Source organism: Streptomyces sp. NPDC005962 (assembly GCF_040629205.1).
Taxonomy (GTDB): Bacteria; Actinomycetota; Actinomycetes; order Streptomycetales; family Streptomycetaceae; genus Streptomyces.
This window is the reverse complement of record NZ_JBEXVE010000009.1, coordinates 115,344-171,189: the sequence shown is the minus strand read 5'-3', so window position 1 is coordinate 171,189 and position 55,846 is coordinate 115,344. Positions and strand designations below refer to the sequence as shown.

52 protein-coding genes and 5 tRNA genes (2 of these 57 only partly in view) are annotated in these 55,846 nt (G+C 71.4%); 40 read left to right on the top strand and 17 right to left on the bottom strand.

Annotation, left to right across the window (positions count from 1 at the left end; all coding sequences use genetic code 11):
• The 3 genes from ABZ370_RS17555 to ABZ370_RS17545 all read left to right on the top strand — a co-directional run.
• Positions 1-351, top strand: partial view of a helix-turn-helix domain-containing protein gene (locus ABZ370_RS17555; protein ID WP_358621272.1) — the 3' portion only. 393 nt of this gene lie to the left of the window's left edge; only the last 351 of its 744 coding nucleotides appear in the window; the start codon falls outside the window, past its left edge; the stop codon is at positions 349-351.
• A 43-nt stretch (positions 352-394) separates the two neighbouring features.
• A complete protein-coding gene (locus ABZ370_RS17550; protein ID WP_358621270.1) occupies positions 395-1,885 on the top strand; it encodes an MFS transporter in 1,491 nt (496 codons plus the stop codon).
• 97 nt (positions 1,886-1,982) lie between these two features.
• Positions 1,983-2,579 (top strand): Uma2 family endonuclease, encoded by a 597-nt coding sequence (locus ABZ370_RS17545; protein ID WP_358621268.1) that lies wholly within the window; start codon positions 1,983-1,985, stop codon positions 2,577-2,579.
• 15 nt (positions 2,580-2,594) lie between these two features.
• Here the strand turns inward: ABZ370_RS17545 and ABZ370_RS17540 are convergent, their stop codons facing one another.
• Positions 2,595-3,551 carry a glycoside hydrolase family 6 protein gene (locus ABZ370_RS17540; RefSeq protein ID WP_358621265.1) on the bottom strand — a complete coding sequence of 319 codons (957 nt, stop codon included), beginning with the start codon at positions 3,549-3,551 and terminating at the stop codon, positions 2,595-2,597.
• A 151-nt stretch (positions 3,552-3,702) separates the two neighbouring features.
• Between ABZ370_RS17540 and ABZ370_RS17535 the strand changes: the two genes are divergently transcribed.
• Positions 3,703-4,314, top strand: a complete 612-nt coding sequence (locus ABZ370_RS17535) for a TetR/AcrR family transcriptional regulator (RefSeq protein WP_358621263.1) — start codon at positions 3,703-3,705, stop codon at positions 4,312-4,314.
• A 12-nt stretch (positions 4,315-4,326) separates the two neighbouring features.
• Here the strand turns inward: ABZ370_RS17535 and ABZ370_RS17530 are convergent, their stop codons facing one another.
• Positions 4,327-5,577: a helix-turn-helix domain-containing protein gene (locus ABZ370_RS17530; RefSeq protein WP_358621260.1), complete on the bottom strand. Its 1,251-nt coding sequence runs from the start codon at positions 5,575-5,577 to the stop codon at positions 4,327-4,329.
• A 167-nt stretch (positions 5,578-5,744) separates the two neighbouring features.
• Between ABZ370_RS17530 and ABZ370_RS17525 the strand changes: the two genes are divergently transcribed.
• The 3 genes from ABZ370_RS17525 to ABZ370_RS17515 all read left to right on the top strand — a co-directional run bounded on the left by ABZ370_RS17525 (position 5,745) and on the right by ABZ370_RS17515 (position 8,945).
• Entirely contained in the window at positions 5,745-6,671 is a 927-nt protein-coding gene (locus tag ABZ370_RS17525; RefSeq protein ID WP_358621257.1) for a proline dehydrogenase family protein, read from the top strand.
• A gap of 56 nt (positions 6,672-6,727) precedes the next feature.
• Positions 6,728-8,359, top strand: coding sequence for an L-glutamate gamma-semialdehyde dehydrogenase (gene pruA, locus ABZ370_RS17520; RefSeq protein ID WP_358621255.1), 1,632 nt, complete (start codon positions 6,728-6,730; stop codon positions 8,357-8,359).
• A gap of 460 nt (positions 8,360-8,819) precedes the next feature.
• Entirely contained in the window at positions 8,820-8,945 is a 126-nt protein-coding gene (locus ABZ370_RS17515) for a hypothetical protein (protein WP_358621252.1), read from the top strand.
• A 29-nt stretch (positions 8,946-8,974) separates the two neighbouring features.
• On the opposite strand, the gene ABZ370_RS17510 is transcribed toward ABZ370_RS17515, so the two are convergent.
• Positions 8,975-10,558 carry a metallophosphoesterase family protein gene (locus ABZ370_RS17510; RefSeq protein ID WP_358621249.1) on the bottom strand — a complete coding sequence of 528 codons (1,584 nt, stop codon included), beginning with the start codon at positions 10,556-10,558 and terminating at the stop codon, positions 8,975-8,977.
• Between the two features lie 130 nt (positions 10,559-10,688).
• Between ABZ370_RS17510 and ABZ370_RS17505 the strand changes: the two genes are divergently transcribed.
• From ABZ370_RS17505 to ABZ370_RS17480, 6 genes are all read left to right on the top strand, one after another.
• Positions 10,689-11,726: a 3-isopropylmalate dehydrogenase gene (locus tag ABZ370_RS17505; RefSeq protein WP_358621246.1), complete on the top strand. Its 1,038-nt coding sequence runs from the start codon at positions 10,689-10,691 to the stop codon at positions 11,724-11,726.
• Positions 11,727-11,933: 207 nt separating this feature from the next.
• The gene (locus ABZ370_RS17500) at positions 11,934-13,019 is read left to right on the top strand and encodes a branched-chain amino acid aminotransferase (RefSeq protein ID WP_358621244.1); all 1,086 of its coding nucleotides are present in this window, start codon (positions 11,934-11,936) and stop codon (positions 13,017-13,019) included.
• A gap of 311 nt (positions 13,020-13,330) precedes the next feature.
• Entirely contained in the window at positions 13,331-14,929 is a 1,599-nt protein-coding gene (gene cimA, locus ABZ370_RS17495) for a citramalate synthase (RefSeq protein WP_358621242.1), read from the top strand.
• Positions 14,930-15,354: 425 nt separating this feature from the next.
• Entirely contained in the window at positions 15,355-17,742 is a 2,388-nt protein-coding gene (locus tag ABZ370_RS17490; protein ID WP_358621240.1) for a polysaccharide lyase 8 family protein, read from the top strand.
• A 232-nt stretch (positions 17,743-17,974) separates the two neighbouring features.
• Positions 17,975-19,558, top strand: a complete 1,584-nt coding sequence (locus tag ABZ370_RS17485; protein ID WP_358621238.1) for an acyl-CoA carboxylase subunit beta — start codon at positions 17,975-17,977, stop codon at positions 19,556-19,558.
• A gap of 23 nt (positions 19,559-19,581) precedes the next feature.
• The gene (locus ABZ370_RS17480; protein WP_358621235.1) at positions 19,582-19,824 is read left to right on the top strand and encodes an acyl-CoA carboxylase subunit epsilon; all 243 of its coding nucleotides are present in this window, start codon (positions 19,582-19,584) and stop codon (positions 19,822-19,824) included.
• A 152-nt stretch (positions 19,825-19,976) separates the two neighbouring features.
• On the opposite strand, the gene ABZ370_RS17475 is transcribed toward ABZ370_RS17480, so the two are convergent.
• The 8 genes from ABZ370_RS17475 to ABZ370_RS17440 all read right to left on the bottom strand — a co-directional run bounded on the left by ABZ370_RS17475 (position 19,977) and on the right by ABZ370_RS17440 (position 30,554).
• Entirely contained in the window at positions 19,977-20,555 is a 579-nt protein-coding gene (locus tag ABZ370_RS17475) for an ATP/GTP-binding protein (RefSeq protein WP_358621232.1), read from the bottom strand.
• Positions 20,536-21,234: a DUF742 domain-containing protein gene (locus ABZ370_RS17470; RefSeq protein ID WP_358621230.1), complete on the bottom strand. Its 699-nt coding sequence runs from the start codon at positions 21,232-21,234 to the stop codon at positions 20,536-20,538. The genes ABZ370_RS17475 and ABZ370_RS17470 overlap by 20 nt, the downstream gene beginning before the upstream one ends.
• 87 nt (positions 21,235-21,321) lie before the next feature.
• Entirely contained in the window at positions 21,322-21,735 is a 414-nt protein-coding gene (locus tag ABZ370_RS17465) for a roadblock/LC7 domain-containing protein (protein ID WP_009714795.1), read from the bottom strand.
• A gap of 10 nt (positions 21,736-21,745) precedes the next feature.
• Entirely contained in the window at positions 21,746-24,814 is a 3,069-nt protein-coding gene (locus ABZ370_RS17460; RefSeq protein ID WP_358621228.1) for a nitrate- and nitrite sensing domain-containing protein, read from the bottom strand.
• Between the two features lie 336 nt (positions 24,815-25,150).
• The gene (locus ABZ370_RS17455; RefSeq protein WP_358621225.1) at positions 25,151-25,738 is read right to left on the bottom strand and encodes an ATP/GTP-binding protein; all 588 of its coding nucleotides are present in this window, start codon (positions 25,736-25,738) and stop codon (positions 25,151-25,153) included.
• On the bottom strand, positions 25,719-26,129 hold the full coding sequence (locus ABZ370_RS17450; RefSeq protein WP_055547352.1) for a DUF742 domain-containing protein: 411 nt from the start codon (positions 26,127-26,129) through the stop codon (positions 25,719-25,721). The genes ABZ370_RS17455 and ABZ370_RS17450 overlap by 20 nt, the downstream gene beginning before the upstream one ends.
• Positions 26,130-26,225: 96 nt before the next feature.
• Complete coding sequence (locus ABZ370_RS17445; RefSeq protein ID WP_030549494.1) at positions 26,226-26,639, bottom strand: roadblock/LC7 domain-containing protein; 414 nt, start codon at positions 26,637-26,639, stop codon at positions 26,226-26,228.
• Between the two features lie 9 nt (positions 26,640-26,648).
• Positions 26,649-30,554, bottom strand: coding sequence for a nitrate- and nitrite sensing domain-containing protein (locus ABZ370_RS17440; RefSeq protein ID WP_358621222.1), 3,906 nt, complete (start codon positions 30,552-30,554; stop codon positions 26,649-26,651).
• A 597-nt stretch (positions 30,555-31,151) separates the two neighbouring features.
• On the opposite strand from ABZ370_RS17440, the gene ABZ370_RS17435 reads away from it, so the two are divergent.
• The 8 genes from ABZ370_RS17435 to ABZ370_RS17400 all read left to right on the top strand — a co-directional run bounded on the left by ABZ370_RS17435 (position 31,152) and on the right by ABZ370_RS17400 (position 34,378).
• On the top strand, positions 31,152-31,331 hold the full coding sequence (locus ABZ370_RS17435; RefSeq protein ID WP_358621219.1) for a hypothetical protein: 180 nt from the start codon (positions 31,152-31,154) through the stop codon (positions 31,329-31,331).
• Positions 31,332-31,448: 117 nt separating this feature from the next.
• On the top strand, positions 31,449-32,240 hold the full coding sequence (locus tag ABZ370_RS17430; RefSeq protein ID WP_358621216.1) for a fumarylacetoacetate hydrolase family protein: 792 nt from the start codon (positions 31,449-31,451) through the stop codon (positions 32,238-32,240).
• A complete protein-coding gene (gltX, locus tag ABZ370_RS17425; RefSeq protein WP_358621213.1) occupies positions 32,233-33,729 on the top strand; it encodes a glutamate--tRNA ligase in 1,497 nt (498 codons plus the stop codon). Before ABZ370_RS17430 ends, gltX begins: the two co-directional genes overlap by 8 nt.
• A gap of 167 nt (positions 33,730-33,896) precedes the next feature.
• Positions 33,897-33,968: transfer RNA gene (locus tag ABZ370_RS17420), tRNA-Gln, on the top strand.
• 50 nt (positions 33,969-34,018) lie between these two features.
• Positions 34,019-34,091 (top strand) — tRNA-Glu (locus ABZ370_RS17415).
• Between the two features lie 31 nt (positions 34,092-34,122).
• Positions 34,123-34,195 (top strand) — tRNA-Glu (locus ABZ370_RS17410).
• A gap of 13 nt (positions 34,196-34,208) precedes the next feature.
• A tRNA-Gln gene (locus ABZ370_RS17405) sits at positions 34,209-34,280 on the top strand.
• A 25-nt stretch (positions 34,281-34,305) separates the two neighbouring features.
• Positions 34,306-34,378 (top strand) — tRNA-Glu (locus tag ABZ370_RS17400).
• Between the two features lie 45 nt (positions 34,379-34,423).
• Here the strand turns inward: ABZ370_RS17400 and ABZ370_RS17395 are convergent.
• Complete coding sequence (locus tag ABZ370_RS17395) at positions 34,424-35,080, bottom strand: MerR family transcriptional regulator (protein ID WP_358621211.1); 657 nt, start codon at positions 35,078-35,080, stop codon at positions 34,424-34,426.
• A gap of 100 nt (positions 35,081-35,180) precedes the next feature.
• On the opposite strand from ABZ370_RS17395, the gene ABZ370_RS17390 reads away from it, so the two are divergent.
• Positions 35,181-35,672, top strand: coding sequence for a DUF4188 domain-containing protein (locus ABZ370_RS17390; RefSeq protein ID WP_358621208.1), 492 nt, complete (start codon positions 35,181-35,183; stop codon positions 35,670-35,672).
• Positions 35,673-35,721: 49 nt separating this feature from the next.
• Here the strand turns inward: ABZ370_RS17390 and ndgR are convergent, their stop codons facing one another.
• The gene (gene ndgR, locus ABZ370_RS17385; RefSeq protein ID WP_358621206.1) at positions 35,722-36,441 is read right to left on the bottom strand and encodes an IclR family transcriptional regulator NdgR; all 720 of its coding nucleotides are present in this window, start codon (positions 36,439-36,441) and stop codon (positions 35,722-35,724) included.
• A gap of 142 nt (positions 36,442-36,583) precedes the next feature.
• Here ndgR and leuC point away from each other — a divergent pair, with 142 nt between their 5' ends.
• The 4 genes from leuC to ABZ370_RS17365 all read left to right on the top strand — a co-directional run bounded on the left by leuC (position 36,584) and on the right by ABZ370_RS17365 (position 39,700).
• Positions 36,584-38,014 (top strand): 3-isopropylmalate dehydratase large subunit, encoded by a 1,431-nt coding sequence (gene leuC / locus ABZ370_RS17380; RefSeq protein ID WP_358621204.1) that lies wholly within the window; start codon positions 36,584-36,586, stop codon positions 38,012-38,014.
• A 6-nt stretch (positions 38,015-38,020) separates the two neighbouring features.
• A complete protein-coding gene (gene leuD, locus ABZ370_RS17375; RefSeq protein ID WP_358621201.1) occupies positions 38,021-38,614 on the top strand; it encodes a 3-isopropylmalate dehydratase small subunit in 594 nt (197 codons plus the stop codon).
• Positions 38,615-38,738: 124 nt separating this feature from the next.
• Entirely contained in the window at positions 38,739-38,984 is a 246-nt protein-coding gene (locus tag ABZ370_RS17370; RefSeq protein ID WP_358621199.1) for a hypothetical protein, read from the top strand.
• A 125-nt stretch (positions 38,985-39,109) separates the two neighbouring features.
• The gene (locus ABZ370_RS17365; RefSeq protein ID WP_358621196.1) at positions 39,110-39,700 is read left to right on the top strand and encodes an HU family DNA-binding protein; all 591 of its coding nucleotides are present in this window, start codon (positions 39,110-39,112) and stop codon (positions 39,698-39,700) included.
• A gap of 132 nt (positions 39,701-39,832) precedes the next feature.
• Here the strand turns inward: ABZ370_RS17365 and ABZ370_RS17360 are convergent, their stop codons facing one another.
• Both ABZ370_RS17360 and cofC read right to left on the bottom strand, forming a co-directional pair.
• Entirely contained in the window at positions 39,833-40,036 is a 204-nt protein-coding gene (locus tag ABZ370_RS17360) for a hypothetical protein (RefSeq protein WP_358621193.1), read from the bottom strand.
• Positions 40,037-40,105: 69 nt separating this feature from the next.
• Positions 40,106-40,765 carry a 2-phospho-L-lactate guanylyltransferase gene (cofC, locus tag ABZ370_RS17355; RefSeq protein ID WP_358621593.1) on the bottom strand — a complete coding sequence of 220 codons (660 nt, stop codon included), beginning with the start codon at positions 40,763-40,765 and terminating at the stop codon, positions 40,106-40,108.
• A 172-nt stretch (positions 40,766-40,937) separates the two neighbouring features.
• On the opposite strand from cofC, the gene ABZ370_RS17350 reads away from it, so the two are divergent.
• From ABZ370_RS17350 to ABZ370_RS17340, 3 genes are read left to right on the top strand one after another with little or no spacing between them, the layout of a single operon-like run.
• The gene (locus tag ABZ370_RS17350) at positions 40,938-41,759 is read left to right on the top strand and encodes a lysophospholipid acyltransferase family protein (protein WP_358621190.1); all 822 of its coding nucleotides are present in this window, start codon (positions 40,938-40,940) and stop codon (positions 41,757-41,759) included.
• Positions 41,756-42,757: an NAD(P)H-dependent glycerol-3-phosphate dehydrogenase gene (locus ABZ370_RS17345; RefSeq protein WP_358621188.1), complete on the top strand. Its 1,002-nt coding sequence runs from the start codon at positions 41,756-41,758 to the stop codon at positions 42,755-42,757. Before ABZ370_RS17350 ends, ABZ370_RS17345 begins: the two co-directional genes overlap by 4 nt.
• Before the next feature lie 34 nt (positions 42,758-42,791).
• Positions 42,792-43,964 (top strand): D-alanine--D-alanine ligase family protein, encoded by a 1,173-nt coding sequence (locus ABZ370_RS17340; protein ID WP_358621185.1) that lies wholly within the window; start codon positions 42,792-42,794, stop codon positions 43,962-43,964.
• A gap of 66 nt (positions 43,965-44,030) precedes the next feature.
• Here the strand turns inward: ABZ370_RS17340 and ABZ370_RS17335 are convergent, their stop codons facing one another.
• The gene (locus ABZ370_RS17335; protein WP_009714774.1) at positions 44,031-44,264 is read right to left on the bottom strand and encodes an Lrp/AsnC ligand binding domain-containing protein; all 234 of its coding nucleotides are present in this window, start codon (positions 44,262-44,264) and stop codon (positions 44,031-44,033) included.
• 137 nt (positions 44,265-44,401) lie between these two features.
• Between ABZ370_RS17335 and ABZ370_RS17330 the strand changes: the two genes are divergently transcribed.
• Both ABZ370_RS17330 and thiD read left to right on the top strand, forming a co-directional pair.
• On the top strand, positions 44,402-45,370 hold the full coding sequence (locus ABZ370_RS17330; protein ID WP_358621182.1) for a thiamine-phosphate kinase: 969 nt from the start codon (positions 44,402-44,404) through the stop codon (positions 45,368-45,370).
• 16 nt (positions 45,371-45,386) lie between these two features.
• On the top strand, positions 45,387-46,229 hold the full coding sequence (gene thiD / locus ABZ370_RS17325; protein ID WP_358621590.1) for a bifunctional hydroxymethylpyrimidine kinase/phosphomethylpyrimidine kinase: 843 nt from the start codon (positions 45,387-45,389) through the stop codon (positions 46,227-46,229).
• A gap of 113 nt (positions 46,230-46,342) precedes the next feature.
• Here the strand turns inward: thiD and rpmB are convergent, their stop codons facing one another.
• Positions 46,343-46,528, bottom strand: coding sequence for a 50S ribosomal protein L28 (gene rpmB / locus ABZ370_RS17320; RefSeq protein WP_009714771.1), 186 nt, complete (start codon positions 46,526-46,528; stop codon positions 46,343-46,345).
• 271 nt (positions 46,529-46,799) lie between these two features.
• Here rpmB and ABZ370_RS17315 point away from each other — a divergent pair, with 271 nt between their 5' ends.
• The 9 genes from ABZ370_RS17315 to mutM all read left to right on the top strand — a co-directional run.
• Positions 46,800-48,548, top strand: a complete 1,749-nt coding sequence (locus tag ABZ370_RS17315; protein WP_358621179.1) for a DAK2 domain-containing protein — start codon at positions 46,800-46,802, stop codon at positions 48,546-48,548.
• A gap of 74 nt (positions 48,549-48,622) precedes the next feature.
• The gene (gene recG / locus ABZ370_RS17310) at positions 48,623-50,854 is read left to right on the top strand and encodes an ATP-dependent DNA helicase RecG (protein WP_358621176.1); all 2,232 of its coding nucleotides are present in this window, start codon (positions 48,623-48,625) and stop codon (positions 50,852-50,854) included.
• Positions 50,855-51,044: 190 nt separating this feature from the next.
• Positions 51,045-51,632 (top strand): 16S rRNA (guanine(966)-N(2))-methyltransferase RsmD, encoded by a 588-nt coding sequence (rsmD, locus tag ABZ370_RS17305; RefSeq protein ID WP_358621173.1) that lies wholly within the window; start codon positions 51,045-51,047, stop codon positions 51,630-51,632.
• Positions 51,629-52,138, top strand: a complete 510-nt coding sequence (gene coaD / locus ABZ370_RS17300) for a pantetheine-phosphate adenylyltransferase (RefSeq protein ID WP_358621170.1) — start codon at positions 51,629-51,631, stop codon at positions 52,136-52,138. Before rsmD ends, coaD begins: the two co-directional genes overlap by 4 nt.
• A 106-nt stretch (positions 52,139-52,244) precedes the next feature.
• Entirely contained in the window at positions 52,245-53,441 is a 1,197-nt protein-coding gene (locus tag ABZ370_RS17295) for a cell division initiation protein (protein WP_358621168.1), read from the top strand.
• 98 nt (positions 53,442-53,539) lie between these two features.
• On the top strand, positions 53,540-54,202 hold the full coding sequence (locus ABZ370_RS17290) for a YceD family protein (protein WP_358621165.1): 663 nt from the start codon (positions 53,540-53,542) through the stop codon (positions 54,200-54,202).
• A gap of 2 nt (positions 54,203-54,204) precedes the next feature.
• Entirely contained in the window at positions 54,205-54,378 is a 174-nt protein-coding gene (rpmF, locus tag ABZ370_RS17285; protein WP_065965136.1) for a 50S ribosomal protein L32, read from the top strand.
• Between the two features lie 19 nt (positions 54,379-54,397).
• Positions 54,398-55,390, top strand: coding sequence for a ribonuclease III (rnc, locus tag ABZ370_RS17280; protein ID WP_358621161.1), 993 nt, complete (start codon positions 54,398-54,400; stop codon positions 55,388-55,390).
• A gap of 70 nt (positions 55,391-55,460) precedes the next feature.
• A protein-coding gene (gene mutM, locus ABZ370_RS17275; protein WP_358621158.1) for a bifunctional DNA-formamidopyrimidine glycosylase/DNA-(apurinic or apyrimidinic site) lyase crosses the window boundary here: on the top strand, positions 55,461-55,846 show its beginning. Its footprint extends 514 nt past the window's final position; the window shows 386 of its 900 coding nt (coding positions 1-386); the start codon lies at positions 55,461-55,463; its stop codon lies beyond the right edge, outside the window.

Sequence of the window (55,846 nt, the reverse complement as noted above, 5' to 3'; positions counted from 1 at the left end):
GACCCGGCCGACCCCGCCGACCCGGCCGTCCCCAACGCCCCGGCCGACCCCGTCGGCACCGTCGACCAGCTCCTGGCCCGCGCCCGCGCGGTCGGCGCGGTCCGCCCCGATGTCGTCTTCGGCGACATCGTCCTGATGATCATCCGGCTGTCGCGGCCACTGCCCGGCGGGGGCCGCATCCCCGACGACGACGCCCTCGCCCACCGCCAGCTCGACCTGTACGTGGACGGGCTGCGCCCCACCGGCTCCCCGCGGCCCACCACCGCCCTCGGCGGCCCGGCCGTCGACGCCGCCGCCTTCACCCGCATCCGGGAGCGAGTGATCGACGACGCCCGTGCCGCCGTCGACTGATCACCCATCACCATCCATAGCGCACGACCTGAAAGGCCCCCTCATGTCCGAGCCCTCAGCCATACCGCCCGAGGCCAACCCCAGGCGCTGGCTCGCCCTGCTGTTCATCGGCCTCGCCCAGCTGATGATCGTTCTCGATATCACCATCGTGAACATCGCCCTGCCGTCCGCCCAGCGCGACCTGGGCATTTCAGCCGGTGACCGGCAGTGGGTCATCACCGCGTACACCCTGGCCTTCGGCAGCCTGCTGCTGTTCGGCGGCCGGATCGCCGACTACACCGGCCGCAAGCGCGCCTTCCTGGTCGGTCTGATCGGCTTCGCCGGGGCCTCCGCGCTCGGCGGCGCCGCCCAGGGGCTCGGGATGCTGCTCGGGGCCCGTGCGCTCCAGGGCGCCTTCGCCGCGCTGCTCGCGCCCTCGGCGCTGTCGCTGCTGGCCGTGAACTTCACCGAGGCGCGCGAGCGCGCCAAGGCGTTCGGCATCTTCGGCGCGATCGCGGCGGGCGGGGGCGCGATCGGCCTGGTCGTCGGCGGGCTGCTGACCGAGTACCTGGACTGGCGCTGGTGCCTCTACGTCAACGTGCCGATCGCCGTCCTCGCGGCGTTCAGCTGGTCCGTCCTGCCCGCCGACCGGCCCGCCGAGCAGCGGGCGCGCTTCGACATCCCCGGTGTGCTGCTGGCCGTCGCCGGTCTGGTGTCGCTGGTCTACGGATGCAGCGAGGCCGACTCCGAGGGCTGGGACTCCCGGCTGGTGACGGGTCTGCTGACGCTCGGCGTGGTGCTGCTCGTCGCGTTCGTCCTGGTGGAACAGCGTGCCGCCCATCCGCTGCTGCCGATCCGGGTGATCGCGGACCGCACCCGGGGCGGCGCCTATCTGGCGGTCGGCATGTCGGTGGTCGGCATGTTCGCGATGTTCCTCTTCCTCACCTACTACATGCAGATCGTCAAGGGGTACTCGGCGCTGGTCACCGGCGTGGCCTTCCTGCCGATGACCGCGGCGGTGCTGGCCGCCGCGGGCGGCGTCGCCGCGCGCCTCATCCCCAGGGTGCCGCCGCGGACCCTGGTGGTCCCCGGTCTGCTGATCGCGGCCACCGGGGTGGCGCTGCTGGTCCCGCTGGACGTCACAAGCTCGTACGCGGCGGGCGTGCTGCCCTCCGAACTCCTCGTCGGCTTCGGCATGGGCCTGGTGATGGCCCCCTCGATGAACTACGCGACCCACGGCGTGCGGCCGCAGGACGCGGGCATCGCCTCCGCCACGGTGAACACGGCCCAGCAGATCGGCGGTTCGATCGGCACGGCGATGCTCAACACCATCGCCACCAGCGCGACCTCCGACTACCTGCGCGACCACGCCCGGAGCATGACGCCGGACACCGCCAAGGAGGGCCTGGTCGAGGGCTTCTCGCACGCGTTCGTCTGGTCGTCGGTGATCCTCACGGCGGCAGCGGTGGTGGTGGGCGTACTGATGAACACCCCGCGCCCGGCGCCCGACAAGTCCGCCCAGGGCGCCGCGTCCACCCCCGTACACCTGGGCTGACCCCGATCGTCAACGCCGTAGCCGCCCGTCACTCGTGTGAGGGACGGCCACGGCGTTCCCGCCCGCTAGGCTGGGCCGTTCGGACAGAGTTCCGCCCATGGAACGAAGCACGGCTGAGGAACCGCTTCCGGCTTGGGCCTTTCCGCCCCCGGGCGGATTCACCGCAGGCGACCTCGACCGCATTCCGGATCTCCCGCCGCACACTGAGCTGATCGACGGGAGCCTCGTCTTCGTCAGCCCGCAGAAGAGTTTTCATTCGCTGGCTGTCTCTTTGCTGGAGCAGGGTCTGAGGGCATGGGTGCCGGAGTCGCTGAGCGTGTGTCGCCAGATGACGATCACTCTCAATCCCGGCAACCGTCCCGAGCCCGATATCTCAATCCTGCGTGCGGAGGCTGTGTCCGCCGAAGCGGACGAGACGGGCTATGACGCTGCCGATGTTGTGCTCGCTGCGGAGGTGGTGTCACCGGAGTCGGAAGGCCGCGACCGTGAGCGCAAGCCGCAGTTGTACGCCAAGGCCGGAATCCCGCATTTTTGGCGGGTCGAGAAGGGCGAGGGGCGTCGCCCGGTTGTCTACGTCTATGAGCTGGATCCAGCGACCGGCTCCTACGTCCCCTCCGGTATCCACCACGACCGGCTGAAGCTCACGGTTCCGTTCGACATCGACATCGACCTCACCGAGATCGACCGCCTGTAGGGGCCGGAGCGAGGCTCAGCCCGCCATCTCGTACGCGTAGTCCGGCGAGAACGCGCCCGCTGCCCCCGCGCAGCCGTCCAGTTCGCCCGGCGGCTTGATCCACAGGTAGGCGTCGACGGCCGGGTCGCCGGTGTTGGCCGTGGGGTTCTCGCCGACCTTGCGGCCGTGCGGGTCGCACCAGGCGTCGCCGGGCGCGGGGCCGTTGCCGTTGCGGCTGGTGTCGATGACCGCGGTCAGGCCCGAGGAGCTGCCGAGCTGGGCCAGCACGGCCTTGGCGAAGGTCACCTCGTCCGCGGTGCGGCGGTAGTTGGAGACATTGCTGTAGATGCCGTCGCCGCTGCTCAGCACGCCCGCCGAGCGCAGCCGGGAGGCCTGGACGGCGGCGCTGTTCCAGGCGGAGTGCCCGGCGTCGAAGTACACCCGGGCCTTGGGCGCGGCGGCGTGGATGGCGGCGGAGGCGCGGGCGAGCGAGGCGTAGCGGCCGCTCAGCTCGGACGGCGACAGACAGCTGATGAGCGCGATCGAGTCCGGTTCGAGGATGACGACCGAGGAGCCGCTGCCCAGCCCGGCGGCGAAGCCGCGGACCCAGGCGTCGTAGCTCGCCAGATCGGGCGCCCCGCCCGCGGACGCGCCGCCGCAGTCGCGGTTGGGGAGCTGGTACGCGACGAGCACGGGCACCTGGCCCTTGGCGGACGCGGCCGAGGTGATCTTGCGAACGTCCTCGGTGACGGTGCCGGGGGTGTACCGCGAGAACCAGACGGCCTGCGGCTGGGACGCGATCCGCGAGGCGATCCGGGCCCGGCGGGAGTCGTTCGGGTTGGCGGCGACCCACTTGTTGACGAGCGAGTCGGGATGGTTGAAGAAGGCGGTGGCGGAGGGCAGTTCGCCCGCGGCGGCGCGGGGCGCTTGGCCCGCGCCGACCAGGAAGGTGGTGGCGAGTGCGGCGGCCGCCAACGCTCTGTTGATGCGCACGGTGCATCAGTCCTCTCGCGGACCGGGGAACGGGGAGGGGGACGGGGGCGCTACCTCCTGGTTGCCGCCGCGCGAGGGAAGGTTGCCGTCCCCGGCGTTCCGGCATACGGGCGTCTTAGACGCTTGTATGGGCCCGGGATAGGCTGACGCCATGGGACATCGAGAGGATCTGCTGGCCGGGGCGAAGCGCTGTCTGCTGGAAAAGGGCTGGTCACGCACGACCGCGCGGGACATCGTGGCCGCCTCGGGGGCCAACCTCGCGTCCATCGGCTACCACTACGGGTCCAAGGACGCCCTCATGCGGGAGGCGCTGTTCGCGGCCATGAGCGACTGGGCCGACGAGGCGCAGGTGATCCCCGCTCAGGATGCCGCGACCGGCGGTGAGCTGACGGAGCGTTTCGCGGCGGGCTGGTCCCGGGCCCTCGAACTGTCCGGCAAGCACCAGGCGATGTGGCGGGCCCAGCTGGAGGCCGTCCTGCAGGCCGAGCACGACCCCGCGCTGCGGGAGGCCTTCGACCGCGCCCAACCGGGGGCGCGCCAGGGGCTGATGGGGCTCTTCCACGGCCTCGACGAGCGCGAGGTCGACGAGGAGACCTCCCGGGTGCTGGGCTCGCTCTATCTGACGCTGGTGAGCGGGATGGTCGTCCAGCAGGCCCTCGACCCCGGCCGCACGCCCGACGCCCGGGACCTGATCGAGGCGATGCGCCGCATCGTCGGCGGCACGCCCCCGGCCGCGTCGATGCCCGCCTCAACTCCTGCCTGAGCGGGCGGCCGCCTACCGGAGCCGGGCGGCCTTCAGCGCCATGTGGAGCAGCAGGCGGTCGTCGCCCGCGTCGAGGTCCAGGCCGGTGAGCTGGCGTACCCGGGAGAGGCGGTAGTAGAGCGTCTGCCGGTGGATGCCGAGCATCTGGGCGGTACGGCTCGCCTGGCCCGCGCAGTCGAGGAACGTCTCGGCGGTGCGGGCCAGTTCCGCGTGCGCGCCATCCAGGAGGGGGCGTACGGCGGCGTCGGGGGCGGTCGTGGGGAGCGTGGCCAGCAGCCGGTACGGGCCGATGTCCGTCCACCGCGCGATCGGGTCGAGCCGGGCGTCCGCCCGCGCGGCCCGGGCGGAGGCCAGCGCCTCGCGCCAAGCCGCGGGCAGCTCGTCCAGCCCGCGCCGCGCCTCGCTGAGCCCGGCGGCGCTCTCCCGGCCGCCGCCGCACGGGAGGTCGCCGCCGTGCGGCTCGGCGGTCCGGCCCGGCGCGCTCTCGGCGGCCGCCGTGCGGGGGGAGCGGAGGAGCTGTTCGGCGGTGGCCCGGGCGGGGCCCAGGGAGGTGGGGGCGCGCAGCCGGACGAGGGCGGCCAGCGCCGTCTCGTCGGGGATCACGCAGGCCGCGGAGATGCCCGGCAGATGGGGGAGGCCCGGGTGGTCCTCGTCCTCGCCCGTGTCCGGCACCCACGGCAGGACCGCGACCAGCGCCTGCGGCCCGTCGGCCGTGCCGCGCAGCGCGGTGTGCAGGCCCGAGCAGGCCGCGTCGCGGGCGGCGGGCGGCCCGGTGAGCAGTTCGCGCAGCAGCTCGCCCAGCTCCTCACCGGCCCGTGCCTCGGCCGCCAGCAGGGCGCCGATCCGGGCCGTGGTCTCCATCGCCCGGACCAGCCGCGGGTCGGTGGGCGTCGCGGGGCCGCCCAGTTCCAGGTCGGAGAGGTGGCCGTCGTCCAGCAGCCAGACGTAGCCGTGGACCACGCCGCGGTGGCGCACCGGCAGACAGAGGCGGCCCATGAAGACCCCGGCCCCCGGGTCCGGCGGGATGCGCAGCGGGGCCTGCGCCCGGGCGATCCCGAACGCCTCGAACCAGGCCCGCACCGCCGCGGTCGAGCGGCGCTGGAGGATGGAGCGGGTCCGGACCGGGTCCAGCGTCGGTTCCTCGGCGTCGTCGCTGTCCTGCGCGCCGAAGGCGATCAGGGCGAAGTCGCGGTTCTCCAGGGTCGCGGGCGCGCCGAGCGTCGCGGTGATCTCGTCCACCAGCTGCTGATAGTCCTCGCGCATGGCGTCCCGGCCTCCTTCCCCGCATGCCACCTCAGCCTCTCATACAGGTGTCTGAGATCCCGGACACGGATGCGTGACAGCTGTCGATGGCTCCGATGGAGCGCCATGCTTAGGTTTCACGGTGAGTTGTTGGAGCCGTTCACCGGCCGTCATCGTGGAGGTGCCCTGTGCTGGGACCCGTACTGCTCGCCGCCGCGCGCAGCGCCGCCATCCGTCGGATCGTGTCCGGCGCGCCGGTCACCCGCCCCATGGTGGATCGTTTCGTCGCCGGTGAGCAGCTGGCGGAATCCATGGCGGCGGTGCGAGGGCTCACCTCCCGCGGCCTGGACGTCACCCTGGACCACCTGGGGGAGGACGTTACCGACCGGTCCGAGGCGCTGCGCAGCCGGGACGACTATCTGGCGCTGATCGAGGCGCTCGCCGGGGAGGGGCTCGGGGCCCGCGCGGAGATGTCCGTGAAGCTCTCCGCCTTCGGCCAGGCGCTGCCCGGCGGCCATGACCTCGCGCTCGCCAATGTGACCCCGGTCGTCGAGGCCGCCGCGGCGGCCGGGACGACGGTCACCCTCGACATGGAGGACCACACCACCGTGGACTCCACCCTCGCGATCCTCGGCGAGCTGCGCACCCGGTTCCCGCAGACCGGCGCGGTCGTCCAGTCGTACCTCTTCCGGACCGAGGACGACTGCCGCGCGCTCGCCGGGGAAGGCTCGCGGGTGCGGCTGGTGAAGGGCGCGTACAACGAGCCCGCGTCGGTCGCCTACCAGGACAAGCGTGAAGTGGACCGGGCCTTCGTGCGCTGTCTGAAGATCCTCATGTCCGGCGACGGCTACCCCATGATCGGCTCGCACGATCCGCGCATGGTCGCCATAGCCCAGGACCTCGCGCACCGCCTCGGGCGCAAATTGGACGAGTACGAGTTCCAGATGCTGTACGGCATCCGCCCGGCCGAGCAGGACCGGCTGGTCGCGGAAGGTCACCGTATGCGGGTTTACGTCCCGTATGGAACAGACTGGTATGGGTACTTCATGCGGCGGCTCGCCGAGCGCCCCGCGAACCTCGCGTTCTTCCTGCGCTCGCTCGTCGGCCGCGGCTGACAGTCCTCGGCTCACGACACCACGACGACCCTCACGACAAAGGAGACACGGCCATCATGGACGCTGTGACCCAGGTCCCCGTGCCGGTGAACGAGCCGGTGCACAGCTATGCCCCCGGCAGCGCCGAGCGCACCCGCCTCGAAGCCAAGCTCAAGGAGCTGGCCGACAACCCGATCGACCTGCCGATGACCATCGGCGGCGAGAAGCGCCTGGGCGGCGGGGAGCGCTTCGACGTCGTACAGCCGCACCACCACGCGGCCCGCCTCGGCACCTACGGGAACGCCACCAAGGAGGACGCGCAGGACGCGGTCGACGCGGCGCTCGCCGCCGCCCCGGCGTGGCGCGCGCTCAGCTTCGACGACCGCGCCGCGATCATCCTCAAGGCCGCCGACCTGCTGTCCGGCCCGTGGCGCGAGACCCTGGCCGCGTCCACCATGCTGGGCCAGTCGAAAACCGCGCAGCAGGCCGAGATCGACACGCCGTGCGAGCTGATCGACTTCTGGCGCTTCAATGTCCACTTCGCCCGCCAGATCCTGACCGAGCAGCCGATCGCCAACTCCCCGGGCGTCTGGAACCGCAGCGACCACCGGCCGCTGGAGGGCTTCGTCTACGCGATCACGCCCTTCAACTTCACGGCGATCGCGGGCAACCTCCCCACCGCCCCCGCGCTGATGGGCAACACGGTTGTCTGGAAGCCGTCCCCGACCCAGACCCACGCCGCCGTGCTGCTGATGCGGCTGCTGGAGGAGGCCGGGCTGCCCAAGGGCGTGATCAACCTGGTCACGGGTGACGGCAAGGACGTCTCCGACGTGGCGCTGACCCACCCGGACCTCGCGGGCATCCACTTCACCGGCTCCACCCGCACCTTCCAGCACCTGTGGAAGACGGTCGGCAACAACATCGAGAACTACAAGACCTACCCGCGGCTGGTCGGTGAGACCGGCGGCAAGGACTTCATCGTCGCCCACCCGTCCGCCGACCCGGCGGTGCTGAAGACGGCGGTGACCCGCGGCGCCTTCGAGTTCCAGGGCCAGAAGTGTTCCGCCGCCTCGCGCGCCTACATCCCGCGCTCCCTGTGGGAGAACGGCCTCAAGGAGGAGCTGGCGGCCGAGGTCAACGGTCTGGCCATGGGCACCGTCACCGACCTGGGCAACTTCATGGGCGCGGTCATCGACGACCGGTCCTTCGCCAAGAACAAGGCGGCGATCGACCGGGCGAAGTCCGACCCGACGATCGAGGTCGTCGCGGGCGGCACGTACGACGACAGCGAGGGCTACTTCGTCCGCCCGACCGTTCTGGTCTCCACCGACCCGGAGAACGAGATCTTCAAGGACGAGTACTTCGGCCCGATCATCGGGGTGTTCGTCTACGAGGACGCCGAGTACGACGCGATGCTGGAGCAGATGGAGTCGGCGTCGGCGTACGCCCTGACCGGCTGCGTCATCGCCCAGGACCGCGCCGCGGCCGCCGCCACCTGCGAGGCGCTGCGCTTCGCGGCCGGCAACTTCTACATCAACGACAAGCCCACCGGTGCCGTGGTCGGCCAGCAGCCCTTCGGTGGCGGCCGCGCGTCCGGCACCAACGACAAGGCGGGCGCGAAGCAGAACCTGATGCGCTGGTCCTCCACCCGCTCCATCAAGGAGACGATGGTCCCGCCGACGGACTACCGCTACCCGCACATGGGCTGACCCGCCCGGCGCACCCGCGCCGCCCGGGTTCCGCCCGCTGAGCCCCGCCCCCGATCTGGCTGCGAGCCGGTCGGGGGCGGCGTGCGTGGAGCGGGGTGAAACGGCATAAACCTGTGGACGCCCGAGGTGCGCGAATGCTAGCGTCTTGCATTCAAGTCAGCGTTATTTACCGCAGTTTACGTGGATAACGAGCCATGGTCGGGGCCGAACGGGGGTCGGCCTCGGCCATGGCTCGTCTCAGATAGTAGGACGTCCGACTAATTCTGCAGACACGGGCGCTCCGCTCCCTTACTTTGATGGGAGCCGAACGTCCCGCTCCATCGAGCGATGGCGGAAGCGGCCGGTGCACTCGTGCAGGTGACCCCTGCCGCACCCAGGCCCCCGCCCCTTTACGGCTAAATCACCTTCTCGGGGATACCTCCCGGCCGTGCGCCGGGGTTCAGCAGAGGAGACGTGCATCATGGCCGAGCAGACCATCCGCAGGGTCCGCCGCAAGAACAACGACACCGCCGACCGGAGGAACGCCGCCGCCGCGCTCCAGCGCGCGCTCGACCGCCGCGACAACGGCGGCTCCACCGGTCACTGAGGAGCGGGGACGGCGCTCCGGGACCGCCGCTACCGGCCCTTGGAGCGGGTGACCTCGAAGTGGTCCACCCGCTCACCGGACTCCGCCAGCGCCGTGACCCTCAGGCGCGGGTCCGGGCCCGGCTCGACCTCCACCGCGAGGAACGAGAAGCCGGTGTAGCGGACCCGTGACCACTCCACGGTGTCCTTGTTCTTCTCGCCGTCCTTCGTCCAGTGGTAGCTCTTCACCTCGTCGAGATCCTTGACGTGCCCCTCGTAGCTGTCGGGCACCGGGAACTCGTACAGATCCGCCCCGGCGCCGCCCGCCGTGACGTAGACGATCCCGTCGCGCACCGCGTCCGCGCCCCCGCCGACCGGCACCTTCCGGGCCACCTTGCCGCCGCGGATGGCGTCGGTGCGCTCGTAGACGTGGTTGTGGCCGTTGATGACCAGATCCACTTGGTGCTTCTCGAAGAGCGGCACCCACTCGTCGCGCACCCCGCCGTCCGAGGCGTGCGAGCTGGTCGTGGAGTAGGCGCAGTGGTGGAAGAAGACCACCAGGAAGTCGATGCCGGACCGCTCGCGCAGCTGTCCCAGCCGCCGGTCCAGCCAGCGGGTCTGCTCGCCGCCCGTGTAGCCCTTGTTGGCGGTGATCTCGTAGCTGACGTCATTGGCGTCCAGCGCGACGACGCCCACATTGCCGTAGGTGAAGGAGTAGACGCCGGGCGCCTTGCGGGGGTCGGGCCCGTTGTCGGGCAGTGACCAGCGGGCCAGCTGTCCGCCGTAGCCGTCGGGGGAGTACCACGCCTCCATGTCGTGGTTCCCGGTCGTCACCATCCACGGCACGCTCGCCGCGACCGAGTCGGTCTGGGCGAGGAAGGAGTCCCAGACCCGGGCGTCGTACAGGTCGGACTTCTTGCCGTGGCCGGTGGTGTCCGCGTAGCAGATGTCCCCGGCGTGCAGATGGAACGACGGATTCTGGCCCAGGATCAACTGGTCGTTGGCGAGCGCGTCATAGCTCACCCCCTGGTCGCCGAAGGCGGTGAAGACGAACTTCTCCGGCCGCTTGGGGGCGGTGCGGAAGGTGCCCAGCGAGGAGAAGTGGCGCGGGTCGGCGGGGTCGTAGCCCTCGTGGCCGACGCCGTAGTAGTAGGTGACGTCGGGGCTCAGTCCGTCCACCGCGGCGTGCAGGTAGTACTGGTCGACGGCGGGGAGCTTGTCGCCGAGCGACGGGGTGTGCAGATGGCGGACCTCGGCCTCGACCTTCCGGGTCAGCTCCGTCGGCCGCGCGCCGATCCGCAGATAGGGCTTGCGCACCGCGAACGGCACCTGCCAGGAGACCCGCATCTGCGTCGTCGGGTCGGCGCCGAGGGCCAGATGGCGGCCGAAGGGGGCCACCAGCGCGCCGTCCACCTTCGGCGCCGCGGGGCGGGCGTCCGCCGCGGGCGACGTCTTGGACCCGGAGGCGCCGGCGCACCCGGCGCCGCCCAGCGCCACCGCGGCCGCCCCGGCCGTCGCGGCGCCCCCGCGCAGCACCCGTCGGCGGGGGAAGGCGTCGCGCAGGTACTCGTGCTGCTCCGCCATGGTCATCCGGCTCGCTAGCGGCTCCGGAATGCCGAACCGTGGTGTATGCATGATCCGGAATCTCCCCCGGGCGGACGACGGCACGCCGTACTCCGGGTGAACGCGGCCTGTCCGGTGGGCGATCTGTCCGTATGGCGGACGGCCGGTGTCATGGGATGGGACGCGGGAGTAGGGTCCGGGTATGTCTCGCAGCATTCGCCTCGCAGTGATCCCCGGTGACGGTATCGGCCAGGAAGTCGTGGCCCAGGGCCTCAAGGTCCTCGGCGCCGCCCTTCCCCAGGACGTGAAGCTGGAGACGAAGAGTTACGACCTCGGCGCCCAGCGCTGGCACGCCACCGGCGAGACCCTGCCGGACGCCGAGCTGGAGTCGCTGAAGGACCACGACGCGATCCTGCTGGGCGCGATCGGCGACCCGTCGGTCCCGTCCGGGGTGCTGGAGCGCGGGCTGCTGCTCAAGCTGCGCTTCGCCTTCGACCACTACGTCAACCTGCGTCCGTCGAAGCTCTTCCCGAACACGGCCACCCCGCTGGCCGGGCGCCCCGACATCGACTTCGTCGTCGTCCGGGAGGGCACCGAGGGCCCGTACGTGGGCAACGGCGGCACGCTGCGGACCGGTACCCCGGCCGAGGTCGCCACCGAGGTCAGCCTGAACACCGCGTACGGCGTCGAGCGCGTCGTCCGGGACGCGTACGAGCGCGCCAACAGCCGCCCGCGCAAGAAGCTGACCCTCGTGCACAAGAACAACGTCCTGGTGCACGCCGGTCACCTGTGGAAGAACATCTTCGACAAGGTCGGCGCCGAGTACCCCGACGTCACCACGGACTACCTGCACGTCGACGCCGCGACGATCTTCTTCGTCACCCAGCCCGAGCGGTTCGACGTGATCGTGACCGACAACCTCTTCGGTGACATCCTCACCGACCTCGCCGCCGCCGTCACCGGTGGCATCGGGCTCGCCGCGAGCGGCAACATCAACCCCTCCGGCGCCTTCCCGTCGATGTTCGAGCCGGTCCACGGCTCCGCGCCGGACATCGCGGGCACCGGCAAGGCCGACCCGACCGCGACCATCCTGTCGGCGGCCCTGCTCCTGCAGCACCTCGGCTACCCGGACGAGGCGGCCCGTATCGAGGCCGCCGTCGCCGCGGACCTCGCCGAGCGGGACGCGGCGCGCACCACCGACGAGATCGGCGACGCGCTCGCCGCCCGAGTATCCGGCTGACCCCAGCCTGTGCCAGTGCGCGGCTGGGTGCGACCATCGACCTCGGGCCGCGCACTTCGCACGCATCCTTAAGCTCCGGCCCCACGTCAGCGATAATCGCTCGTGGGGCCGCCGTGTGCAGCGGGAAGCTTGGACGTCCTAGTACCGATCACGGGCAGGGATGGTGCGAGCGCGGTCCGCCACAACGGAAGTGAAGGACTACCACTCATGACGACGCCCTCGATCGAGCTCAAGCCCTCCTCGCACCCGCTCTCCGACGCGGAGCGGGAAGAGATCCTGGCCAGCCCCGGATTCGGCCGCCACTTCACCGACCACATGGTGACGGTCAAGTGGACGGAGGGCCGCGGCTGGCACGAGGCCCAGCTCGTGCCCTACGCCCCGCTTTCGCTCGACCCGGCGAACATGACGCTGCACTACGCGCAGACGATCTTCGAGGGGCTCAAGGCGTACCGCCAGCCCGACGGGAGCGTGGCCACCTTCCGCCCCGAGCAGAACGCCGAGCGCTTCCAGTCCTCCGCCCGCCGCATGGCGATGCCCGAGCTGCCGGTCGACCTGTTCCTCGCGGCCTGCGACGCCCTGGTCACCCAGGACCGGGCGTGGGTGCCGGGCAGCGGTGAGTCGTCCCTGTACCTGCGGCCGTTCATGATCGCGACCGAGGTGGGCCTGGGCGTCCGGCCCGCCAACGAGTACCTGTTCGTCGTGATCGCCTCCCCGGCCGGTGCCTACTTCCCCCGCGGTGTCCAGCCGGTCTCGGTGTGGCTCTCCGAGGAGTACGTGCGCGCCGCCCCCGGCGGCACCGGCACCGCCAAGGCGGGCGGCAACTACGCCGCCTCCCTGGTGGCCCAGGCGCAGGCCGCCGAGCAGGGCTGCGACCAGGTGGTCTGGCTGGACGCGATCGAGCGCCGCTGGATCGAGGAAATGGGCGGCATGAACCTGTACTTCGTGTACGGGAACCGCATCGTCACCCCCGAGCTGTCCGGTTCGCTGCTGCCCGGCATCACCCGTGCCTCGCTGCTGCGGATCGCCGAGGACCTCGGCTACGAGGTCGCCGAGGGCCGGATCTCGGTCGACGACTGGCGCGAGGGGAACGCGGACGGCACCCTCACCGAGGTCTTCGCCTGCGGCACCGCGGCCGTCATCACCCCGGTCGGCTCGGTCAAGTCCGCCCGCGCGGGCTGGACGGTGGCCGACGGGCAGCCCGGCGAGGTCACCACCAAGCTGCGCAAGGCCCTGCTGGACATCCAGACCGGCGCCGCCCCCGACCCCTACGGCTGGCTGCACCGCCTGGGCTGAGCCCGTAAGGGCATGCGGCTCGCATTCTGAGACGGATGGGAGCGCGGGGGCGGAATGTGCTTGACTGCCCCCGTGCTCACGTTCGCCACGATTATTGGCAGCAGGCGCGCCGGTCCGCAGTGATCGCCCCGTACGACCCGGTACGGCGCGGCCACCGTGCCTCAGACCCGCGCGCAGACCTCTCGCACCCGCGAGGGGTCTTTTCGTTTTCCGGACCATTCCACCGGATGCGGAGCGTGCGGGATCATAGGAGGGCGCGGAACCGGTTATTCCGGTAGCCCGAGATCCACCCCGACAGGAGCCAGACCACCATGAAGCATCGGCCCGACGACAGCTTCCACGTCTTCGACACCACGCTGCGCGACGGCGCGCAGCGCGAGGGCATCAACCTGACGGTCGCGGACAAGCTCACCATCGCCCGTCACCTGGACGACTTCGGCGTGGGCTTCATCGAGGGCGGCTGGCCCGGCGCGAACCCGAGGGACACGGAGTTCTTCGCCCGCGCCCAAGCGGAGATCGACTTCAAGCACGCCGAGCTCGTCGCGTTCGGAGCCACCCGCAAGGCGGGCGTCCGCGCCGAGGACGACCCGCAGGTCAAGGCGCTGCTCGACTCGGGTGCCCCGGTGATCACGCTGGTGGCCAAGTCCCACGACCGCCATGTGGAGCTGGCCCTGCGCACCACCTTGGAGGAGAACCTGGCGATGGTCCGCGACACCGTCGCCCATCTGCGGTCCCAGGGCCGCCGGGTGTTCCTCGACTGCGAGCACTTCTTCGACGGCTACCGCGCCAACGCCGACTACGCCAAGCGGGTCGTCTCCGCCGCCCATGAGGCGGGCGCCGACGTGGTCATCCTCTGCGACACCAACGGCGGCATGCTGCCCGCCCAGATCGACGCCGTGGTCCGCACCGTCCTCGCCGACACCGGCGCCCGCCTGGGCATCCACGCCCAGGACGACACCGGCTGCGCCGTCGCCAACAGCCTCGCCGCGGTCGACGCGGGCGCCACCCACGTCCAGTGCACCGCCAACGGCTACGGCGAGCGGGTCGGCAACGCCAACCTGTTCCCGGTCGTCGCCGCCCTGGAGCTGAAGTACGGCCGCCAGGTGCTGCCGAGCGGCGCGATGCGGGAGATGACCCGGATCTCGCACGCGATCGCCGAGGTCGTCAACCTGACGCCGTCGACCCACCAGCCCTATGTGGGCCTCTCCGCCTTCGCCCACAAGGCCGGACTGCACGCCTCCGCGATCAAGGTCGACCCGGACCTGTACCAGCACATCGACCCCGAGCGGGTCGGCAACACCATGCGCATGCTGGTCTCCGACATGGCGGGCCGCGCCTCGATCGAGCTGAAGGGCAAGGAGCTGGGCATCGACCTCAGCGACGACCGGGCCCTGGTGGGCCGGGTGGTCGCGCGGGTGAAGGAGCGCGAGCTCGCGGGCTACACCTACGAGGCCGCCGACGCCTCCTTCGAGCTGCTGCTGCGCGCCGAGGTCGAGGGCCGGGCCCGCCGCTTCTTCCGGGTCGAGTCCTGGCGCGCGATCGTCGAGGACCGCCCCGACGGCACCCACGCCAACGAGGCGACCGTGAAGCTGTGGGCCAAGGGCGAGCGCATCGTCGCCACGGCGGAGGGCAACGGCCCGGTCAACGCGCTCGACCGGGCGCTGCGCGTGGGCCTGGAGCGGATCTACCCGCAGCTCGCCCGGATGGAGCTGGTGGACTACAAGGTCCGCATCCTGGAGGGCAAGCACGGTACGGAGTCCACAACCCGGGTCCTCGTCTCCACCGCGGACGGCAAGGGGGAGTGGTCCACGGTAGGCGTCGCGGAGAACGTGATCGCCGCCTCCTGGCAAGCGCTGGACGACGCGTACGCGTACGGCCTGCTCCGCGCGGGCGTGGAGCCGCAGGAGTAACCCCGGACCCCGGCGGGTCCGTGGCCCCGGCCCCCACAGAGCCCACCGGCGCCGCCCTGCGGGGGGTGCAGGAGCCGGTCCGTGGCCTGGGGAGGTTCTTCCGGGACCTGCCCGCCCAGGGCCCGACCGGCACCCCACCACAGGGCAGACGCCCCGCCGCAGGCCACCGCACCGCGCGGGCGCCCGCCGCAGGGGGCACCGTGCTGCGGTGCCCTGCGCCGAAGGGAGCAGCCCCGCCGGAGGGCGTCGCGCTACGGGGATTGCGATGCTGCGGAGGTACGGCTCCGCAGGGTGCCGCGCTGCGGGGGCATCCTGGCGCGGGGACATCGCTCCGCGGGGGCGGCGCGTCGTGTGGGCGGTGGGGGAGGCGGGCATCATTTCGCTGCCGGGTTCACCGCGGAGGTTCGGCCGCCTCAGGAGGTCCCATGCCAGCGCTCCCGTTCGGCTTCTGGTCCCGGAGAGGCTTCCTGGCCGTGGCCGCCGCCGGGGCGTTATGCCCCGCGCTCGCCGTACCCGCCCACGCCGCCGCCGGGCCGGACTTCGCCGCGCTGCGCCGCCGCTGGACCGACCTCGCGCTCGGCACCGGCTACGACCCCGCCGCCGAGCCGTACGCCGCCCGCCTCGCCGAGACCGGACGGCTGGCCGCCGGGTTCCGTGACGCCATGGCGCCCGCCGCCGCCTCGCTCTGGCCCGACCAGCCCTTCGACCCGCCCGCCGGGATCACCCAGAGCTACCAGCGGCTGAACACGATGGCCCAGGCGTACGCCCAGCCCGGCACCGGCCTCACCGGCGACCCCGGTCTCGCCGACGACGTCGCACGCGGCATCGACCACCTCGACGCCACCGTCTACCACCCCGCCACCACCCGCTACGGCAACTGGTGGGAGTGGCAGATCGGCAGCCCCCGGCTGCTCCTGGACACCCTGGCGATCCTCTACGACCGGCTCGGCGACGCGCGGCGGGAGCGCTGCCTCGCCGCGGTCGACCACTTCGTACCCGACACCATGCTCGGCGACTACACCGGCACCAGCACCGGCGCCAACCGCGTCGACCTGTGCCGGGTCGTGGCCCTGCGCGGCGTTCTCGGCGCGGCGCCCGCCAAGGTCGCGCTCGCCCGGGACGCGCTCTCGCCCGTCTTCCCGTATGTGACGAAGGGCGACGGGCTCTACGCCGACGGATCGTTCATCCAGCACACCTGGGTCGCCTACTCCGGCACCTACGGCTACGTCCTGCTCGACGGCCTCGGCAGGCTCTTCGCCCTGCTGGCCGGATCGGAGTGGGAGGTCACCGACCCGGACCGGCGGATCATCCTGGACAGCGTGGAGCACGCGTACGCCCCGCTGCTGCACGACGGGCTGATGATGGACAGCGTCTCCGGCCGGGCCGTCAGCCGTGGCGTTCAGGTGAACGACCCGCGGGCCATCGCGCAGAGCGACCATCAGCGCGGCCATCTGCTCCTCGCCGCCATCGCGCTGCTCGGCGCGGGCGCCGACGACGCCGCGCGGGAGCGCTGGAACGGCATGGTCAGGGGCTGGATCGCACGCGACACCGGCAACCCGGTGCTGACCGACCCGCAGTTCGGCGTCGCGGACCTGGCGCGGCTGGCCGCCGTGGCGAACGGGCCGGGCCCGGCGCTGCCCGAGCCCGTGGGCCACCGGCTGTTCCCGGCCATGGACCGGGCCGTGCACCGCCGCCCCGGCTGGACCGCCGCACTGGCCATGGCCTCGGACCGGATCGCGTACTACGAGAACGGCAACGGCGAGCATCCGCGTGGCTGGCACACCGGCGCCGGAATGCTCACCTGGTGGGCCGGTGAGGGCACCGCGAACCAGTACACGGACGGCTTCTGGCCCACCGTCGACCCCTACCGGCTGCCCGGAACCACCGCCTCCGCCCGGTCCCTCGCCGACAACGAGGGCGGCGGCTGGGGCGAACCCAAACCCGCCGCGCGCTGGGTCGGCGGCACCACCGACGGCGAGTTCGCCGCCATCGGCCAGGACCTGCGCGGACTCGGCTCCACCCTGCGCGCCAAGAAGTCCTGGTTCTGCGTCGCCGACGCGGTCGTCTGCCTCGGCGCGGACATCACCGCACGCGACGGCGCCCCCGTCATCACAGTTGTCGACAACCGCGACCTCGGCGCCGACGGCACCCACACCCTCACCGTCGACGGGCGTCCCCAGCCCGCCGGGCCCTCCCGGACCCGCACCTTCCGCCGGGCCCGCTGGGCCCATCTCGCCGGGCACGGCGGCTACGTGTTCCCCGGCGGCGCCACCCTGCACACCCGCCGGGAGGCCCGCACCGGCTCCTGGCGGGACATCAACACCGGCGGCTCCCCGGACCCGGTCACCCGCCGCTACCTCACCCTCTGGCACGACCACGGGACCGACCCCGACGGCGCGGGCTACGCCTACCTCCTGATGCCGGGCGCGGGCCCGGCCGCCCTCGCCGCGCGCGCCGCCGACCGTCGCTGGCTGACCGTACTCGCCAACTCCGGGGCGCGGCAGGCCATCGCGGTCCCCTCGCTCGGTGTCACGGCGGTGAACTTCTGGGAGCCGGGCACGGCCGGGGCGCTCACCTCGGCCGCCCCGGCGAGCGTGCTGCTGCGCCGCACCGGTCGGCACACCGCGCACCTCACGGTCGCCGAGCCGCCCCGGACCGGGGAGCCGTTCGAACTGCGCTGGGCGCATCCGGTCCGCACCGTGACGGCCCATGACGCCACGGTCGAGGTGCTGGCCACCGGCGGCGCGCTGCGGCTGCGCATCACCCCGGGTACGGCCTGCGCCACCCACCGCTGCGAGGTCGCGCTGCGCTAGCCCACAGCGGGGTGTTGCCCAGGCGGCTGCGGGCCATCCGGGTGGTTAAGCCCACCGGTTACGGGGTGTCGCCCACAAGATTGTGGGGTGCCGACAGGGCTCCTCACCCTTGTGGGTCCCGGGTAAGGGGAAATCCGCTGTCCAGTTCTGTTCCGCCTGCCCACGAAAACGGGCCCGACGTTGTATGGAATTGACATGCGTTTCCGGGGGTCGGGGAACGTACCGTCGTTCCATGACCAATCTCGAAGGTGCGCCCGAAGAGGCGAGTGACGTCCGCGGGCGCGTCGCCGAGCTGCACGCGATCCGCGAGCAGGCTCGGCGCGGCCCGAGCGAGCGGGCGACCGAGGCCCAGAAGGCCAAGGGCAAGCTGACGGCTCGCGAGCGGATCGATCTCCTGCTGGACGAGGGGTCCTTCAACGAGGTGGAGTCGCTGCGGCGGCACCGCGCGACCGGGTTCGGGCTCGAGGCGAAGAAGCCCTACACCGACGGGGTCGTCACCGGCTGGGGGACCGTCCACGGACGGACGGTGTTCGTTTACGCACACGACTTCCGGATCTTCGGCGGGGCGCTGGGCGAGGCCCACGCCACCAAGATCCACAAAATCATGGACATGGCCATCTCGGCCGGGGCGCCCCTGGTGTCCCTCAACGACGGCGCCGGGGCCCGCATCCAGGAGGGCGTCTCCGCGCTCGCGGGCTACGGCGGCATCTTCCAGCGCAACACCAAGGCGTCCGGCGTCATCCCGCAGATCAGCGTGATGCTCGGCCCGTGCGCCGGTGGCGCCGCCTACTCCCCGGCGCTCACGGACTTCGTCTTCATGGTCCGCGAGACGTCCCAGATGTTCATCACCGGCCCCGATGTGGTCCAGGCGGTGACGGGTGAGAAGGTCAGCCAGAACGGTCTGGGCGGTGCGGACGTGCACGCCGAGACCTCGGGCGTGTGCCACTTCGCGTACGACGACGAGGAGACCTGCCTGGAGGAGGTGCGCTACCTCCTCTCGCTGCTGCCGCAGAACAACCGGGAGAACCCGCCGACCGCCGAGGCCGACGACCCGGCCGACCGGCGCGGCGACTCGCTGCTCGACCTCGTCCCGGCCGACGGCAACCGCCCGTACGACATGCGCAAGGTCATCGAGGAGATCGTCGACGACGGCGACTACCTGGAGGTCCACGAGCGCTGGGCGACCAACATCATCTGCGCGCTGACCCGGCTCGACGGCCAGGTGGTGGGCATCATCGCCAACCAGCCGCAGTCGCTGGCCGGAGTGCTGGACATCGAGGCGTCGGAGAAGTCCGCGCGCTTCATCCAGATGTGCGACGCGTTCAACATCCCGCTGATCACCTTCCTCGACGTGCCCGGCTTCCTGCCCGGCGTGGACCAGGAGCACGGCGGGATCATCCGGCACGGCGCCAAGATGCTGTACGCGTACTGCAACGCGACCGTGCCGCGGATCTCCGTCATCCTGCGCAAGGCGTACGGCGGCGCGTACATCGTCATGGACTCCCAGTCCATCGGTGCCGACCTGACCTACGCCTGGCCGACCAACGAGATCGCGGTGATGGGCGCCGAGGGCGCCGCCAACGTGATCTTCCGCCGTCAGATCGCCGACGCGGACGACCCCGAGGCCATGCGCGCCCGCATGGTCAAGGAGTACAAGTCCGAGCTGATGCACCCCTACTACGCGGCCGAGCGGGGCCTGGTGGACGACGTCATCGACCCGTCCGAAACCCGTCAGGTCCTGATCCGGTCCCTGGCGATGCTGCGCGACAAGCACGCCGACCTGCCGTCCCGCAAGCACGGCAACCCCCCGCAGTAACGCCACGAGGAGACGAACACACCGTGAGCACGCTCAGCGACATTCCCGATACCGCCTCCGCGGCGGCCACCCTGGTCCGGGTCGAGAAGGGCCACGCCGACGCCGAGGAGCTGGCCGCGGTCACCGCCGTACTGCTCGCCCGCGCGGCCGCCACCGCCGGTCACTCGCGCGACGGCGCCGAGGACCGCCCGCGCCGCAGCGCCGCCCGCTGGCGGCGGCTGGAGCGCCGCCCGGCTTTCAGCGCCCCGCACAGCTGGCAGGGCTGACACCTCCGCCGGCACCCTGGGAGCTTCACAGGCGCGAACCGCGAAATCCCCCGCCCTCCATCGGAGAGCGGGGGATTTCCCGTATTTGCTACCGGCGGCTTCCGGCCGGTTCCGGCGGGCCGGGGCCCGCCGGAACCGTACGCGGCCGGGGCCTAACGCAGCCGGGCCATCAGCGCGTGCTCGACCAGCGTGATCAGCGCGCTCTTGGCATCGCTGCGGTGGCGCGCGTCCGTGACGATGATCGGTGCGTCGGGGCCGATCTGCAGGGCCTCGCGGACTTCCTCCGGGTTGTACGGCTGGTGTCCGTCGAAGCCGTTGAGGGCGATGACGAAGGGCAGGCCGGAGTTCTCGAAGTAGTCGACCGCGGGGAAGCAGTCGGCGAGGCGGCGGGTGTCGACGAGGACGACGGCGCCGATGGCGCCGCGGACCAGGTCGTCCCACATGAACCAGAACCGGTCCTGTCCGGGGGTACCGAACAGGTACAGGATCAGGTCCTGGTCGAGCGTGATGCGGCCGAAGTCCATGGCCACCGTGGTGGTGGTCTTGTCCGGCGCGTGGGTCAGATCGTCGATGCCCGCCGAGGCGGACGTCATCACGGCTTCGGTGCGCAGCGGGTTGATCTCCGAGACCGCGCCAACGAAGGTGGTCTTGCCCACGCCGAAGCCGCCCGCCACCACGATTTTCGCGGAGGTGGTGGAGCGGGCTGCACCGCTAGAGCTTGCGAAGTCCACTGAGCACCCTTTCGAGCAGTGTCACGTCAGGCTGGCCGCCGGCGGACTCGTCGCCGCCGGGCTGGTGAATGGCGACGAGCCCGGCCTCGGCCAGGTCGGCTACGAGGATTCGGGCGACGCCGAGGGGGATGGTGAGCAGTGCGGAGATCTCGGCGACCGACTTGATCTCACGGCACAGTTGGCAGATCCGCTGGTGCTCGGGCAACTGGCCCTGGAGCTGGCTGGGATCGGCCGTGGTGTGTACCAGTGCCTCGATGGCGAGCTGGTACCGGGGCCGGGTCCGGCCCCCGGTCATGGCGTACGGGCGCACCAGGGGGTTATGCGCGCCGCCCGTGGGGGAAGGTTCGGGGGCGAGGCGCTGTGGTGGCTGTACGGGCTGGATGCGGGGTGGCCGCGGTGGTTCGTACATAGGACTCTCGGGAGGCGCGTAGGAGGGCGCGTAGAGGTCCTGCTGGCCCTGTGGGATACGGGGCTGCGGGGGCATCGGCTCCTGAGGCTGCTCGCCGGGGAAATCCCAGGACTGTTCGCCCGGGTATTCCCAGGACTGTTCGCCCGGGTACGGGGAGCGGGCCTGGCGGCTGGGCGCGGAGGGGAAGTTGAAGCGCTTCATCGGGGCTTCTCCGCGCGGATCGGACGGCTGCCCATGGCCGTACGGATATCCGCTAGGGGGCGTTGCCACGTTTCCTCCTCCAACTCCAACGTGCCTGTCGGCCGGTCGCGCCACCGCACCCTATGGCGCGGTGGCGCGAAACGCACTCCATGTTTGCTAGTTGAGAAGACTGCCTTGCAATTCGGCGCGCAGGTCGGGGGTGAGGACGTTGCCCGCGCGATCGACGAGCAGGGCCATCTCGTATCCGACGAGGCCGATGTCGCACTCGGGGTGGGCGAGTACGGCGAGGGAGGAGCCGTCGGAGATGGACATGATGAAGAGGAAGCCTCGTTCCATTTCGACGACGGTCTGGTTGACCGCGCCGCCTTCGAAGATGCGGGAGGCTCCGGCGGTGAGCGAGGTCAGGCCGGAGGCGACCGCCGCCAGTTGATCGGCTCGGTCACGGGGGAAGCCTTCGGACATCGCCAGAAGGAGTCCGTCGGCGGAGACCACCACGGTGTGGGACACCCCGGGGGTGTTGTCCACGAAGTTGGTGATCAACCAGTTCAGGTTCTGCGCCGCCTGGCTCATCGGGCTCACACTAACGCTCCTGATCGTAGGTGCTGCCGGGGCCGAAGCCCTGTTGGTCATGCTGGTCACGCGGGGTGGTCCCGGCTCTCGCGTCGCGTCCCCGCTGGATGCCGCTGCGCAGGTTGCTGAGCCTGCCGCGGATGTCCTCCGGGGCCCGGGAGACCTGGGGGCCGCCCTGTCCGGTGGGCTCCGCGGCACCCTCGACCAGGTTGGCCTTGGGTACCCTCCGGGGCAGACCGGAGGAGGTGACCCCGCCGGCCTTCGGCTCGCGGAGCTGTTCGGCACGGTGCCAGCGCTGGTCGTTCTCCGACTGCCACCGGTTACCGTCCTCCTGCGGGGCCTGCTGCTGCCGTTCCGGCGCCGCGGGCGCCGCCGGCTCCCCGACTACCGCCTGTGCCCCTGTCTCCTCGGACGGCTGCCACTGCTTGTCCCGGCGCGGAAGTCCTGCGTCGGTCACGGAGTGGACGCCGCTCGGAGAGGGGCCCGGACGGTGGAACTCTACGCGGTCCCGGGAAACTTCGGGACCGCCGGGTCCTGATTCCGTTTGCGTCCCGAACTGCGACGCGTAGGGCATTTCAAAAGATCCGGAATCGCCCCACTCTCCCTGCTGGGAAGGTGAGTTGTAGCCAACATACGGCTGCTGTTCCGGCTCTGTCCGGGCGCTGAAGTCCGCTTCCGGTTCAGAAAAGGCGGAAACCTGGTACCCGGGCCCGGCCGGTTCCGGACCCGGTTGGGCCAGCAGATCCGGCCCGGGCTGGGCCAGCAGATCCGGCCCGGCCGGGTCGTGCCGCGGCTCCTGCTCGGGCTGCATGGCCTGCATGCCGCCGTAACCGCGCTGGAGCTGCTCCTGGGCGTACGACGAGTCGTCGAAGCCCAGCTCGGCGGCCGTACGCGACGACAGGGCCGCGTCCTCGGCGGTGTACGAGGGCTGCGGCTCCGGCTCCGGGGCGAGCCGGGAGACCGCGAAGTCGTCCTGCGGCAGCTCCTCGCCGCCACCGCCGTGGGTGATCGGCTCGGGCAGCATCACCAGCGAGGTGGTGCCCGCCTGCTCACCTGCCGGGCGCAGCTGCACCCGGATGCCGTGCCGGTCGGCGAGGCGGCCGACCACGAACAGGCCCATGCGCTGGGAGACCGCGGCGTCCACGGTCGGCGGCTTGGCCAGCTTGTGGTTGATGTCGGCGAAGTCCTCGGCGGTCAGGCCGATGCCCTTGTCGTGGATCTCGACCACCACCCGGCCGTCCGGCAGCCGGGTCGCGGTGACCCGCACCTTGGTGTGCGGCGAGGAGAAGGTGGTGGCGTTCTCCAGCAGCTCGGCGAGCAGATGGACGAGGTCGGTCACCGCCGTGCCGTGGATCTCGGTCTCGGAGATCCCGGCCAGTTCGATCCGCTCGTACGACTCCACCTCGGACGAGGCGGCGCGCAGCACGTCGATCAGCGGCACCGGCTGGTTCCAGCGCCGGCCCGGTTCCTCGCCCGCGAGGATCAGCAGGTTCTCGCCGTTGCGGCGCATACGGGTGGCCAGGTGGTCCAGCCGGAAGAGGTGCTCCAGCTGGTCCGGATCGGCCTCCCGGCTCTCCAGTTCGGAGATCAGGGTCAGCTGTCGCTCGATCAGGCCCTGATTGCGACTGGAAAGGTTGGTGAAGATCGCATTGACGTTGCCCCGCAGCATCGCCTGCTCGGCCGCGAGACGGATCGCCTCGCGGTGCACCTGGTCGAAGGCGCGGGCGACCTCGCCCAGTTCGTCCCGGCTGTTGATCGGGATCGGGACCACCCGGGTGTTCACCCGGCCCGGGTCCGTACGGGAGAGCTGGTCGACCACCATGGGCAGCCGCTGCTCGGCGACGTCGAAGGCGGCGTTGCGCAGCTGGAGCATGCTGTGGCTCATCGAGCGGGCCATCCGGCCGGCCACGATGAACGCCACGAGCAGTGCGACGAGCACGATCGCGGCGTTCACGATCGTGTCCTGCTTTGCGTTCGCGGATATTTGCGATGCCTCGTTGACGGCCTTGTCGACGAGGTTCTGCTCGGCGTCCCGGTAGGCGTCGAACTTGACCGTGGACGCGGTGAACCAGGCGTCCGGGGTGATGCCCTGCTTCGCCAGATCCTCAGGAGCCGACCCACCGGCAATGGCCTGGACCATTCGGTCCATGGAGGGCGGTTCGTTGTACGTCTTCCCCGCCGCCTCGGCCTTCTGCTTCGCCGCGGCGCTCTGCTCCTGCGCCCGCTTCTTGGCCGCGGTGAGGGTGTCCTCCAGCCGGGTCACGTCCTCCGGGGTGCCGGCGGCGTCGAACTCCCCGAGGGCGATGCCCTCCAGGTAGACATAGCTGCCGAAAGCGGTCAGCTGGGTCTTGCGGTCGGCCGCCGACGGACCCGGCTTGACCAGCAGATGCGTGCCGATGGAGCGCTGCAGCGACTCGGCGCCCTTGGCCAGCGAGACCGCGTAGACGGTACGGCCGTAGGAGGTGATGTTGCCGGTGCCCAGGCCCAGTTCGTTGGCGAACTCGATCAGCGAGTGCTCGACGCCGACGTATCCCTCTTCGGTCTTCACCGCGCCCAGCCGGTCGGTGTAGGCGTTCCGCCGCAGCGCCACCAGCTGGGGTTCGGCCGACCGGAACGCCTTGAGGCGGCGTATGAGCGTGGCCGTCCGCGGCATGTCGGCGGCCGCCTGGTCGAACTCCCGCTTCATCGCGTCCGTCGTCGCGCGCACCTTGCGCACCACGTCCTCGTTGGTGCCCGACAGCAGCGGTCCCGCGGTGCGGTCGCGCTCGTCGACCAGGGCGTGGGCGTAGCCCTCGGCGGCCCGGACCAGCTTGGCGGTGCGCTCCGCGTCCTGCGCGTCGTTCCAGGTAGTGACCGACGCCGACACCTGGAAGCCACCGAAGACCAGCGCCACCAGCACAGGGATGAGCAGAATGGCGTACAGCCGCGTGCGCACCCCCCAGTTCCGCGGGGTGATGCGGCCACCGCTGGGGGTGGGCGCATCCGACGCATCCGCGGGCGGTGCCGCTGTGCGTGTACGCGGCGGCGGGGTGAAGTTCCCTCGCGCTTCTTGCGCGGGGTCAGGCGTGCTTCGCCTCACTCGACCAACAACCTCTCGGCGTCGGCACCGATCTCGTGCCGTTCCCAGTTGAGCCCTCTACTGCCCAGTTCAGCGAATTCCAGCACGCCCCGCAGGTGCTTTCCAAACACTACGCAAACCGTTCAGTCTGTTGTCTAGACCAGAGATAAAACGGGCGTTAGGGGTGAGCCATGTCAAATACCGAACTAATTGAGTGCGCAACGGAGTCGATCGCATGCGCTCCGTGTCGACGAGCCGCGTTTTTCTCTGTCGAAACGTTATGGAAGGTACGAGCGGGCCGTGCCATTGGACACAGCCCGCTCGTACCTCGCCGCCGGAACCTCCGGTGAACCGCCCCTACTTGAGCCGGGCCATCAACGCGTGCTCGACCAAGGTGATGAGGGCGCTCTTGGTTTCGCTGCGGTGGCGCGCGTCCGTGACGATGATCGGTGCGTCGGGGCCGATCTGCAGTGCTTCGCGGACTTCCTCCGGGGCGTAGGGCTGGTGTCCGTCGAAGCCGTTGAGGGCGATGACGAAGGGCAGGCCGGAGTTCTCGAAGTAGTCGACGGCCGGGAAGCAGTCGGCGAGGCGGCGGGTGTCGACGAGGACGATGGCACCGATGGCGCCGCGGACCAGGTCGTCCCACATGAACCAGAACCGGTCCTGTCCGGGGGTACCGAACAGGTACAGGATCAGATCGTCGTCCAGCGTGATGCGGCCGAAGTCCATCGCCACGGTCGTCGTGGTCTTGTCCTGCACATGGCTCAGGTCGTCGATGCCCGCCGAGGCGGACGTCATGACGGCTTCGGTGCGCAGCGGGTCGATCTCCGAGACCGCGCCGACGAACGTGGTCTTGCCCACGCCGAAGCCGCCCGCCACCACGATCTTCGCCGAGGTGGTCGCGCGGGCCGGCGGGGCGCCGCCGCTAGAGCTTGCGAAGTCCACTGAGCACCCTTTCGAGCAGTGTCACATCCGGCGTACCGCCCGTCTCCGAGCTGCCCCCGGGCTGGTGAATGGCCACCATGCCGGCCTCCGCCAGGTCGGCCACCAGAATCCGCGCCACCCCGAGGGGTATGTTCAGCAGCGCCGACACCTCCGCGACGGACTTGACCTCCCCGCAGAGATGGCAGATGCGCTGGTGCTCGGGGAGCAGTCCCGCCAGATGCGCGGGGTCGGCCGTGGTGCTGACCAGTGCCTCGATGGCGAGTTGGTAGCGCGGCCGGGTCCGGCCTCCGGTCATGGCGTAGGGACGCACCAATGGCTGGTCGCCTTCACCCCCGTACGGCGTGTGGTGATGGCCGCCGTACGGGCCGGTCGAGGCAGGGGGCGGGGTCATGAGTCCTCCGGTCGGACAACAAGGTGACGACGTATGCCGTCGGTCGGTGCCGGTGGGGGGCGCCCGGCCGTACGGCCGGGCTGGCGGTCGGTGGGGTCAGTTCAACAGGCTGCCTTGCAATTCGGCGCGCAGGTCGGGGGTGAGGACGTTGCCCGCGCGATCGACGAGCAGGGCCATCTCGTATCCGACGAGGCCGATGTCGCACTCGGGGTGGGCGAGTACGGCGAGGGAGGAGCCGTCGGAGACGGACATGATGAAGAGGAAGCCTCGTTCCATTTCGACGACGGTCTGGTTGACCGCGCCGCCTTCGAAGATGCGGGAGGCTCCGGCGGTGAGCGAGGTCAGGCCGGAGGCGACCGCCGCCAGTTGATCGGCTCGGTCACGGGGGAAGCCTTCGGACATCGCCAGAAGGAGTCCGTCGGCGGAGACCACCACGGTGTGGGACACCCCGGGGGTGTTGTCCACGAAGTTGGTGATCAACCAGTTCAGATTCTGCGCCGCCTGGCTCATCGGGCTCAACTAACGCTCCTGCTGGTAAGTCGGGCCTACGCCGCGATCGTGATTGCCGTCGGGACCGGTTTGGGCCCGACGACCCTGCTGAATCCCCCGGCGGAGGTTGGTCAGCCTCCCGCGCACATCGTCGGGCGCGCGAGACACCTGTGGCCCCACCTGCTCGGGCTGCTGCGACGGCTCGGCGGCGCCCTCCACGAGATTCGCGCGGGGCACGCGCCGTGGCAAGCCGGACGACGTGATACCGCCGGCGGCGGGCTCGCGGATCTGCCCGGCGCGGCGCCAGCGCTCGTCGTTGGCCGAGCTCTGCCACGCCGATCCCGCGCCCAGCCCCTGGAAACCGGAGCCGTTGGTGTCACCGAGGCCGCCGGTCCCGCTCGTCCCGATTCCGTTCGCCCCGGTCCCGTTCGCTCCGGCTCCCTGGTACTCACCGGTGTTCCAGGACGGCTGCTGCGGCTCACGGCCCCGGGCGGGCGGAACGGCCGAGGCGGGCTGCGCGGGCGGTTCGGGAGCCGAAGCGGGCGGCTCGGCGGTGTACCGCCCGCCGTCGCCCTGGCCGCCCGAGGTCTCGGGCTGGTGGAGCCAGCTGGATTCGATGGTGTCGAATATCGGCGTCCGGCCGTCGCCGGGACCGGCGGGCGGCAGGGCGTCGTCCGGCCGGCGGCCGCCGCGCTGGTTCAGGTCGTCCCGCACCTGCGGGAACTCGCCCGTGTCGCCGGGCCCCTGGCCCAGCTCCGGCCGCTGGAACTCGCTGGTGTCGCCGGGGCCGCGCCCGTAGTCGGGGCGGCTGAACTGCCCGGTGTCACCCGGACCGCGGCCCTCCTGGCCGGGTACGGCGAACTCGCCGGTGTCCCCGGGCCCGCGACCGAAGTCCGGGCGCTGGAACTCGCTCGTGTCCCCGGGCCCGCGGCTGAAGTCGGGCCGCTGGAACTCGCTGGTGTCACCGGGGCCCCGGCCGAAGTCGGGCCGCTGGAACTCGCCGGTGTCGCCCGGGCGGCGCGGCTCGAACAGGTTGGGGCCGTCGCTCAGCTGGGGCAGCTCGCCGGTGTCGCCGGGGCCGCGGTTGCCGAACGGATCGCGGCGCTCGCCCGGGGCGGAGAGGAGGTCCGGACGGGCGAACTGGCCCGTGGTCTCCGGCTCCTCGTGCCCGCGCGGCCGGTCGCCCGCGTCGCGCCGCCCGCCGCCCGGCCAGTCGTCCTCGGGACGGCCCCAGCTGGTGCCGGGCTGCTGCTGCGGCGGGCCGGGAAGCTCACGTGCCGGGTCGCGCGAGGGCAGCTGCGGGCGGTTGCCCTGGTCGCCCGCGTCGGCGCGGCTGGGCGCACCGGTCGGCGGGGCGACCGTCGGCCCCTGGTCGGCGCGGTTGGGCAGCGGGGGACGGTCGGAGGGGGCGCCGGGAGCGCCGCGGTCACCGGCATCGCCGCCGGGACCGGCCGGGGGCTCGTTCCGCTTCGGGGTGGCCGACCGTCCGGGGGCCTCGAAGAGGTTCGGGCCGGAGGGAGGGCCGCCGGACGGCCCGGCGGCACCCGCACCCGCACCCGCACCCGCACCCGCACCCGCACCCGCACCCGCACCCGCACCCGCACCGGTACCGGCCGGGCGGGTCGGAAGGCCGCCGCCGCTGCCGGGCAGCGCGGTGCGCGGACCCGAACCGGGGACCTGCCGCCGTGGGGGCGGCGAACCGAGCAGTCCCGCCGAGCCGTTGCCCTGGCCGCCCGGACCACCCTGCCCGCCGGGTGCGCCGCCCTTGCCGCCGGCGCCCTGCGGCACCGGTTTGCGGCCGCCCTGGGCGACGTCCACCGGCAGCATGACCAGCGCCGTCGTACCGCCCGAGTCGGACGGCCGCAGCTGGATGCGGATGCCGTGACGCAGCGACAGCCGGCCGACCACGAACAGGCCCATGCGCCGGGACACCGACACATCGACCGTGGGCGGGGAGGCCAGCCGCTCGTTGATCGCGGCCAGGTCCTCGGGCGAGAGCCCGATACCGGTGTCGTGGATCTCGACCAGCACCCGCCCGTCGGGCAGCGCGTGACCGGTGACCTTGACCTTGGTCTGCGGCGAGGAGAAGGAGGTGGCGTTCTCCAGCAGCTCGGCGAGCAGGTGCACGAGGTCGTTGACGACCCGGCCCGCGACCTCGGTCGCCGGGACCGAGCTGAGTTCGATGCGCTCGTACTGCTCCACCTCGGAGGCGGCCGCGCGGAGCACGTCGACCAGCGGGACCGGCCGGGTCCAGCGGCGGCCGGGCTCCTCGCCCGCGAGGACCAGCAGGTTCTCACCGTTACGGCGCATGCGGGTCGCGAGGTGGTCGAGCTTGAACAGCGAGGACAGCTGGTCCGGGTCGGCCTCGCGGCTCTCCAGCTCGGAGATGAGCGAGAGCTGACGCTGGATGAGGCCCTGGCTGCGGCGCGAGAGGTTGGTGAACATCGCGTTGACGTTGCCTCGCAGCAGCGCCTGTTCGGCGGCCAGCCGGACCGCCTCGCGGTGCACGTCGTCGAAGGCCGCGGCCACCCTGCCGATCTCGTCCCGGCTGTGCACGCCGACGGACTCCACGGAGGTGTCCACGTCCTGCGGGTCGGACTCGGACAGATGCTTGACCAGCTCGGGCAGCCGCTTCTCGGCGACGTCCTGCGCGGTGTCCTGCAGCCGGCGCAGCGAACGCACCATGGACCGGGCCACCACGAACGCGCCGACCAGCGAGACACCGAGGACGAGCAGGATCAGCGCACCGTTGAGGATCGCGTCCTGCTGGGCGGAGTCGCGCAGCTCACGAGACTTCTGCGTCATCTCGCTGAGCAGCGTCTGCTCGATCTTGCCCATCTCGTCGATCTTGATGCTGTCCTGGTCGTACCAGTCCAGATAGGTGCGCTTCTCGGCCTTGAGGCCGTCCGGGTCACGCACCGCCCGGTCGGCGTACATGGTCGCCGCCTTGATGTCCGGGCGGCTGTCCAGCGGCTCCAGCAGGTCTTCGGAGTTGCCCTGGCGGATCTGCTTGAAACTGCCGAGCGCCTCGTTCTCCTTGTCGACCGCGGTCCTGGCGAACCGGCTGTCGTTGGCGGAGAACTCGGCGCCCTTGGGGTCGGCGAGGGCGGCGCTGATGAGCGCGCGCTGGATGGACGCGTACTCCTTGGCCGAGGAGAAGGTGGCGAGCGCGCGGGTGTTGTTGATCATCGCGCGGTTGCTGGTCGCCTGCGCCATGTCCTGCGACAGCGACAGCAGCGAGTTGATCAGCTCGTTGTAGTCCTGGACCGTCAGCGAGTAGTACTGGTTGTTGTCGTACGCCGAGTCACGGATGTCGTTGATCTTGCCGAGCTGGCGGTCGATGTTGACCAGCGTGGACTGCACACCGGCCATGGACTGCTCGCCGGGCTCGACGTTGTCGGTGGCCTTGCGGAAGGCCGCGATCGCGCGGTTGGTGTCCTCGCGCGTCGAGACGACACCGTCGTCCTTCTCGTTGCCCTTGCTGGCCAGCGGCCCCGCCGACTTGTCCCGCTCCGCCTGGAGCGCGTTCGACAGCTCGGTGGCCTGCTGCGTCATGTCGGTGAGCAGCTTCATCTGGTCGAGCTGCTGGATGTTGTCCAGCGAGGTGTCGATACGGAGCGCGCCCAGCGTGGTCGCGGCGACCACGGGGAGCGCCAGCAGGGAGACCAGCCGGGTGCTGATGCGCCAGTTCTTGAGGGCCATGCGGGCACCGGGCCCGCTGGGCGCCTTCGACTTGGTGGACTCGGCGGCGCCGCCGCCACCGCTGGGCGCGCTGGTCTTCGTAGCGCTCCGGGTGCCGGCCTCGGGGCCCTGGTCGGCCGGGGGCCGCCCGCCGCCCTGGGCGCGCTGAGGCGAGGAGCCGCGGTCGGTCCCACCGCGCGGCTCCGGGTCCGCCGAAGCTTCCCCACGGCCCTGGCGGGCCTGGGGGGACCCCATACCATCCCTCTTGAAACGTCCCTGCACTAGCGTCGCAACCTCTGGACCAGGCGCTCCACCGGATCAGCAGTGGAGCGGTGTCGAGTCGAGGGGGACCGCAGCCCCCCAATTCGGTCGTGAGTGACCGGCGCGCTTCCTTTCGTATATCGACAAGAGGAGCCCCGCCGCTCGGCGCCTCTCTGTCTTGCGCCCCCATGCGCGCCGGGCTGAATCCCGCGGCGGTCCCGGGAATTCCAGCACAGTGCCGGATGCTGCAACAAGGGCAAGCGGTAAGGCTGTGACGCGCGTGACGCTCAGTGCGGGCGTTATTACCGGACGTAGAAAGTCATGTCTGCGATAACGGACTTTTGTGAACGAGTCGATCGCCGCCACGGCGTGTCCGGCTAGCGATGATCGAGAGCGGAACGTCAGGTTCGGGGGTGCAATGCCCGTTTTGGGGCGTGAATGGCGTGTCGCGAATGCGGCTTTTGCCCGATCATTCGTGAGCAAAATCACATGCCGGTCGAGACTTTTTCTGTGAATCCATGGGCAAGGCCGCCCCTAGCCTGACGCTTTACACAACCGGTCGAAACGACAACAACGCGAGGCGTAAACCCAGTGAAGACGACGATGATGTTCCGCGCGATAGCCAACCCCCGGCGCACCACCCTGGCCCATCTCGGGGACGCCGAGGAGCCGCGGACCGAGACCGGCGAACAGCCGGAGCACCCCGTCGAACTGCCCACCCGGACCGCCAACCCCCGGCGCACCGTACTGACCGAGGCCCCCGGCGCCTGACCGCACGCACCAGGCCCCCACGGGGGCGGGCGAGCCGACCCGGCGGCGTGCGGGAGGCGGGGCGATAGCCTGGAGCGTCAGTCTCCAGCGAGTTCAGTTAAGGGGCACCAGCTTCCCGTGCGCATCGCCAGATTCTCCATCGATGGCAACGTCGCCTTCGGAGTGGTCGAGGGCGAGCCGTCCGATCAGGGCGGTCCCGTCGTCGACATCATCAAGGGACACCCCTTCGCCGAATTCGAGCGCTCGGGGCAGAAGATCCCCCTCAGCAAGGTCCGGCTGCTGCCGCCCGTCCTGCCCAACAAGGTCATCGGGATCGGCCGCAACTACGCCGAGCACGCCGCCGAACTCGGCAACGAGGTCCCCGACGTCCCGGTCGTCTTCTTCAAGCCGTCCACCTCGGTGACCGGCCCCGGCGACCCCATCGCCTATCCGTCCTTCTCCTCCGAGGTGCACCACGAGGCCGAGCTGGCCGTGGTCATCGGACGGATGTGCCGCGAGGTCCCGCGCGAGCGCGTGGCCGACGTCATCCTCGGTTACACCTGCGGCAACGACGTCACCGCACGTGACGCGCAGCGGCGCGAGAAGCAGTGGGCACGGGCGAAGGGCTTCGACACCTCCTGCCCGCTGGGCCCCTGGGTGGAGACCGGCATCGACCTGGAGCGGGCCGGCGACCTCGGGGTCATGTGCACCGTCAACGGCGAGCAGCGGCAGCTGGGCCGCACGAGCGAGATGGTCCGCTCGATCGAGGACCTGATCGTGCACATCACCGAGGCCATGACGCTGCTCCCCGGCGACGTCGTGCTCACCGGCACCCCGGCGGGCGTCGGCCCCCTCACCGTCGGCGACGAGGTCGCCGTCACCATCGAAGGCATCGGCACTCTCACCAACAAGGTGATCAAGCGTGGCTAGCGCAACCTCCCCCGCCCCCGTGCGGGTTCGTTTCTGTCCCTCGCCGACCGGCAACCCCCATGTGGGCCTGGTCCGCACCGCCCTCTTCAACTGGGCGTTCGCCCGCCACCACGGCGGCACCCTGGTCTTCCGTATCGAGGACACCGACGCCGCGCGCGACTCCGAGGAGTCGTACACGCAGCTGCTGGAGGCCATGCGCTGGCTGGGCTTCGACTGGGACGAGGGCCCCGAGATCGGCGGCCCGCACGCGCCCTACCGTCAGTCGCAGCGCATGGAGATCTACGCCGACGTCGCGGCCAGGCTGCTGGACGCCGGTCACGCCTACCGCTGCTACTGCACGGCCGAGGAGCTGGAGGAGCGCCGCGACGCCGCCCGTAAGGCCGGCCGCGCCTCCGGTTACGACGGCACCTGCCGCGCGCTGAGCCCCGAGCAGATCGCGGCGCATGAGGCCGAGGGCCGCGCCTCGATCGTCCGCTTCCGGATGCCCGACGAGCCGATCACCTTCACCGACCTGGTGCGCGGCGAGCTGACCTTCACCCCGGACAACGTTCCGGACTACGGCATCGTGCGCGCCAACGGCGCCCCGCTCTACACGCTCGTCAACCCCGTCGACGACGCGCTGATGGAGATCACCCACGTGCTGCGCGGCGAGGACCTGCTGTCCTCCACCCCGCGCCAGGTCGCGCTCTACCGGGCGCTCGCCGAGATCGGCGTGGGGGGTGGCCAGGTGCCCGCCTTCGGGCATCTGCCGTACGTCATGGGCGAGGGCAACAAGAAGCTGTCCAAGCGCGACCCCCAGGCGTCGCTGAACCTCTACCGGGAGCGCGGCTTCCTCCCCGAGGGGCTGCTCAACTATCTCTCCCTGCTGGGCTGGTCGCTCTCGGCCGACCGGGACGTCTTCTCCCTTGAGGAGATGGTCGCCGCGTTCGACATCTCGGGTGTCAACGCCAACCCGGCGCGCTTCGACCTCAAGAAGGCCGAGGCGATCAACGCGGACCACATCCGGCAGCTGGACGTCAAGGCCTTCATCGAGGCGTGCGGCCCCTGGCTGCGGGCCCCGCACGCGCCCTGGGACCCGGAGCGCTTCGACGCGGCCGCCTTCGAGGAGCTGGCCCCGCTGGCCCAGACCCGGCTGACGGTGCTGTCCGACATCACCGCCAACGTCGACTTCCTCTTCCTGGCCGAGCCGGTGGAGGACGAGGCGTCGTGGACGAAGGCCATGAAGCCGGGGGCGGACGCCCTGCTCGCCACCGCCCGTACGAAGATCGCCGAGGCCGAGTGGCAGGCCGAGCCCCTCAAGGAGGCCGTCCTCGCCGCCGGTGAGGAGCACGGTCTCAAGCTGGGCAAGGCGCAGGCCCCGGTCCGCGTCGCCGTCACGGGCCGCACGGTCGGACTGCCGCTGTTCGAGTCCCTGGAGGTCCTGGGGCGCGAGCGCACCCTGGCCCGCATCGACGCGGCACTGGCGAAGCTGTCGGCGCCGTCGGCCTGACGGGTCGCGAGGGCGCCGCGTGCCCGGCACGCGGCGCCACCACCCCGGCAATCCGTTTTGGTGGCCCGTCCACCATCGGGTAATGTTCTTCCTGCGCCGCCCGGGCGGGCCGAAAGGCCGGACGGAGGCGTAACCCAGACAACACCCCTACGGGGGTGGCGTTTTGGTGGGGTATGGTGTAATTGGCAGCACGAGTGATTCTGGTTCACTTAGTCTAGGTTCGAGTCCTGGTACCCCAGCAAGAGATTTTCCCGATTCTGTCGAGAATCTCTTGATCGAGCAAGACCAGGCCCCCGTTGTGTAGCGGCCTAGCACGCCGCCCTCTCAAGGCGGTAGCGCCGGTTCGAATCCGGTCGGGGGTACGGATCTCCAGCAGTTACGGAGATCGCTAGGGCCCCCGTTGTGTAGCGGCCTAGCACGCCGCCCTCTCAAGGCGGTAGCGCCGGTTCGAATCCGGTCGGGGGTACTGGTCTATACCATGGGCTATGGTGTAATTGGCAGCACGAGTGATTCTGGTTCATTTAGTCTAGGTTCGAGTCCTGGTAGCCCAGCGCAGTGCAGGATGTGCTGATTCAGGCCCCCGTTGTGTAGCGGCCTAGCACGCCGCCCTCTCAAGGCGGTAGCGCCGGTTCGAATCCGGTCGGGGGTACAAAAAGGGAAGGCCCTCCGCGGTGACGCGGAGGGCCTTTTCGCGTTATGCCTCGTCCGGTCCCTGGTCGAAGCGGCGGCCGGACTCCTGGGCCTGGGCGAGTCGCCGCAGGCTCAGCAGTACCGGCTCGTACAGCACGGTCAGCGCGACGGACGCCTCGATCTGCCCGGTGGGCGTGTCGTACGTCTCCACCACGTCCAGTTCGTGCACGGCCAGTTCGGACGCCAGCCGGGCGTACGGCAGCAAGTGGCCGGTGTCATGCGGGTATCCGAGGCGGGCCAGCGACGCGATGGCCTCCACCAGCATCCGGTAGGCGGGGGAGTCGTCGCGGGTGTCCCGGCAGTAGGCCCAGCCGAGTTGATCCAGCAGCGCGTTCGCCTCCTCCTGGGCCCGGGCCGTCTCCGCGCTGCCCTGCTCGGGCTCCGGGCCGTGCGGCAGCGCCCAGACCGCGGCCCCCAGTCGCACGTGCTGGCTCAGCGACTCGTCCTCGGCGGCCTTCAGCACCTCGCGTGCGGTGGCCACCGGCATCCGGCCGACCTGGATCAGCGCCCGCACCAGCCGCAGCCTGCGCAGATGCTCCTCGCCGTACGCGGCCTTCGTGGCGGTGAGCCGCTCGCCGGGCGGCAGCAGCCCTTCGCGCAGGTAGTACTTGATCGTCGCGGTGGACACCCCGCTGCGCTCGCTCAGCTCCGCCAGTCGCATGCCGTGCCTTCCCTTGCTTTTCCATATGGAGAGTGCCACTATCCAATCACTGGATAGCTTCACTATCCAGTATCCGCGACGTCGGAACGAGGGGATCACCATGGGTGCCGATGTGATCGAAGGCCGCATGACCGCCGAGGGCGAGGGGGAGGTGACCGTCTTCCTCATCGGGATGCGCGTCAACCGCTTCCGCGCGCTGCGCAGCTGGCTGCCGGTCTTCCGGGCCATGCCGCGGATGCTGCGTGAGCTGTCGCAGGACAAGGAGAGCGGGCTGCTGGGCTGCGAGGTGCTGGTCGGCCCGCCCCGGGTGCTGTGCGTCGTGCAGTACTGGGACTCGCACGAGAAGCTCCTGGCGTACGCCTCGGCACAGGGCAAGGAGCACCGCCCGGCCTGGGCCGCGTTCAACCGGCGGGCCCGGGAGGGCCGGGGGAAGGTCGGCATCTGGCACGAGACGTACGTCGTACCGGCCGGTGCGCATGAGTCGATCTACTCCGGCATGCCGGCGTTCGGGCTGGGCAAGGCCACCGGGGTCGTCCCGGTCGGCCGTCGCGGCGAGCGCGCGGCCGACCGGCTGTCGCTGAAGAGCGAGTAGAAGAGCGCGTAGTCGTCACGCGCCGGGGGAGGGGGTGTCCGTAACGCGGTCATCCGTTTCCCCGGCGCAGGGCGTCCGACAGGCGCGCCGCCGCGTCGATGACGGCCTGGGCGTGCATGCGGCCCGGGTGGCGGGTCAGCCGCTCGATCGGTCCGGAGACCGAGACGGAGGCGACCACGCGGTTGGACGGGCCGCGCACCGGGGCGGATACGGACGCCACGCCCGGCTCCCGCTCGCCGATCGACTGGGCCCAGCCCCGCCGCCGTACGCCGGACAGCGCCGTCGCGGTGAAGCGGGCGCCCTGCAGGCCACGGTGCAGCCGCTCCGGCTCTTCCCAGGCCATCAGGATCTGGGCCGCCGAGCCCGCCTTCATGGGGAGGGTGGAGCCGACCGGGACGGTGTCCCGCAATCCGGACAGCCGCTCGGCCGCCGCGACGCAGATGCGCATATCGCCCTGCCGCCGGTAGAGCTGCGCGCTCTCCCCGGTCACGTCCCTGAGGTGGGTGAGGACCGGCCCGGCCGTGGCGAGCAGGCGGTCCTCACCCGCCGCCGCGGCCAGCTCGGCCAGGCGCGGGCCCAGGATGAAGCGGCCTTGCATGTCGCGCGCCACCATCCGGTGGTGCTCGAGTGCTACCGCGAGCCGGTGCGCCGTGGGGCGCGCGAGACCGGTGGCCCCGACCAGCCCCGCGAGGGTGGCCGGGCCGGACTCCAGAGCGCTCAGTACCAGAGCCGCCTTGTCGAGAACGCCGACGCCGCTAGAGTTGTCCATGAAACGATACTCGCGTCTCACAGTGTGAAACGCAAGTTCAATTTTTCGGGATACCCGCCACTCTGTAACTGGCGGGCCCGAAGGCCAGGGCACGCACTCGACACGAGTTGGGCCGGCGAAGTGGCCGGCCGGAGGGAAAGCGATGGGACGGACACTCGCGGAGAAGGTCTGGGACGACCATGTCGTCCGGCACGCCGATGGCGAGCCGGACCTCCTCTTCATCGATCTGCACCTGCTGCACGAGGTGACCAGCCCGCAGGCGTTCGACGGCCTCCGCAAGGCCGGGCGCCAGGTGCGCCGTACCGATCTCACCATCGCGACCGAGGATCACAACACCCCGACCCTCGACATCGACAAGCCGATCGCGGACCCCGTCTCCCGTACCCAGTTGGAGACGCTGCGCAAGAACTGTGCGGAGTTCGGGGTGCGTCTGCATCCGCTCGGTGACGTCGAGCAGGGCGTCGTCCACGTAGTGGGACCGCAGCTGGGACTGACCCAGCCCGGCACCACCGTCGTCTGCGGTGACAGCCACACCTCCACCCACGGCGCCTTCGGCGCGCTCGCGTTCGGCATCGGCACCAGCCAGGTCGAGCATGTGCTGGCCACCCAGACGCTGCCGCTCGCGCCGTTCAAGACCATGGCCGTCACCGTCGAGGGCGAGCTGCCCGAGACCGTCACCGCCAAGGACCTGATCCTGGCGATCATCGCCCGCATCGGCACCGGCGGCGGCCAGGGCTTCGTGATCGAGTACCGCGGCGAGGCCATCGAGAAGCTCTCGATGGAAGCCCGGATGACCGTGTGCAACATGTCCATCGAGGCGGGCGCCCGGGCGGGCATGATCGCCCCGGACGAGACCACCTTCGCCTACCTCCAGGGCCGCCCGCACGCCCCGCAGGGCGAGGACTGGGACGCGGCCGTCGCGTACTGGCGCACGCTGCGCAGCGACGACGGCGCGGCCTTCGACCGCGAGGTGGTCATCGACGCCTCCGAGCTGGCCCCGTTCGTCACCTGGGGCACCAACCCCGGTCAGGGCGCGCCGCTGTCGGAGTCGGTACCGGACCCGGCCACCTTCGAGGACGCCAGCGAGAAGTTCGCCGCCGAGAAGGCCCTGGAGTACATGGGTCTGACGGCCGGTCAGCCGCTGCGCGACATCAAGGTCGACACCGTCTTCGTCGGCTCCTGCACCAACGGCCGCATCGAGGACCTGCGCGCCGCCGCGTCGATCCTGTACGGCCGTTCGGTGGCCGACGGGGTGCGGATGCTGGTGGTCCCGGGCTCGGTGCGGGTCGCGCTGCAGGCCGTGGAGGAGGGGCTGGACAAGGTCTTCACCCAGGCCGGCGCCGAGTGGCGGCACGCGGGCTGTTCGATGTGCCTGGGCATGAACCCCGACCAGCTCGCCCCCGGTGAGCGCTCGGCGTCCACGTCCAACCGCAACTTCGAGGGCAGGCAGGGCAAGGGCGGCCGTACCCACCTGGTCTCGCCGCAGGTCGCCGCCGCCACCGCGGTGCTCGGCCACCTGGCCTCGCCCGCCGACCTGTCCGACGCCGACGTCACCGTTCCCGTGGGGGTCTGAGCAGCCATGGAAGCATTCACCACGCACACCGGCCGGGCCGTTCCGCTGCGCCGCAGCAACGTGGACACGGACCAGATCATCCCGGCGCACTGGCTCAAGAAGGTCACCCGCGACGGTTTCGAGGACGGGCTGTTCGAGGCCTGGCGCAAGGACCCGGAGTTCGTGCTCAACAAGGCCGAGCACAAGGGCGGCACGGTCCTGGTGGCCGGCCCCGACTTCGGCACCGGCTCCTCGCGCGAGCACGCGGTGTGGGCGCTGCAGAACTACGGCTTCAAGGCTGTGATCTCCCCGCGCTTCGCCGACATCTTCCGCGGCAACTCCCTCAAGAACGGGCTGCTGACCGTTGTCCTGCCGCAGGAGACCGTGGACCGGCTGTGGAAGCTGGTCGAGTCGGACCCCACCGCGGAGGTCACCGTGGACCTCGTCGACCGTCAGGTTCGAGCCGAGGGAATCACGGCTGATTTTGAGCTTGACGAGAACGCCCGGTGGCGACTCCTGGAGGGGCTGGATGACATCAGCCTCACCCTCAGGGAGGAGGCCGACATCGCCGCGTACGAGGGTGGTCGTCCCTCCTTCAAGCCCAGCACGACAGTGGCCTGACCCCCCGGTTTCCCCTGCACAGAGCGGGTTTGGCATGATGCGCCGCCAGTCCTCGGACTGGCGGCGCATCGTCATGTTGAGGCCCCGTGAAGCGACAACTCGCCTCAGATGGCACAATCAGTGCATGGAACGCGACGGCCAACTCGAGCTCTACGGTCTTGTCGCCGCCCGGCTCAAGGAAGCGCACACAAGGGTGCGCACACTGCAAGTCCCGGAGGGCGTACGGATGGCGCTGTCCCGGAAGCTGCTGGTGATCACGGCAGCGTCAAAACACGATCTCGCAGACGCGGCAAGGCGTCTGGAGCGGTTGATGAACGACCTCGACGAGGGGCGTTTCCCCGAAGATCCCGACTCCGGCCGAAGTCCGTGACGACCGAGTGCGTTGCGGCACAAGGGTGATTAGCCCGTTTCGTGTTTGATTTGCGGTATATATCTGCCTAACGTGCGAAAAAGCTTGAACACATTCGTTCTAGCAATGTCTCCGAAGGGGAAGACGTGAACAAGGCGCAGCTCGTAGAAGCGATTGCAGACAAGGTCGGCGGACGACAGCAGGCCGCCGACGCGGTCGACGCGGTACTGGACGCCGTCGTCCGTGCGGTGGTCAGCGGGGATCGAGTTTCGGTCACCGGTTTCGGTTCGTTCGAGAAGGTGGAACGGCCTGCCCGGTACGCCCGTAACCCGCAGACCGGGGAGCGGGTCCGGGTCAAGAAGACCTCGGTGCCCCGTTTCCGCGCGGGCCAGGGCTTCAAGGACCTGGTGAGCGGTTCGAAGAAGCTGCCGCGGGGCGGCGAGGTGGCCGTGAAGAAGGCGCCCAAGGGCAGCCTCCAGGTCGCCGCGAAGAAGGCCGCGGCCAAGAAGGCCACCGCCAAGAAGGCGGCTCCGGCGAAGAAGGCCGCCGCCGCCAAGAAGGCCGCGGCGAAGAAGGCGCCCGCCAAGAAGGCCCCGGCGGCCAAGGCCACCGCCAAGAAGGCGGCTCCGGCGAAGAAGACGACCGCCAAGAAGGCCGCGGCGAAGAAGGCCCCGGCGCGCAAGACCACCGCGCGCAAGGCCCCCGCCAAGAAGACCACGACCGCCAGGAAGCGCTAGCAGACGGCGCACAGCGGCACCGTTCACGCGCCGGGCCGGGCTCCCCGAGGGAGCCCGGCCCGCGGTGCGTCATGGACCCGGGAACCCCCGCCGGGGGCCTCGGAACGCCTTCAGAACGCCTTCAGGACGCCTTCAGAACGTCTGCAGGGTGACGAGGACGACGCGCCGGTCGGCACCCTCGCCCGTCACCTCGATCCGCACCCGCTGCCCCGGCCGCAGCAGTCGCAGCCCCCCGGCGTCGAAGGCCGCCGCGTCGAAGGGCACGGGCGTGCCGTCGTCGAGCAGCACACTGCCCGTACGGGCGTCGGGGTCGTAGGTGTAGGCCGTTCCCTGCATACCCGCCAGCCTAGTGCGCACCGCCCGCGTCCTCCCCGCGGGGCATCCCTCTTGCCGCCTCCGGCGGCGTTATGTCCCCGGCAGCGCGGCCCGTGGGCCGGGCGGGCGGGGAGTGCCGCACAGCCGGGCCGTGTGGGTGCCCACGCCCAGCGCCAGGGCCGCGCGCAGATCCTCGCCGGTGTCCACGTCGCGCCGCACCGAATCGACCCCGGGCAGCTCGATCTCGTATGCGCCGGACGCCCGGTGGCGGGTCCGGGAGGCGCCTCCGAAGGCGGGGGCGAGGCCGGTGCCCCGCGCCGCCGCGAGGAGTGTCGTACCGACCCCCGCCGCGTCCGCCAGAAAGGCGCGTGGGAAGCCCGCGGCGACTTCGAGCACCTGGTCGAGGTCGGCCGTCCGCAGTGCCGGGAGATCGGCGTTCAGCGCCGCCACGGAGGCGCTGGGGCGGTCCTCCCGCACCGTCCGGGCGCCGTGCGCGAGCGCCGCGTTCAGCCCGCGCCCCGGCGTATCGGGCACGATCCGGGCACCGAGGGCCGCCAGCTCGCGCCCGGCGAGCGGATCGTCCGTGACCACGGTCACCCCGCCGACCCGGCGACCGGCCAGCGCCGCTCCCACCGTGTCCTTGGCGAACGCCAGCGCGAGACCCGGCCGCAGGGTGTCCCCGGCGGCGTCGGAGAGCCTGGACTTCGCGCGCGACAAGGGCTTCAGCGGCACCACCAGCGTCCACGCCACTGGGCTTGCGTTTCTTCCCACGGGCCCCATTCTCGCCTGCTGCCCGGCTCGTCCCGTACGTGCCGGGGTTACGGTGTCCTCGACAGACCGAGTACCTGGAGCGACACTTGTGCGGCTGCCCGGACGGCAGCAAGCCAGCAGGTCAGCAGGGTCCAAGAGGAGGATGTTCCGAGTGTCCGGCCGCAGAATCGGCTTCTGGTACCGCATGGCGGCGGTCATGGTGAAACCGCCGATGGTGGTTCTGTTCAAGCGGGACTGGCGCGGAATGGAGCACATTCCGGCCGACGGCGGTTTTATCACCGCGGTCAACCACAACTCGTATCTCGACCCGCTCTCCTACGCGCACTTCCAGTACAACACCGGACGCGTGCCCCGCTTCCTGGCCAAGGCCGCCCTCTTCAAGGGCGGCTTCATGGGCACGATGCTGCGCGGCACCCGGCAGATCCCCGTCTACCGCGAGTCGACCGACGCGGCCGACGCCTTCCGGGCCGCCGTCGACGCCATCAACAGCGGCGAGTGCGTGGCCTTCTACCCCGAGGGCACCCTGACCCGCGACCCCGACATGTGGCCGATGCGCGGCAAGACCGGCGCCGCCCGGGTCGCCCTGCTCACCAAGGCCCCGGTCATCCCGGTCGCCCAGTGGGGCGCCAACGAGGCCGTCCCGCCGTACGCCAAGGAACGGCGGGTCCGGCTCTTCCCGCGCAAGACCCTCAAGGTGCAGGCGGGCCCGCCGGTGGACCTCTCCGAGTACTACGGCCAGGAGGCCACCGCCGACGTGCTGCGGGCGGCCACCGACACCATCATGGCCGCGGTCACCGAACTCCTCGGCGAGGTCCGCGGCGAGCAGGTGCCCGCCCGGGCGGCCGACGTCACCGCCGACCAGCCGTACGCCACTGACCAGCCGTACGCCGCCGACCGGCCCCACGCCGCCCATCAGCCGCGCCCCGTGGCCGAACGCCCCGTGGCCCCCGTGGCCGAAGAGGAGAGCAAGTGACGCGCTGCGCCGTCTACGGCACCGGCTCCTGGGGCACCGCCTTCGCGATGGTGCTCGCCGACGCCGGCTGCGAGGTGACGCTGTGGGGCCGCCGGCCCGATGTCGTCGAGGCCATCAACACCGGCCGCACCAATCCCGACTACTTCCCCGGCATCCGCCTCCCCGACGGGGTACGGGCCACCACCGACCCGGCCGAGGCCGCGCGCGGCGCCGAGTTCACCGTCTTCTCCGTGCCCTCCCAGACGCTGCGCGGCAACCTCGCCGCCTGGGCCCCGCTGCTGCCCGCCGACACCGTGCTGGTGTCCCTGATGAAGGGCGTCGAACTCGGCACGGCCAAGCGGATGAGCGAGGTCATCGCGGAGGTCGCCCAGGCGCCCGCGGAGCGCGTCGCGGTGCTCACCGGCCCCAACCTCGCCAAGGAGATCGCCGCCCGGCAGCCCGCGGCCTCCGTGGTGGCCTGCCGGGACGAGGACGTGGCGCGCCGCCTCCAGACCGCGTGCCACACCCCTTACTTCCGCCCGTACACCAACACCGACGTGGTCGGCTGCGAACTCGGCGGCGCGGTGAAGAACGTCATCGCGCTGGCCGTCGGCATCGCGGACGGCATGGGCCTCGGCGACAACGCGAAGGCGTCCCTCATCACCCGCGGGCTCGCCGAAACGACCCGACTGGGCCTGGCGATGGGCGCCGACGCCCACACCTTCGCGGGCCTGGCGGGCATGGGCGACCTGGTCGCCACCTGCTCCTCGCCGCTCTCCCGCAACCACACCTTCGGCACCAACCTGGGCCGCGGCATGACACTGGAGGAGACGATCGCGGTCACCCGGCAGACGGCGGAGGGCGTCAAGTCGTGCGAGTCCGTAGCGGATCTCGCCCGGCGCCACGACGTCGACATGCCGATCACCGAGACCGTGGTGGGCATCGTCCATGACGGCAAACAGCCGCTGGTCGCGCTCAAAGAACTGATGTCGCGCAGCGCGAAGGCCGAGCGGCACTGACGCCGTCCGAACCGCAAGGTAACCTCAACGCGATATGAGCAGCCAGACTCCTTCCTCAAGCCCTGTCCCGGCTTCCTCCTCCGGCCGGTCGCGGAAGCCGCGCGTCGCCGTCGTCTTCGGCGGACGCAGCTCCGAGCACGCCATTTCCGTGGTCACCGCGGGAGCCGTGCTGCGCGCCATCGACCGCGAGAAGTACGACGTGCTGCCGATCGGCATCACGGCGGACGGCCGTTGGGCGCTGACCGCCGACGCCCCCGAGCGGATGGCCATCGCGGACCGGCAGCTCCCCAGCGTCGAACGGCTCGCCGAGTCCGTGGAGGGGTCGGTCGTGCTGCCGGTCGACCCGGGCAGCCGCGAGGTCGTCTACAGCGAGCCGGGCGCGGTGCCCAAGGCCCTCGGCGACGTCGACGTCGTCTTCCCCATGCTGCACGGCCCCTACGGCGAGGACGGCACCCTCCAGGGGCTGCTGGAGCTGTCCGGGGTGCCCTATGTGGGCGCCGGGGTGCTGGCCTCCGCCGTCGGCATGGACAAGGAGTACATGAAGCGGGTGTTCCTCTCCTTCGGGCTGCCCGTCGGCCCGTACGAGGTGATCCGCCCCCGCGACTGGGAGCGGGACCCCGCCGCCGCCCGCACCAGGATCACCGACTTCGCCGCCGAGCACGGCTGGCCGGTGTTCGTGAAGCCCTCGCGGGCCGGTTCCTCCATCGGCATCACCAAGGTCGACGGCCCGGAGCGGCTGGACGAGGCCATCGAGGAGGCCCGGCGCCACGACCCGAAGGTCATCGTGGAGGCGCTGCTGCGTGGCCGCGAGATCGAGTGCGGGGTGCTGGAATTCGAGGACGGGCCGCGGGCCAGCGTGCCCGCCGAGATCCCCCCGGTCTCCACCCACGACTTCTACGACTTCGAGGCCAAGTACATCGACGCGGCCCCCGGCGTCGTGCCGGCGCCGCTCACCGCGGAGCAGACCGGGCGGGTCCAGGAGTTGGCGGTGCGCGCGTTCGACGCGGTGTCCTGCGAGGGCCTGGTGCGCGCCGACTTCTTCCTGCTGGACAGCGGCGAGTTCGTGATCAACGAGGTCAACACGATGCCCGGCTTCACGCCGATCTCCATGTACCCGCGGATGTGGCAGGAGAGCGGCGTGAGCTACCCCGAGCTGGTGGACCGGCTCATCCAGGCCGCGCTGCGCCGCTCCACGGGACTGCGCTAGCCGCGCCCGCGCCGGGCCGCCGCGGGCGCGGCTGGGCCCGGCGGCGGCCGTTCGGGGGAGCTGGATCTAGATATGGACCACCGGGCAGGTGAGCGTGCGCGTGATCCCTTCCACTTGCTGGACTTTCGCGACCACCATGCGGCCGAGCTCGTCGACCGTCTCGGCCTGGGCGCGCACGATCACGTCGTACGGACCCGTGACGTCCTCGGCCTGTATCACCCCCGGGAGCTTGGCGATGACGTCGGCGACGGTCGACGCCTTACCGACCTCGGTCTGGATCAGGATGTACGCCTGTACCACGGAACCTCCAGGGCGGCTACGAGGATCATGTGGGGAGAAGGGACGCCACGGTACCGCGTCGCCACGCGGCGCGGGGAGACCCGCGCGGCGTGCGCGGCGGGGCGGGCAGAGGGCCACGAGCACGAAGGGGCAATGCGATGAAGGGCACCGTGGGCGAGTTGGGGGAGTTCGGGCTCATCAGAGAGCTCACCTCCCGGCTCACCACCACCCCGGCGGTGAAGCTGGGGCCCGGTGACGACGCCGCGGTCGTGGCCGCACCGGACCGCAGGGTGGTGGCCAGTACGGACGTCCTGCTGGAGGGCAGGCACTTCCGCCGGGACTGGTCCACCGCCTATGACGTCGGCCGCAAGGCCGCCGCGCAGAACCTCGCGGACATCGCGGCCATGGGCGCGGTGCCGACCGCGCTGCTGCTGGGCCTGGTGGTGCCCGCCGATCTGCCGGTGACCTGGCCGGCCGAGATGATGGACGGCATCCGCGACGAATGCCAGGTGGCGGGCGCCGCGGTGGTCGGCGGCGACGTGGTGCGCGGAGACGCCATCACCATCGCCATCACCGCCCTGGGCGATCTGCGCAACCATGAGCCGGTCACCCGATCCGGTGCCCGGCCGGGCGACGTTGTCGCCGTCACCGGCTGGCTGGGCTGGTCGGCCGCCGGACACGCGGTGCTCTCGCGCGGCTTCCGCTCACCGCGCGCCTTCGTCGAGGCGCACCGCCGCCCGGAGCCGCCGTACCACGCGGGACCGGCCGCCGCCGGGCTCGGCGCGACCGCCATGACCGACGTCAGCGACGGGCTGGTGGCCGACCTCGGGCACATCGCCGAGGCCAGCCAGGTCCGTATCGATCTGCGCTCGGGGGACATCGACATCCCCTCACAGATGTCGGACATCGGTCAGGCGGTGGGCGTCGACCCGATCCAGTGGGTGCTCAGCGGGGGAGAGGACCACGCGATCGTGGCCACCTTCCCGTCCGACGTGAAGCTGCCCGCCCGCTGGAAGGTCATCGGCGCGGTGCTCAACCCGTCGGCGCTGCCGCAGGTGACGGTCGACGGGGCGCCCTGGGCGCACGCGGGCTGGGACCATTTCGGGGATGACCAGGACGCCGAGTAGATTCGGCCGTATGGCCATGTCTACCGATGCCTCTCGCGTCCCCCGCGTCCCTCGTGACCACCGGGCGCCCGTCCGCGTCCTCACCGTCGCCGGATCGGACTCCGGCGGCGGTGCGGGCATCCAGGCCGACCTGAAGACGATGCTGGCCCTGGGCGCGCACGGGATGAGCGTGCTCACCGCGGTGACGGCGCAGAACTCCCAGGGCGTCCAGGGCGCCTGGGAGCTGCCCGCGGAGGCGGTTCGCGCCCAGTTCCGCAGCGTGGTGGACGACATCGGCGTCCAGGCGGTCAAGACGGGCATGCTGGCCACGGCCGAGCTGGTCGAGACCGTCTCCGGGCTGCTCGCGGGGCTGCCCGCGCCGGTGGTCGTGGACCCGGTCGGGGTCTCCAAGCACGGCGATCCGCTGCTGGCCGCCGAGGCGCTGGACGCGGTCCGCACCAAGCTGCTGCCCACCGCCACCGTCGCCACCCCCAACCTGGACGAGGTAGCCCAGCTGACCGGCATCCGGGCCCGTTCGGAGGGCGATCTGCGGCGGGCGGCGCGCGCGGTGCTGGACTTCGGCCCGCGCTGGGCGCTGATCAAGGGCGGCCATCTGCCGGGCGAAGCGGTGGACCTGCTCACCGACGGCACCGAGGAGCACTGGCTGCGGGCGCCCCGCTACGACAACCGCCACACCCACGGCACCGGCTGCACCCTCGCCTCGGCGATCGCCACCTACCTCGCGGGCGGCATGGCGGTCCCGGCGGCCGCCGCGGCGGCCAAGGAGTACGTCACGGGCGCGATCGCGGCGGGCTTCCCCCTGGGCACGGGCATCGGCCCGGTGGACCACGCCTGGCTGACGGCCGAGCCCCGCGCGTAGCGGACGCGTCCGCAGATCCCCGCGCAGCGGGCATGCGTAAAGGCCGGTCCACTGTCATGTGTGGACCGGCCTCGGCAACCGGCAACCCCGCTTACGCGGGGGAAGGCGTGCGCCTAGCGCGAGACCTTGCCGGCCTTGATGCACGAGGTGCAGACATTGAGCCGCTTCGGGGTCCGACCGACCACAGCGCGCACCGTCTGGATGTTGGGGTTCCAACGACGGCGGGTGCGGCGGTGCGAGTGCGAGATGTTGTTGCCGAAGCCCGGCCCCTTGCCGCAGACGTCGCAGTTGGCAGCCACGGGTTACTCCAAAGACGGGTCAGCCTCGCTTCCCGCGAGGAGACAGAAACTTGAACGGAACCCCGGCGTAGCCAGGATCGTGAAAGACCGGCGGCGCCAGGGGGAATAGCCCGACTCTCATCGGGCAACCGGAGCAGCATACAACGGCCACTCCCGTACAACGAAACTATCATGGCTGCCCCCGCACCCGCGGAGGGCGCCGACTAGCCTCGATGACGCGATGCCCGACCCCGCCCATGAGTCATCCCTCACCGTCCCGAGGAGAACGTACGTGCCGCACACGCTCGACGCCGATGCGGTACGGATCTGGTGCGGGCTCGCGCTGGACGCGCTGGGCCGGGCCCGTGAGGACATCGACGCGATCAACGTCTATCCGGTCGCGGACGGTGACACCGGCACCAATCTGTATCTGACCGTCGAGTCCGCCGCGCAGGCGGTCGACGCCGCCTTCGACCGTCACCCCGCCTCGGCCGGTGCCGCCCGCCCCAGCCTCGCCGATGTGGTGCGCGCCATGGCCCATGGCGCGCTGATCGGCGCGCGCGGCAACTCCGGCACCATCCTGGCCCAGCTGCTGCGCGGCATGGCGGACGTCCTGGCCGAGGAGGGTGCCGCGGAGAGCGGCGGTACTACGGGGAGCGGCGGTACAACGGGGAGCGGCGACGAGGCGGACGGGCTGCGGCGGGCCCTGCGGCGCGCGGTCGACCTGGCGTACCTGGCCGTCGCGCATCCCGTCGAGGGGACCGTGCTGACCGTGGCCGTGGCCGCGGCCGAGGGCGCGGAGCGGGCCACCGGGGACGTCGGCGCGGTGGCGCGCGCGGCGTACGAAGGGGCGCGCGCCGCGCTCCAGGAGACCCCCGGGCAGCTCGACGTCCTGGCCCGCGCGGGCGTCGTCGACGCGGGCGGCTACGGCCTGGTCACGGTGGTGGGCGGGCTCGCCGAGGCGCTCTCCGGCGAACCCCCGGCGGCGCCGCCCGCCGCCTCCGCCATCCCCGCGCCCGCCTCCGCGCCCGTGGCCTCCGGGGAGCCCGGGCCGGTGGACTGCTCCGCCGACGGGCCCGCGTTCGAGGTGATCTACCTCCTGGAAGCCGACGACGTCGCCGTCGCCGCCCTGCGCGAGCGGCTGGACGCACTCGGTGACTCGCTCGTGATCGTCGGCGGCGACGGGCTGTGGAACGTCCACGTCCATGTGGACGACGCGGGCGCCGCCGTGGAGGCGGGCATCCGGGCCGGACGCCCGTACCGCATCCGCATCACCCACTTCGACGCCCCCGCCGAGCGACGGCCCGCCGCCCCCGAGCCCGGCCGCCCCCGGCCGGGCCGCCCCGAGCGGCGGCCGGACCGGCCGTCCGGTGAGCGCGCGTCCCGTGCGGTGGTCGCCGTCGTCCCCGGCGACGGGCTGGCCGCGCTGTGCGCCGAGGCCGGTGCCACCGTGGTCGCCGCCGAACAGGGGAAGCCGCCCGGCGGCGGTGAGCTGGCCGAGGCGATCCGGCGGGCCCACGCCCGCGAGGTGGTGCTGCTGCCCAACGACGCCGAGCTGCGCCACCCGGCGGCGGCCGCCGCCGCGCAGGCCCGCGCCGAGGGCGTACGGGTCGCCGTCATCCCCACCCGCTCCCCGGTCCAGGGCATCGCCGCGCTCGCCGTGCACGAGCCCGCCCGCAGCTTCGACGAGGACGTCGTCGCGATGACCTCCGCCGCGGGCGCCACCCGCTGCGCCGAACTGGCCGTCGCCGAACACCGGTCCTGGACCATGGCCGGGGTCTGCCAGGCCGGGGACGTCCTGGGCCTGATCGACGGCGACGTGGCGGTGATCGGCACCGAACTGGCCCCGACCGCCGAGACGGTCCTGGACCGGATGCTGGCCGCGGGCGGGGAGATGGTCACGCTGGTGCTCGGCGCGGACCTCCCGGACGAGATCGCCGAGCGGCTGGAGCGGCACGTACGGGAGGGCCATTTCGCCGTCGACACGATCGTCTACCGGGGCGGCCAGCCCTCCGCGCCGCTGATCATAGGCGTCGAATGATCCCGGGCATGTTCTGAGCGTGATCTCGGGCATGACCCCGTGAATGGCCCCGGTTGTCGGTGGTGTGGTGTGCAATGGACCGCGTGCCCGTGCTGGATGAACCCCTGAAGAAAGTCCTCGGCGGCAACACCGCGAAGGTGATGGCCGAGCACCTCGGCCTGCACACGGTCGGCGACCTGCTGCACCACTACCCGCGGCGGTACGCGGAGCGCGGCGAGCTGACGCGCCTGGCCGATCTGCCGCTGGACGAGCATGTGACCGTCGTCGCGCAGGTCGCGGACGCGCGGGTGCACAAGTTCAACAGCGGCCGGGGCCAGCGGCTGGAGGTCACCATCACCGACGGCAGCGGCCGTCTCCAGCTCGTCTTCTTCGGCAAGGGCGTCCACAAGCCGCGCTCCGAACTGCTGCCCGGCAGCCGCGCCATGTTCGCCGGGAAGGTCTCGGTCTTCAACCACAAGCGGCAGCTGGCGCACCCCGATTTCAAGCTGCTGCGCGCGGACAGCGGCTCGGATGACGTGGAGGCGTTCGCCAACCAGCTGCTGCCGCTGTACCCGGCCTGCAAGCAGATGGAGTCCTGGCAGATCCAGCAGGCGGTCGACACCGTGCTGGGCCCGGCGGGCCAGGAGGACACCGTGCTGGCCGGGCTGATCGACCCGCTGCCCGAAAGCCTCCGCGAGGGCCGCGGGCTGGCCACGCTGCCCGGGGCGCTGCGCCGCGTCCACCGCCCGCGCACCAAGGCCGACATCGCCGCCGCGCGCGACCGGCTCAAGTGGGACGAGGCGTTCGTCCTTCAGGTCGCTCTCGCCCGCCGCCGCCAGGCCGACGCGACGGCGCCCGCGGCGCCCCGCAGGCCGGTGGACGGCGGTCTGCTGGACGCCTTCGACGCCCGGCTGCCGTTCACCCTGACCGACGGCCAGCAGCGGGTCAGCGCCGAGATCTTCGCCGAACTGGCCACCGACCACCCCATGCACCGGCTGCTCCAGGGCGAGGTGGGGTCCGGCAAGACGCTGGTCGCGCTGCGCGCGATGCTCAGCGTCGTCGACGCCGGGGGCCAGGCGGCGATGCTCGCGCCGACCGAGGTCCTCGCCCAGCAGCACCACCGTTCGATCACGGAGATGATGGGCGAGCTGGCCGAGGGAGGAATGCTCGGGGGCGCCGAGCAGGGCACCAAGGTCGTGCTGCTCACCGGCTCCATGGGGACCGCGGCCCGCCGCCAGGCGCTGCTGGACCTGGTCACCGGCGAGGCCGGGATCGTGATCGGCACCCATGCCCTGATCGAGGACAAGGTCCAGTTCCACGACCTGGGCCTGGTGGTGGTCGACGAGCAGCACCGCTTCGGCGTCGAGCAGCGCGACGCCCTGCGCTCCAAGGGCAAGCAGCCGCCGCATCTGCTGGTGATGACGGCCACCCCGATCCCGCGGACGGTCGCGATGACCGTCTTCGGCGACCTGGAGACCTCCGTCCTGGACCAGCTGCCGGCCGGCCGTTCCCCGATCGCCTCCCATGTGGTGCCCGCCAAGGACAAGCCGCACTTCCTGGCCCGGACCTGGGAGCGGGTGCGGGAGGAGGTGGCGGGCGGACACCAGGCGTATGTGGTGTGCCCGCGCATCGGCGACAACGAGGACGAGGGGGGCCAGGAGAGCGGGACCAAGGCGGCGAAGGAGAAGACCGCCGAGGACGAGGCGGAGAAGCGCCCGCCGCTCGCGGTCCTCGACGTCGCCGACCAGCTCGCCACCGGCCCGCTGCGCGACCTGCGGGTGGAAGTGCTGCACGGCCGGATGGCGCCGGAGGCCAAGGACGAGGTGATGCGTCGCTTCGCCGCGGGCGGGGTGGACGTGCTGGTCGCCACGACCGTCATCGAGGTGGGCGTCAACGTCCCCAACGCCACCGCCATGGTGATCATGGACGCCGACCGGTTCGGCGTCTCCCAGCTGCACCAGCTGCGCGGCCGGGTCGGGCGGGGGTCGGCCCCGGGGCTGTGTCTGCTGGTGACGGAGATGCCCGAGGCGAGCCCGGCCCGTGGGCGGCTCGGCTCGGTCGCGGCCACGCTCGACGGCTTCGAGCTGTCCCGGATCGACCTGGAGCAGCGCCGCGAGGGCGATGTCCTCGGCCAGGCCCAGTCCGGTGTCCGCTCCTCGCTGCGGGTGCTCGCCGTCATCGACGACGAGGAGGTCATCGCCGCCGCCCGGGAGGAGGCCACCGCGATCGTCGCGGCCGACCCCGAGCTGACCGGCTACCCGGAGCTGCGCACCGCGCTGGACGCCCTGCTGGACAAGGAGCGGGAGGAATTCCTCGACAAGGGATGAGCCGCCGGGCGCCGCGCGGGGGGTCCCGTGCGGCGCGGGACGCCATATCGTGGAGGGGCGGCGACCCGGCGCGTACACGGTGTACCACCCGCCGCTTGCCCGATCCACCGAGACAACTACCGCGACGAGCACCGCCCCGAGCCACCGCCCCGATCCACCGAGACGACCACCGCGAAGGACTGCCACACCCATGACCCGCGTGATCGCCGGTGCGGCCGGCGGACGCCGCCTGGCCGTACCGCCGGGAAACGGCACCCGACCCACTTCGGACCGGGCGCGCGAGGGCCTGTTCTCCACCTGGGAGTCGCTCCTCGGCTCGCTGAGCGGGGCCCGCGTCCTCGATCTGTACGGCGGCTCGGGCGCGGTCGGCCTGGAGGCGCTGTCCCGGGGCGCGGCCCATGTGCTGCTGGTCGAGTCGGACGCGCGTGCCGCCCGCACCATCCGGGAGAACGTCCGGGTGCTGGGGCTGCCCGGCGCCGAGCTGCGGACCGCGAAGGCCGAGGCGGCCGTCGGCGGCCCGCCCCCGGCCACCGGCCCGTACGACGTCGTCTTCCTGGACCCGCCCTACGCCGTCACCGACGACGATCTCCGCGAGATCCTGCTCACACTCCGTGGCAAAGGCTGGCTCGCACCGGATGTGCTGGTCACCGTGGAGCGCAGCACCAGAGGCGGGGAGTTCGGGTGGCCGGCCGGATTCGAGGGACTGCGGTCCCGTCGTTACGGCGAGGGCACGCTTTGGTACGGTCGCGCCGCCTCGACGTGCGACAACGCGTCATGACCGGACCCGAGAGCGAGGAACTTCCGTTGCGCCGCGCAGTCTGTCCGGGGTCCTTCGACCCCGTCACCAATGGGCACCTGGACATCATCGGCCGAGCGTCCAAGCTCTATGACGTCGTCCACGTCGCCGTGATGATCAACAAGTCCAAGCAGGGACTGTTCACGGTGGAGGAGCGGATGGATCTCCTCCGCCAGACCACCGCCGAGTACGGCAATGTGCAGGTCGAGGCCTTCCACGGGCTGCTCGTGGACTTCTGCAAGCAGCGCGACATCCCCGCCATCGTCAAGGGGCTGCGGGCCGTCAGCGACTTCGACTACGAGCTGCAGATGGCCCAGATGAACAACGGCCTGTCGGGCGTGGAGACCCTCTTCGTGCCCACCAACCCCACCTACAGCTTCCTCTCCTCCAGCCTGGTCAAGGAGGTCGCGGCCTGGGGCGGCGACATCTCCCACCTGGTGCCCCCACTGGTCCTGGAGGCGCTGGGCGACCGGCTCCGGCGGACGTGACCGCGGCTGACCACTGACGGCGTGTCAGCGGGTGTCGGGCAGGCGCCCGCTGGCCGTACAGTCGGTCCCGTCTCATCCCCTCCGACTCAGACTGCGAGCACCCAAGGTGGACGTGCAGAAGAAGCTCGACGAGATCGTGAGCGCCGTCGGCAGCGCCCGGGCCATGCCCATGTCGGCCTCGTGCATGGTCAACCGCGCCGACCTGCTCGCCATGCTCGAAGAGGTGCGCGCCGCGCTCCCCGACTCCCTCGCCCACGCGGAGGAGCTGATCGGCGGACGGGACCGGATGGTGGACGACGCCCGCCAGGAGGCGACGCGGATCATCGAGTCCGCGCACGCCGAGCGCGCCCGGCTGAGCTCGGAGACCGAGGTGGCCCGCACGTCCCAGGAGGAGGCCGACCGGATTCTCGGGGAGGCCCGCCGGGAGGCCGAGGAGATCCGCGCCGAGGCCGACGACTACGTCGACAGCAAGCTCGCCAACTTCGAGGTCGTGCTGACCAAGACCGTCGGGTCGGTGGACCGCGGCCGCGACAAGCTGCTCGGCCGGGTGCCCGGCGGCGACGGCATGGACGACGAGCCGGAGCGCAGCGCCGACCCGCACACCCTGCGGCAGCGCGCCGACGAGTACGTGGACACCAAGCTGGGGGCCGTCTCCGCGGTCCTCGGCAAGACCCTGGAGGCGGTCGGCCGCGGTCGGCAGAAGCTGCTTGGCTCCCGCCCGGCCGATGAGCTGGGCGCCCATATGGACGCCCAGGACGCGGCCGCCCAAGCCCTGCGGACCAGCGACGACGACTACTACGCGGGGCTGGCCCAGTCCCAGGGCGCCGCCGTGCAGCCCGCGCCCGCGCAGCAGCCCGTCATCCAGCCCGCCGTCATCCAGCCCGTCGTCATCCAGCCCGCGGCCGTCCAGCCCGGCGTGATGGACCCCGCTGCGATGGACCCCGCCGCGATGAACCCTGGCGTGATGGACCCCGTGGCGATGGACCAGGCCGCGGCCGACGCCGGGTACTACGCCGCCGCGGGCTACTCGCAGCAGGATGCGTACGGCTATCAGCAGCAGGGCTACGTCCAGCAGCCGGACCCCTACGCCCAGCAGGCGGGCTACCCGCAGCAGGACGCGTACGGCTGGCAGCAGCCCCAGGGCTACGACCCGAACGGCTACGTCCAGCAGCAGCACCCGCAAGCGCCACAGCAGCCTCCGTACTCCCCGCAGCAGCCGGGAGCGGCGCTCGACGAGACCAGCCTGTTCGACACGAGCATGATCGACCTCGATCAGCTGCGTCAGTACGAGCAGGGACGCTAGAGCGGCTCTGGACCCGATTGGGCCTGGAGCGACCCGTCCAGTATCCTGGCTCTTCGGTCGCGAGTACGTCCGCGATCTCGGCTGCCCGCTTCAAGTCCATGCCGGGCGGCCCGCCGCAGCGTAGAAAGCAGGAAGCCCTGAACGCCCGCCTCGACCACCGTGCCCCCCTCGTGTTCGACACACGCGAGCTGGGGCGGCGTCCTGGTGCGCTGAAGCGGGTCTCCCGCTCCGTGGCGGCCCCCAAGGATCTCGGTGTCGAGGTCATCGGGGTGCGGGAAGGCGCGACCGTGGAGCTTGAGCTCCGCCTGGAGTCGGTCATGGAAGGGGTGCTTGTCACAGGCACCGCCCGTGCACCGCTCACGGGGGAGTGCGTAAGGTGTCTGGAGCCGCTGGAGCGAGAGCTCGAAGCGGATTTCCAGGAGATGTACTCCTACCCCGACGCCGACGACCGGAGCCGCGAAGCGGACACCGGCGACGACGCCGAGGAGGAGGACACGCTCTTCCTCGAGGCCGACCTGTTCGACCTCGAACCGGTGCTGCGCGACGCGGTGGTGCTCTCACTGCCGCTGCAGCCGGTGTGCCGGGAGGACTGCCCCGGGCTGTGTGCCGATTGCGGCGCACGGCTCGTGGACGACCCGGACCACCACCACGAAGCCGTCGACATCCGTTGGGCGGCATTGCAGGAACTCGCCGGGTCCATTCAGGACGGCGAGAAGGACAACGCCCCCCGCCAGCGCGGGGATGACCCACAGGAGAAGTAGCCGTGGCTGTTCCGAAGCGGAAGATGTCGCGCAGCAACACGCGCCACCGCCGGTCGCAGTGGAAGGCTGCGGTCCCCACCCTGGTGGCGTGCGAGCGCTGCCACGAGCCGAAGCTGCAGCACATCGCGTGCCCGAGCTGCGGCACCTACAACCGCCGCCAGGTCCTCGAGGTCTGATCGGCGGGTGACAGGCTCTATGTCGGACGCCAGCACGCCGTCCCGCAAGCGCGCGGGTGAACCTCGCGGAGGTCATCAGCGCGGCGGCGATACGGTCCAGGCGGACAAGGCCTCGTCCCACACGATCCTGGAAGGGCGGCTCGGGTATCAACTCGAGTCCGCCCTTCTGGTGCGTGCGCTGACCCATCGCTCCTTCGCGTACGAGAACGGCGGTCTGCCCACCAACGAGCGGCTGGAATTCCTCGGGGATTCGGTGCTCGGCCTGGTGGTCACCGACACGCTGTACCGCATCCACCCGGATCTGCCCGAGGGCCAGCTGGCCAAGCTGCGGGCCGCGGTGGTCAACTCGCGCGCACTCGCCGAGGTCGGCCGGGGTCTGGACCTCGGCGCCTTCATCCGGCTCGGCCGGGGCGAAGAGGGCACCGGGGGCAGGGACAAGGCATCCATCCTCGCCGACACCCTTGAAGCGGTGATCGGCGCGGTCTATCTCGACAGGGGACTCGACGCCGCCGCCGAACTGGTGCACCGGCTCTTCGACCCACTGATCGAGAAGTCCTCGAACCTCGGCGCCGGCCTGGACTGGAAGACCAGCCTCCAGGAGCTGACCGCCACCGAGGGTCTCGGGGTTCCGGAATACCTGGTCTCCGAGACCGGGCCCGACCACGAGAAGACCTTCACGGCTGCTGCCCGCGTCGGTGGTGTCGCGTACGGCACCGGCACCGGCCGCAGCAAGAAGGAAGCCGAGCAGCAGGCGGCCGAGGCCGCCTGGCGCGCGATCCGGGCGGCCGCCGACGAGGCGCAGGCGAAGGCCAAGGCGGAAGCCGAAGCCACGGCGGAGGCTGAAGCCAAGACGGAGGCTGAAGCCGAGGTCAAGGCGGAGGCCGAAGTCACGGCAGAAGCCGAGGTCAAGGCGGAGGCAGCGGCCGAGGCGGAAGTCACGGCCGAGGCTGCCGCCGAAGGCGCCGAGGCCGCGAGTGCCCCGGCCGCCGACTCGGCCACCACCACCCGTTAGGCACCGCCCCCGGGCCCCGGTCACCGACCGGGGCCCGGGGTGCCGGTGATCCCTCGTCGCAGGAGACACGTTGCCCGAGCTGCCCGAGGTCGAGGTGGTCCGGCGCGGTCTGGAGCGCTGGATCAGCGGCCGTACGGTCGACGAGGTCCAGGTGCTGCACCCCCGCGCGGTACGCCGCCACCTGGGCGGCGCGGAGGACTTCGCGGCCCGTATGAAAGGCCGTCGCGCCGAGGCGGTCCGCCGCCGCGGCAAGTATCTGTGGCTGCCGTTCGAGGACACCGCCGAAGCGGTCCTCGCCCACCTCGGCATGAGCGGCCAGCTGCTCGTCCAGCCCGGCGACGCCCCGGACGAGAAGCATCTGCGCATCCGGGTCCGGTTCGCCGACGACGTGGGCACCGAGCTGCGCTTCGTCGACCAGCGCACCTTCGGCGGCCTCTCGCTGCACGGCTCCGTCCC

What these genes read in the sequence shown, in the direction of transcription:
- ABZ370_RS17340 (WP_358621185.1), top strand. Translation starts at nt 42,792, where the DNA reads ATGAGCAGCCAGACTCCTTCCTCAAGCCCTGTCCCGGCTTCCTCCTCC.
- ABZ370_RS17515 (WP_358621252.1), top strand. Translation starts at nt 8,820, where the DNA reads ATGGCCGAGCAGACCATCCGCAGGGTCCGCCGCAAGAACAACGACACC.
- recG (WP_358621176.1), top strand. Translation starts at nt 48,623, where the DNA reads ATGGACCGCGTGCCCGTGCTGGATGAACCCCTGAAGAAAGTCCTCGGC.
- rsmD (WP_358621173.1), top strand. Translation starts at nt 51,045, where the DNA reads ATGACCCGCGTGATCGCCGGTGCGGCCGGCGGACGCCGCCTGGCCGTA.
- ABZ370_RS17545 (WP_358621268.1), top strand. Translation starts at nt 1,983, where the DNA reads ATGGAACGAAGCACGGCTGAGGAACCGCTTCCGGCTTGGGCCTTTCCG.
- ABZ370_RS17550 (WP_358621270.1), top strand. Translation starts at nt 395, where the DNA reads ATGTCCGAGCCCTCAGCCATACCGCCCGAGGCCAACCCCAGGCGCTGG.
- ABZ370_RS17505 (WP_358621246.1), top strand. Translation starts at nt 10,689, where the DNA reads ATGTCTCGCAGCATTCGCCTCGCAGTGATCCCCGGTGACGGTATCGGC.
- ABZ370_RS17510 (WP_358621249.1), bottom strand. Translation starts at nt 10,558, where the DNA reads ATGCATACACCACGGTTCGGCATTCCGGAGCCGCTAGCGAGCCGGATG.
- thiD (WP_358621590.1), top strand. Translation starts at nt 45,387, where the DNA reads ATGTCTACCGATGCCTCTCGCGTCCCCCGCGTCCCTCGTGACCACCGG.
- rnc (WP_358621161.1), top strand. Translation starts at nt 54,398, where the DNA reads ATGTCGGACGCCAGCACGCCGTCCCGCAAGCGCGCGGGTGAACCTCGC.
- ABZ370_RS17440 (WP_358621222.1), bottom strand. Translation starts at nt 30,554, where the DNA reads ATGGGGTCCCCCCAGGCCCGCCAGGGCCGTGGGGAAGCTTCGGCGGAC.
- leuD (WP_358621201.1), top strand. Translation starts at nt 38,021, where the DNA reads ATGGAAGCATTCACCACGCACACCGGCCGGGCCGTTCCGCTGCGCCGC.
- ABZ370_RS17445 (WP_030549494.1), bottom strand. Translation starts at nt 26,639, where the DNA reads ATGAGCCAGGCGGCGCAGAATCTGAACTGGTTGATCACCAACTTCGTG.
- leuC (WP_358621204.1), top strand. Translation starts at nt 36,584, where the DNA reads ATGGGACGGACACTCGCGGAGAAGGTCTGGGACGACCATGTCGTCCGG.
- ABZ370_RS17535 (WP_358621263.1), top strand. Translation starts at nt 3,703, where the DNA reads ATGGGACATCGAGAGGATCTGCTGGCCGGGGCGAAGCGCTGTCTGCTG.
- cimA (WP_358621242.1), top strand. Translation starts at nt 13,331, where the DNA reads ATGAAGCATCGGCCCGACGACAGCTTCCACGTCTTCGACACCACGCTG.
- ABZ370_RS17490 (WP_358621240.1), top strand. Translation starts at nt 15,355, where the DNA reads ATGCCAGCGCTCCCGTTCGGCTTCTGGTCCCGGAGAGGCTTCCTGGCC.
- ABZ370_RS17530 (WP_358621260.1), bottom strand. Translation starts at nt 5,577, where the DNA reads ATGCGCGAGGACTATCAGCAGCTGGTGGACGAGATCACCGCGACGCTC.
- ABZ370_RS17500 (WP_358621244.1), top strand. Translation starts at nt 11,934, where the DNA reads ATGACGACGCCCTCGATCGAGCTCAAGCCCTCCTCGCACCCGCTCTCC.
- coaD (WP_358621170.1), top strand. Translation starts at nt 51,629, where the DNA reads ATGACCGGACCCGAGAGCGAGGAACTTCCGTTGCGCCGCGCAGTCTGT.
- pruA (WP_358621255.1), top strand. Translation starts at nt 6,728, where the DNA reads ATGGACGCTGTGACCCAGGTCCCCGTGCCGGTGAACGAGCCGGTGCAC.
- ABZ370_RS17450 (WP_055547352.1), bottom strand. Translation starts at nt 26,129, where the DNA reads ATGACCCCGCCCCCTGCCTCGACCGGCCCGTACGGCGGCCATCACCAC.
- ABZ370_RS17465 (WP_009714795.1), bottom strand. Translation starts at nt 21,735, where the DNA reads ATGAGCCAGGCGGCGCAGAACCTGAACTGGTTGATCACCAACTTCGTG.
- ABZ370_RS17330 (WP_358621182.1), top strand. Translation starts at nt 44,402, where the DNA reads ATGAAGGGCACCGTGGGCGAGTTGGGGGAGTTCGGGCTCATCAGAGAG.
- ABZ370_RS17290 (WP_358621165.1), top strand. Translation starts at nt 53,540, where the DNA reads ATGCCGGGCGGCCCGCCGCAGCGTAGAAAGCAGGAAGCCCTGAACGCC.
- ABZ370_RS17390 (WP_358621208.1), top strand. Translation starts at nt 35,181, where the DNA reads ATGGGTGCCGATGTGATCGAAGGCCGCATGACCGCCGAGGGCGAGGGG.
- ABZ370_RS17370 (WP_358621199.1), top strand. Translation starts at nt 38,739, where the DNA reads ATGGAACGCGACGGCCAACTCGAGCTCTACGGTCTTGTCGCCGCCCGG.
- ABZ370_RS17360 (WP_358621193.1), bottom strand. Translation starts at nt 40,036, where the DNA reads ATGCAGGGAACGGCCTACACCTACGACCCCGACGCCCGTACGGGCAGT.
- ndgR (WP_358621206.1), bottom strand. Translation starts at nt 36,441, where the DNA reads ATGGACAACTCTAGCGGCGTCGGCGTTCTCGACAAGGCGGCTCTGGTA.
- ABZ370_RS17485 (WP_358621238.1), top strand. Translation starts at nt 17,975, where the DNA reads ATGACCAATCTCGAAGGTGCGCCCGAAGAGGCGAGTGACGTCCGCGGG.
- ABZ370_RS17395 (WP_358621211.1), bottom strand. Translation starts at nt 35,080, where the DNA reads ATGCGACTGGCGGAGCTGAGCGAGCGCAGCGGGGTGTCCACCGCGACG.